This window comes from Kineococcus sp. AC630 (assembly GCF_979255925.1).
Map to the genome: position 1 here is coordinate 224590 of NZ_CEEDMJ010000004.1, position 42230 is coordinate 266819.

General features: G+C 72.7%; 44 protein-coding genes (1 of these 44 running past the window's edge). 23 read left to right on the plus strand and 21 right to left on the minus strand.

All coding sequences use genetic code 11. The annotated features are described in order from the left end of the window. Positions 1 to 973, minus strand: the 5' portion of a protein-coding gene (dnaA, locus tag AC0I8G_RS06375) for a chromosomal replication initiator protein DnaA (RefSeq protein ID WP_380259509.1). Its footprint begins 602 nt before the window's first position; the window shows 973 of its 1575 coding nt (coding positions 1-973); the start codon lies at positions 971 to 973; its stop codon lies beyond the left edge, outside the window. A gap of 526 nt (positions 974 to 1499) precedes the next feature. Between dnaA and rpmH the strand changes: the two genes are divergently transcribed. The 8 genes from rpmH (at position 1500) to AC0I8G_RS06415 (ending at position 7288) form a co-directional block, all read left to right on the plus strand. After that, positions 1500 to 1637 carry a 50S ribosomal protein L34 gene (gene rpmH, locus AC0I8G_RS06380; protein WP_012085693.1) on the plus strand — a complete coding sequence of 46 codons (138 nt, stop codon included), beginning with the start codon at positions 1500 to 1502 and terminating at the stop codon, positions 1635 to 1637. A gap of 19 nt (positions 1638 to 1656) precedes the next feature. Beyond that, on the plus strand, positions 1657 to 2022 hold the full coding sequence (gene rnpA, locus AC0I8G_RS06385) for a ribonuclease P protein component (protein WP_328293683.1): 366 nt from the start codon (positions 1657 to 1659) through the stop codon (positions 2020 to 2022). After that, positions 2015 to 2290: a membrane protein insertion efficiency factor YidD gene (yidD, locus tag AC0I8G_RS06390; RefSeq protein WP_380259511.1), complete on the plus strand. Its 276-nt coding sequence runs from the start codon at positions 2015 to 2017 to the stop codon at positions 2288 to 2290. The genes rnpA and yidD overlap by 8 nt, the downstream gene beginning before the upstream one ends. A 31-nt stretch (positions 2291 to 2321) precedes the next feature. Next, a complete protein-coding gene (gene yidC / locus AC0I8G_RS06395; RefSeq protein WP_380259512.1) occupies positions 2322 to 3338 on the plus strand; it encodes a membrane protein insertase YidC in 1017 nt (338 codons plus the stop codon). Positions 3339 to 3415: 77 nt separating this feature from the next. After that, complete coding sequence (locus AC0I8G_RS06400; protein ID WP_471729225.1) at positions 3416 to 3976, plus strand: Jag family protein; 561 nt, start codon at positions 3416 to 3418, stop codon at positions 3974 to 3976. A 47-nt stretch (positions 3977 to 4023) separates the two neighbouring features. Then, positions 4024 to 4788 carry a 16S rRNA (guanine(527)-N(7))-methyltransferase RsmG gene (gene rsmG, locus AC0I8G_RS06405; protein WP_471729226.1) on the plus strand — a complete coding sequence of 255 codons (765 nt, stop codon included), beginning with the start codon at positions 4024 to 4026 and terminating at the stop codon, positions 4786 to 4788. Between the two features lie 20 nt (positions 4789 to 4808). Continuing rightward, positions 4809 to 6128: a ParA family protein gene (locus tag AC0I8G_RS06410; protein WP_471729190.1), complete on the plus strand. Its 1320-nt coding sequence runs from the start codon at positions 4809 to 4811 to the stop codon at positions 6126 to 6128. Next, positions 6125 to 7288: a ParB/RepB/Spo0J family partition protein gene (locus AC0I8G_RS06415; RefSeq protein WP_471729191.1), complete on the plus strand. Its 1164-nt coding sequence runs from the start codon at positions 6125 to 6127 to the stop codon at positions 7286 to 7288. Before AC0I8G_RS06410 ends, AC0I8G_RS06415 begins: the two co-directional genes overlap by 4 nt. 59 nt (positions 7289 to 7347) lie before the next feature. Here the strand turns inward: AC0I8G_RS06415 and AC0I8G_RS06420 are convergent, their stop codons facing one another. Beyond that, a complete protein-coding gene (locus AC0I8G_RS06420) occupies positions 7348 to 8295 on the minus strand; it encodes a D-alanine--D-alanine ligase family protein (protein WP_471729192.1) in 948 nt (315 codons plus the stop codon). Then, positions 8292 to 9647: an aminotransferase-like domain-containing protein gene (locus tag AC0I8G_RS06425; RefSeq protein WP_471729193.1), complete on the minus strand. Its 1356-nt coding sequence runs from the start codon at positions 9645 to 9647 to the stop codon at positions 8292 to 8294. Before AC0I8G_RS06425 ends, AC0I8G_RS06420 begins: the two co-directional genes overlap by 4 nt. A 141-nt stretch (positions 9648 to 9788) precedes the next feature. On the opposite strand from AC0I8G_RS06425, the gene AC0I8G_RS06430 reads away from it, so the two are divergent. Then, complete coding sequence (locus AC0I8G_RS06430; protein ID WP_380159858.1) at positions 9789 to 10451, plus strand: GNAT family N-acetyltransferase; 663 nt, start codon at positions 9789 to 9791, stop codon at positions 10449 to 10451. 51 nt (positions 10452 to 10502) lie between these two features. Here AC0I8G_RS06430 and trxA read toward each other — a convergent pair whose 3' ends face one another. The 5 genes from trxA to AC0I8G_RS06455 all read right to left on the minus strand — a co-directional run bounded on the left by trxA (position 10503) and on the right by AC0I8G_RS06455 (position 15025). After that, a complete protein-coding gene (trxA, locus tag AC0I8G_RS06435; protein ID WP_328293673.1) occupies positions 10503 to 10826 on the minus strand; it encodes a thioredoxin in 324 nt (107 codons plus the stop codon). Positions 10827 to 10860: 34 nt separating this feature from the next. Next, positions 10861 to 11901, minus strand: a complete 1041-nt coding sequence (gene trxB, locus AC0I8G_RS06440; RefSeq protein WP_471729194.1) for a thioredoxin-disulfide reductase — start codon at positions 11899 to 11901, stop codon at positions 10861 to 10863. 119 nt (positions 11902 to 12020) lie between these two features. Then, a complete protein-coding gene (locus AC0I8G_RS06445) occupies positions 12021 to 12782 on the minus strand; it encodes a hypothetical protein (RefSeq protein ID WP_471729195.1) in 762 nt (253 codons plus the stop codon). Between the two features lie 72 nt (positions 12783 to 12854). Continuing rightward, the gene (gene sigM / locus AC0I8G_RS06450) at positions 12855 to 13451 is read right to left on the minus strand and encodes an RNA polymerase sigma factor SigM (RefSeq protein ID WP_471729196.1); all 597 of its coding nucleotides are present in this window, start codon (positions 13449 to 13451) and stop codon (positions 12855 to 12857) included. Beyond that, a complete protein-coding gene (locus AC0I8G_RS06455) occupies positions 13448 to 15025 on the minus strand; it encodes a hypothetical protein (protein ID WP_471729197.1) in 1578 nt (525 codons plus the stop codon). Before AC0I8G_RS06455 ends, sigM begins: the two co-directional genes overlap by 4 nt. Positions 15026 to 15189: 164 nt before the next feature. Here AC0I8G_RS06455 and AC0I8G_RS06460 point away from each other — a divergent pair, with 164 nt between their 5' ends. Beyond that, the gene (locus AC0I8G_RS06460) at positions 15190 to 16098 is read left to right on the plus strand and encodes a hypothetical protein (RefSeq protein WP_471729198.1); all 909 of its coding nucleotides are present in this window, start codon (positions 15190 to 15192) and stop codon (positions 16096 to 16098) included. Positions 16099 to 16125: 27 nt separating this feature from the next. Here AC0I8G_RS06460 and AC0I8G_RS06465 read toward each other — a convergent pair whose 3' ends face one another. Then, positions 16126 to 17277 carry a C40 family peptidase gene (locus AC0I8G_RS06465; RefSeq protein WP_471729199.1) on the minus strand — a complete coding sequence of 384 codons (1152 nt, stop codon included), beginning with the start codon at positions 17275 to 17277 and terminating at the stop codon, positions 16126 to 16128. A 92-nt stretch (positions 17278 to 17369) separates the two neighbouring features. On the opposite strand from AC0I8G_RS06465, the gene murJ reads away from it, so the two are divergent. Further along, positions 17370 to 19049, plus strand: a complete 1680-nt coding sequence (murJ, locus tag AC0I8G_RS06470) for a murein biosynthesis integral membrane protein MurJ (RefSeq protein ID WP_471729200.1) — start codon at positions 17370 to 17372, stop codon at positions 19047 to 19049. Here the strand turns inward: murJ and AC0I8G_RS06475 are convergent. Both AC0I8G_RS06475 and AC0I8G_RS06480 read right to left on the minus strand, forming a co-directional pair. Continuing rightward, complete coding sequence (locus AC0I8G_RS06475) at positions 19026 to 21194, minus strand: DUF6049 family protein (RefSeq protein ID WP_471729201.1); 2169 nt, start codon at positions 21192 to 21194, stop codon at positions 19026 to 19028. The two genes, murJ and AC0I8G_RS06475, sit on opposite strands and share 24 nt — an antisense overlap. 7 nt (positions 21195 to 21201) lie before the next feature. Beyond that, the gene (locus AC0I8G_RS06480; protein ID WP_380259527.1) at positions 21202 to 21678 is read right to left on the minus strand and encodes an NUDIX hydrolase; all 477 of its coding nucleotides are present in this window, start codon (positions 21676 to 21678) and stop codon (positions 21202 to 21204) included. Between the two features lie 124 nt (positions 21679 to 21802). Between AC0I8G_RS06480 and AC0I8G_RS06485 the strand changes: the two genes are divergently transcribed. The 3 genes from AC0I8G_RS06485 (at position 21803) to AC0I8G_RS06495 (ending at position 25544) form a co-directional block, all read left to right on the plus strand. Then, positions 21803 to 23248 carry a CCA tRNA nucleotidyltransferase gene (locus AC0I8G_RS06485; RefSeq protein ID WP_471729227.1) on the plus strand — a complete coding sequence of 482 codons (1446 nt, stop codon included), beginning with the start codon at positions 21803 to 21805 and terminating at the stop codon, positions 23246 to 23248. Positions 23249 to 23348: 100 nt separating this feature from the next. Next, complete coding sequence (locus AC0I8G_RS06490) at positions 23349 to 24470, plus strand: class I SAM-dependent methyltransferase (protein WP_471729228.1); 1122 nt, start codon at positions 23349 to 23351, stop codon at positions 24468 to 24470. A 27-nt stretch (positions 24471 to 24497) separates the two neighbouring features. After that, positions 24498 to 25544 (plus strand): diguanylate cyclase domain-containing protein, encoded by a 1047-nt coding sequence (locus tag AC0I8G_RS06495; protein WP_471729202.1) that lies wholly within the window; start codon positions 24498 to 24500, stop codon positions 25542 to 25544. Here the strand turns inward: AC0I8G_RS06495 and AC0I8G_RS06500 are convergent. The 7 genes from AC0I8G_RS06500 to AC0I8G_RS06530 form a co-directional block, all read right to left on the minus strand. Beyond that, positions 25490 to 26149 (minus strand): class I SAM-dependent methyltransferase, encoded by a 660-nt coding sequence (locus AC0I8G_RS06500; RefSeq protein WP_471729203.1) that lies wholly within the window; start codon positions 26147 to 26149, stop codon positions 25490 to 25492. The genes AC0I8G_RS06495 and AC0I8G_RS06500 overlap by 55 nt on opposite strands. A gap of 28 nt (positions 26150 to 26177) precedes the next feature. After that, positions 26178 to 26489 (minus strand): AzlD domain-containing protein, encoded by a 312-nt coding sequence (locus AC0I8G_RS06505; protein ID WP_328293657.1) that lies wholly within the window; start codon positions 26487 to 26489, stop codon positions 26178 to 26180. Continuing rightward, positions 26486 to 27178: an AzlC family ABC transporter permease gene (locus AC0I8G_RS06510; protein WP_471729204.1), complete on the minus strand. Its 693-nt coding sequence runs from the start codon at positions 27176 to 27178 to the stop codon at positions 26486 to 26488. The genes AC0I8G_RS06505 and AC0I8G_RS06510 overlap by 4 nt, the downstream gene beginning before the upstream one ends. Positions 27179 to 27198: 20 nt before the next feature. Next, positions 27199 to 27993: a hypothetical protein gene (locus AC0I8G_RS06515; RefSeq protein WP_471729205.1), complete on the minus strand. Its 795-nt coding sequence runs from the start codon at positions 27991 to 27993 to the stop codon at positions 27199 to 27201. Continuing rightward, positions 27990 to 28511 carry a SigE family RNA polymerase sigma factor gene (locus AC0I8G_RS06520; RefSeq protein ID WP_471729206.1) on the minus strand — a complete coding sequence of 174 codons (522 nt, stop codon included), beginning with the start codon at positions 28509 to 28511 and terminating at the stop codon, positions 27990 to 27992. The genes AC0I8G_RS06515 and AC0I8G_RS06520 overlap by 4 nt, the downstream gene beginning before the upstream one ends. 124 nt (positions 28512 to 28635) lie before the next feature. Beyond that, positions 28636 to 29292, minus strand: a complete 657-nt coding sequence (locus AC0I8G_RS06525) for a PilZ domain-containing protein (RefSeq protein ID WP_471729207.1) — start codon at positions 29290 to 29292, stop codon at positions 28636 to 28638. A gap of 119 nt (positions 29293 to 29411) precedes the next feature. Then, positions 29412 to 30020, minus strand: a complete 609-nt coding sequence (locus tag AC0I8G_RS06530; protein ID WP_471729208.1) for a hypothetical protein — start codon at positions 30018 to 30020, stop codon at positions 29412 to 29414. 18 nt (positions 30021 to 30038) lie between these two features. On the opposite strand from AC0I8G_RS06530, the gene AC0I8G_RS06535 reads away from it, so the two are divergent. From AC0I8G_RS06535 to AC0I8G_RS06565, 7 genes are all read left to right on the plus strand, one after another. After that, a complete protein-coding gene (locus tag AC0I8G_RS06535; RefSeq protein ID WP_471729209.1) occupies positions 30039 to 30623 on the plus strand; it encodes a hypothetical protein in 585 nt (194 codons plus the stop codon). Between the two features lie 95 nt (positions 30624 to 30718). After that, complete coding sequence (locus AC0I8G_RS06540; protein WP_471729210.1) at positions 30719 to 31885, plus strand: ROK family transcriptional regulator; 1167 nt, start codon at positions 30719 to 30721, stop codon at positions 31883 to 31885. A 134-nt stretch (positions 31886 to 32019) separates the two neighbouring features. Next, positions 32020 to 33351, plus strand: a complete 1332-nt coding sequence (locus tag AC0I8G_RS06545; protein ID WP_471729211.1) for an ABC transporter substrate-binding protein — start codon at positions 32020 to 32022, stop codon at positions 33349 to 33351. After that, positions 33348 to 34316 (plus strand): carbohydrate ABC transporter permease, encoded by a 969-nt coding sequence (locus tag AC0I8G_RS06550; protein WP_471729212.1) that lies wholly within the window; start codon positions 33348 to 33350, stop codon positions 34314 to 34316. The genes AC0I8G_RS06545 and AC0I8G_RS06550 overlap by 4 nt, the downstream gene beginning before the upstream one ends. Positions 34317 to 34362: 46 nt before the next feature. Further along, the gene (locus AC0I8G_RS06555; RefSeq protein WP_471729213.1) at positions 34363 to 35211 is read left to right on the plus strand and encodes a carbohydrate ABC transporter permease; all 849 of its coding nucleotides are present in this window, start codon (positions 34363 to 34365) and stop codon (positions 35209 to 35211) included. After that, positions 35208 to 36491 carry a family 4 glycosyl hydrolase gene (locus AC0I8G_RS06560; RefSeq protein WP_471729214.1) on the plus strand — a complete coding sequence of 428 codons (1284 nt, stop codon included), beginning with the start codon at positions 35208 to 35210 and terminating at the stop codon, positions 36489 to 36491. The genes AC0I8G_RS06555 and AC0I8G_RS06560 overlap by 4 nt, the downstream gene beginning before the upstream one ends. Next, positions 36479 to 37423: an N-acetylglucosamine kinase gene (locus AC0I8G_RS06565; protein WP_471729215.1), complete on the plus strand. Its 945-nt coding sequence runs from the start codon at positions 36479 to 36481 to the stop codon at positions 37421 to 37423. Before AC0I8G_RS06560 ends, AC0I8G_RS06565 begins: the two co-directional genes overlap by 13 nt. Before the next feature lie 2 nt (positions 37424 to 37425). Here AC0I8G_RS06565 and AC0I8G_RS06570 read toward each other — a convergent pair whose 3' ends face one another. Further along, complete coding sequence (locus AC0I8G_RS06570) at positions 37426 to 37851, minus strand: ChaB family protein (protein WP_471729216.1); 426 nt, start codon at positions 37849 to 37851, stop codon at positions 37426 to 37428. Between the two features lie 70 nt (positions 37852 to 37921). Then, entirely contained in the window at positions 37922 to 39505 is a 1584-nt protein-coding gene (locus tag AC0I8G_RS06575; protein WP_471729217.1) for an MFS transporter, read from the minus strand. A 78-nt stretch (positions 39506 to 39583) separates the two neighbouring features. On the opposite strand from AC0I8G_RS06575, the gene AC0I8G_RS06580 reads away from it, so the two are divergent. Continuing rightward, positions 39584 to 40156, plus strand: coding sequence for a TetR/AcrR family transcriptional regulator (locus AC0I8G_RS06580; protein WP_471729218.1), 573 nt, complete (start codon positions 39584 to 39586; stop codon positions 40154 to 40156). Positions 40157 to 40255: 99 nt separating this feature from the next. Next, complete coding sequence (locus AC0I8G_RS06585) at positions 40256 to 41488, plus strand: sensor domain-containing diguanylate cyclase (protein ID WP_471729219.1); 1233 nt, start codon at positions 40256 to 40258, stop codon at positions 41486 to 41488. Positions 41489 to 41543: 55 nt separating this feature from the next. Here the strand turns inward: AC0I8G_RS06585 and AC0I8G_RS06590 are convergent, their stop codons facing one another. After that, complete coding sequence (locus AC0I8G_RS06590; protein ID WP_471729229.1) at positions 41544 to 42173, minus strand: DJ-1/PfpI family protein; 630 nt, start codon at positions 42171 to 42173, stop codon at positions 41544 to 41546. Between the last annotated feature and the right edge of the window lie 57 nt (positions 42174 to 42230).

Below are 42230 nucleotides of genomic sequence, written 5' to 3' on the forward strand. Positions count from 1 at the left end.
TCGGCGGCAGGTCGGAGGTGATGACGACCTGTTTGCTCGCGTTGTGCAGCGTGTTGAACGTGTGGAAGAACTCTTCCTGCGTCTGGACCTTGTTCGACAGGAACTGGATGTCGTCGATGAGGAGGACGTCGACGTCACGGTGCCGGCGCTGGAACGCCTGGGCCTTGTCGTCGCGGATCGAGTTGATGAAGTCGTTGGTGAACTCCTCGGAGTTCACGTACCGGACCTGCACCCCGGGGTAGAGGTTCTGGGCGTAGTGCCCGATGGCGTGCAGCAGGTGCGTCTTTCCCAGTCCGGACTCCCCGTAGATGAACAACGGGTTGTAGGCCTTCGCCGGTGCTTCGGCGACGGCCACCGCGGCCGCGTGCGCGAAACGGTTGCTGGCGCCGATGACGAAGGTCTCGAAGATGTACTTCGGGTTCAGCCGGGCGTTCTCGATCTTCGTCGTGGAACGGTTCCGCGGGGCCTGGCGCCCCGTTCCGGCGCCCCGGTCGACCTTGTAGCCGGTGAACAGCAGGTCGGGGTCGGAATCGTCGAGCGGGGAATCCTCCTCGACGGCGCTCAGGTGACGCTCGTCGGTGCGGGAGTACCGACCGGGATCACCTTCACCGTCGATGCCGCGCAGGGCCGAGACCCGTTCGCGCTCCACGCTGGGGACCCCGTCGAGACCGTCGACGAGCTCGCCGGTGCGTTCCGGGGTGAGCACCTGCCCGATCGAAGGGTCCACCGTGACCGCGAGGCGGATCGCCGAGCCGTAGACCTCCGACAGGGCGCGGGTCAGCGGTTCGCGGACCTTCTGCTCGATGACGTCCTTGGTGAGGTCGTTCGGCACGGCGAGCAGAGCTGTCCCGTCGAGCAGGCCGAGGGGTCGGGTCAGGCGCACGAACGCCCGCTGGTGCTGAGTGACGCTGTCGTCCAGTTGGGCGATGGCACGTTCCCAGACGCTGGGGAAGTCCCCGCTGTCGGTCTCCACTCGAGCCCTCTCCCGTCGTACCGGATCCGTCGGACGGGTCTCGTCCACAACCCTGTCCACAGCTGTGGAAGACGGTCGGGGCACACGAGATGTCCGTCGCAGCACCTCGAGCGGTGCGGGCGTCGGTACGTCGAGCGGGACCGTAACAACGCGACGGCCACTGTTCAAGTGGCGTCCTCCCCGACGACGTCCGGCCGCCACTGCCACGCCCGTCCCCGTCGAGCGGGGCCTGGAGCGGCGTCTGTCGAGGACCGCGGTCCCGGCGGGTCGTCTCCCACCGGACCTGACGGGAACGGTACCTTCCCGGCGTCCCCTGGAGGGCCCGCTCGCGCGTCCTGTGGACGGCGGTCGCGCCGTCGTCGCCGGGTGGACCCTGCGCGCTTTGACCGCAGTCGGTTCGGGACCGTACCCTGCTGGGGATTGCGCTCCGCATCGCCGCCCGTCCCCGGGTTCGTCCCGGGTCCACGGTCCGGCAGTACGGCGGGGCCCGCCCGTACGAGTCCCGCCCGAGTCTTGGAGTACTGACGTGAGCAAGCGCACCTTCCAGCCGAACAACCGTCGTCGCGCCAAGGTGCACGGTTTCCGTCTTCGCATGCGGACCCGTGCCGGCCGCGCCATCCTCTCGGCGCGTCGCACCAAGGGCCGCGCGCAGATCTCCGCCTGACGCCGTTCCTCCAGCCCGCGTGCTGTCAGCGGAGCACCGCCTTCGCCTCAAGGACGACTTCACCGTCGCCCTGAAGCACGGCACGCGTGCCGGAACCCGTCGTCTGGTCCTGCACTGGACGGCGACCGACCGAGCCCACCCCACGCGGGTGGGCTTCGTCGTGTCCAAGGCCGTGGGCAACTCCGTCGTCCGGCACCGCACGCAACGCCGGCTGCGGCACCTGGCGTCCGCCCGACTGGTCGTCCTGCCCCCCGAGGGTGGCCTGCTGGTCGTGCGGGCGCTCCCCGCGGCCGGCGACGCCACCTCGGCCGAGCTCGCCGCCGACGTGGACAAGGGCCTGCGCCGGCTGGGTCTCCTCCCGGTCGAGGCGACGGCTCGTGCCTGACCGACACTGGTGGCACCCGTTGCGCTGGCCGGCATCGCTGCTGGTCGGGCTGGTGCGCGTCTACCAGCTGCTCGTCTCGCCCGTCCTGGGCCCCACGTGCCGCTTCTACCCCTCGTGTTCCGCCTACGCCGTCGAGGCGTTGCGCACCCGAGGTGCTCTCGTCGGGACCTGGCTCGCCGTCCGACGACTCCTCCGCTGCCACCCGTGGAACCCTGGTGGGGTGGACCCCGTTCCGCCGAAGGGCCACTCGCGGGTGAAGGCCCCGTGAGCCCGACCCCTGTGAGAGGACAAGCCGCACGATGATCGATTTCTTCTACCAGCTGCTCCATCCCATCCAATGGGTGGTGGCGTGGATCATGGTGCGCTTCCACGACCTGTTCACGGCCATCGGGTTCAACCCCGCCGGTGGTGCGGCGTGGTCGCTGTCGATCGTCGGCCTCGTGGTCGTCATCCGCATCCTGCTGATCCCGCTCTTCGTGAAGCAGATCAAGGCCATGCGGGGGATGCAGGTCATCCAGCCCGAGATGCGCAAGATCCAGGCCAAGTACAAGGGCAAGAACGATCCTGCGTCCCGCCAGGCCATGCAGCAGGAGATGATGGCGCTCTACCGCGAGTCGGGGACGAACCCGATGGCGAGCTGCCTGCCGATCCTGCTGCAGTCCCCGATCTTCCTGGCGCTGTTCCACACGCTGAACGGCATCGGCCAGGGCAAGTCCATCGGGCCGTTGAACCAGACCCTGGTCGACCAGGCGGACAAGGCGACGATCTTCGGCTCCCAGTTGTCCGACATCTTCATGAAGTCGTGGGCGACGCACGAGTGGAACACGATCGTCCTCACCGCAGTGATGATCATCCTCATGTCGGCGTCGCAGTTCATCACCCAGCGCCAGCTGATGGCGAAGAACACGTCGTCTGCATCGATGGAGGGCAACCCCTTCGCGCAGCAGCAGAAGCTGATGCTCTACGTGCTGCCGATCATCTTCGCCGTCTCCGGCGTCAACTTCCCGATCGGTGTCCTCCTGTACTGGCTCACCACGAACATCTGGTCCATGGGGCAGCAGTTCTTCGTGATCCGGCGCATGCCCAACCCGGGCTCGCTGGCCGAGAAGGAGCTCGAGGAGCGCAAGGCTCGTCGTGCCGCTCGCCGCGGTCAGGTCCTCACGACCGACACGTCGGGCCCGTCCGGCACCGGTGTGACCGCCGAGCACACCACCAACGCTCCGGCCCGCCGGCAGCGTCAGCAGCCCAAGCGCGGCGACAGCCGTGAGCAGCGCCGTCCCGGCGGTCCGCGCTCCAGCCAGGGCCCGAACCGCTGAACACCTCAGAACCAGCTGCACAGCGAGACCCAGGAGGACCTGTGAACGGCACGACGGACGCGGTCGAGGAGACCTCGGTGGCAGAGACCGAGGCCCCCGCCGCGACGGAAGAGACTCCGAAGCGCGGATCGGCCAAGTCGCGACTCGAGGAGGAAGGCGACATCGCCGCCGACTACCTCGAAGAGCTCCTGGACATCACCGACCTCGACGGTGACATCGACATCGACATCGAGAACGGCCGTGCGTCGGTCGCGATCGTCGCGGACGAGGCCGGTACACCTGCCCTCGAGAAGCTGGTCGGTGCGAGCGGCGACGTCCTCGAGGCGCTGCAGGAGCTCACCCGCCTGGCCGTCCAGGCTCAGACCGGAGATCGCACACGGCTCATGCTCGACGTCGCCGGGCACCGCCTCACCAAGCGCGGTGCCCTGGTGCGCCTCGCCGGTGAGGTCGTCGCCCGGGTCCGCGCCAGCGGTGCGGTCGAACGCCTCGAACCGATGCCTGCGTTCGAGCGCAAGGTCGTGCACGACGCCGTGGCCGCGGCCGGTCTGCTCAGCGAGTCCGAAGGCGAAGAGCCCCGTCGTCGCGTCGTGGTGCTCCCCACCGTCATCGAGAGTGGTCCACAGGGCGACGATGACTGAACAGGCAGGCTCCCGTCAGCCGATAGGGTGACGGGGTGTCTGATGAGGTGCCTGAGGGCGGTGGTGTTTCACGTGAAACACCACCGCCCTCCGTCGTTTCCGAGAGTTCCTCCGAGGTCCCGACCGAGGCGGTGTCACGCGTCTTCGGGGACCGTGCTGAGCGCGCCGCCGCCTACCGCGAGCTCCTTGCGACGGCCGGTGTCGAGCGGGGGTTGATCGGGCCGCGTGAAGTCCCGCGGCTCTGGGACCGGCACATCCTCAACTGTGCCTACCTCAGTGAAGTCATCGACGAGGGGTCGTCGGTCATCGACATCGGCTCCGGTGCGGGTCTACCAGGCATTCCGCTCGCCCTCGCCCGCCCGGACCTCCACATCCGCCTCGTCGAGCCGCTGGAGCGGCGCTACACCTTCCTCCGTGAGGCGATCGCCGAACTGGACCTGCGGGACCAGGTCGCGGTCGCGCGGGGTCGTGCTGAGGATGTGCGGGGTGAGTTCTCCGCCGCGGTTGTCACCGCGCGAGCCGTCGCTCCGCTCAAGACCCTCTACGGCTGGGCGCTGCCGCTCGTCGTGACCGGCGGACACCTCATCGCCATCAAGGGCCGGAGCGCCTCCGAGGAGATTGCCGCCGCAGCTGCGACCCTGCAGCAGATGGGCATCACGACAGCCCCCGAGGTGCTGAGCGTCGGACCCGACGACGGCACGGGGACGACCGTGGTGCGGGTGGCCCGAGGGCACGGTCCGTTGCGCGCCGCACCGGTACCTGGCGCGCCGGCCGCGGCGAAGCGTCGCTCCGGCAAGGGCAACCGGCGATGAGTGAGGGAGAGGGACGAGGAGTGGCACAGCTCGGCTGGTTCAGCAGCTCGCGACCGGCGTCGAACGGCTCGGGGCACCTGGGGTGGTTCTCGGTCTCCGCCCTGGCGCTCGACGAGCCGGAGGCCGTCGACGTTTCACGTGAAACCGAGGTGCGTGTCGACATCGTCAACCGTGATGTTCCACGTGAAACCCCGCTTGCCGCCACTGAGCCAGTAGCGCCCGTTTCACGTGAAACCGAGCCGCAGCCAGAGTTGGTGGACGTTTCACGTGGAACGCCCACCGCTCCGCCCATCCTGACGTCGGTGGAGACCCTCCCGGTACTCGGCGAAGTCGACGAGCTCGAGGAAGCCGAGGAGGAGCTCCCCCCGGTTCCACGTGAAACACGACGGGCGACGGTGTCGGAGCGCTTCCCGCTGCCGACGGAAACCCGTGTCATGACGATCGCGAACCAGAAGGGCGGCGTCGGCAAGACGACGACCGCGGTCAACATCGCCTCGGCACTGGCGGCGGCAGGGCTGAAGGTCCTCGTCCTCGACCTCGACCCGCAGGGAAACGCCTCCACGGCCTTGGGGATCGACCACCACCAGGACGTGCCCGGTGTGTACGAGGTCCTGGTCGAGGGCAAACCCCTGGCCGATGTCGTCCAGCGCTGCGACGAAGCGCCTGACCTCTGGTGCGCGCCGGCGACGGTCGACCTCGCCGGTGCTGAGATCGAGCTGGTCTCCATGGTCGCTCGTGAGATGCGTCTGCAGCGTGCGCTCGCCAAGTACCTGAAGGCGTTGGAGAAGGCCGGGGAGCGGCGCATCGACTACGTCCTCATCGACTGTCCGCCGAGCCTGGGCCTGCTGACCATCAACGCCTTCGTCGCGGCTCCGGAGGTTCTCATCCCCATCCAGTGCGAGTACTACGCACTCGAAGGGCTGAGCCAGCTCCTGGCGAACATCGAGCTAATCCAGGAACACCTGAACCCGGACCTCGAGGTCACCACGATCTTGCTGACCATGTACGACGGCCGCACGCGGCTGGCCGCCCAGGTCGTGGACGAGGTTCGTCAGCACTTCGGACAGCAGGTCCTGAGGTCTCTCGTCCCCCGTTCGGTGCGGATCTCGGAGGCGCCGAGCCACGGTCAGACGGTGATGGCGTACGACCCGTCGTCCTCCGGTGCCCTGGCCTACCTCGAGGCGGCGCGTGAGATCGCCCAGCGTGGCGTCCACGAAACGGTCGCGCCCGCAGGGGATGCTGCCGTGGGAGCGCCGCCCGCTGTGGCGGACCCGTGGGCGCGGTGGAGTGATGGAACGGGGACGCGACGTGGGTTCGCGTCGAAGGAAGGTGGAGCGTGAGCGACAAGCGACGTGGACTCGGCCGTGGACTCGGTGCCTTGATTCCCAGCGGTGGACCGACGACCTCGAGCCGGGTCGGCATGGGGACCGCCACGCTGCCCCCGGCGATGCGCACCGGTGGACGTCCGGTCGACCTCTTCTTCGACCAGCGCTCCGACGAGACCGACACGGCGGTCGACGAGACGCCTGACGCGCCGGAGAGCCACGAGGAACGCATCGGCGACCTCACTGTCGTCACGACCGAGGAGGCGGCCGCAGAGGCCCCCCTGGAGCCGGAGATCACCCCGGAGGTCGAGGTCGAGCCCACCGCGGACGACGCCACGACCGACGACGGCCTGGTCGACGTCCCCGGAGCACGTTTCGCCGAGGTCCCCGTCACCGCGATCGTGCCGAACTCCCGTCAGCCGCGCACGGTGTTCGACGAGGACGAGCTCGCCGAACTCGTGCACTCCATCCGCGAGATCGGCGTGCTGCAGCCCATCGTCGTCCGGTCCTCGGACCCGGCGGAGGACGGCAGCCCGCGCTTCGAGCTCGTCATGGGTGAGCGTCGGTGGCGAGCCGCGACCGAGGCCGGCCTGGAGACCATCCCGGCGATCATCCGCGACACCGCTGACGACGACCTGCTCCGCGACGCGCTGCTGGAGAACCTCCACCGCAGCCAGCTGAACCCGCTCGAAGAGGCGGCGGCGTACCAGCAGCTGCTCGAGGACTTCGGCTGCACGCACGAGGAACTCGCCTCGCGCATCGGCCGCTCACGTCCGCAGATCAGCAACACGCTGCGACTCATGAAGTTGCCTCCACTGGTGCAGCGCCGGGTGGCGGCGAACGTCATCTCCGCCGGCCACGCTCGTGCGCTGCTGTCGCTCGAGGACGGCGCAGCGATGGAGCGTCTCGCCCAGCGGGTCGTCGCCGAAGGCCTCTCGGTGCGCGCCGTGGAGGAGATCATCTCCCTCGGGGACGCGGACCACGAGCCGCGACGACGCAACCCCGCGCAGGCGCAGCCGGAGCTGGACGACCGCGCCTCCACGTTGGCGGACCGGCTCGACACCCGGGTGAAGATCAGCATGGGACGCACCCGCGGGCGCATGACGGTGGACTTCGCCGGCCTGGAGGACCTCGACCGGATCCTCCGCCTGCTCGACGCCACACCCACCCCCTGAGCACGGGCGGCGCGCCGGTGACCCCCCACCCGACGCGCCGCCCGTAGCACGTCCGCAGGTCAGCTCCGGAGCGCGCTCTCGACGATCGAGCGGTACACGGAGTCGAGTTCCAGCCCCGCGGCCTCCACGGCCTGCGGCAGCAACGACGTCTCGGTCATCCCCGGGGCGGCGTTCGCCTCGAGGAACACCGGGTCACCGGAGTCGGTGACGATGAAGTCGATGCGGGACAGGTGGCGCAGCCCCAGCGCCTCGTGCGCACCCCGGGCGGTCCCGGCCAGCCGCTCGGCGTCCTCGACGGACAACCGGGCCGGTGCGAAGAACTCGGTGGTCCCGGCGGTGTAGCGGGCCGCGTAGTCGTAGGAGCCGCCGTCGGCGACGATCTCGACGGCGGGCAGGACCTGGACCTCCCCGTCGATCTCGACGACGGAGACGGCCACCTCCACCCCCGGGACGTGCTGCTGGACCAGGGCGGTGTCGCCGTAGGCGAACGAGTCCACGACGGCGCGGGCGAGGTCCCGCGGTTCCCCGACGACGGCGACCCCCAGCGCCGAGCCTCCCCGGCTCGGCTTCACCACGAGCGGGAACCCCGCCCAGTCGGCGGCTGCAGCGAGGACGGGCTGAGCTCCGAGGTCGCGGAAGGTGGCGTGCGGCAGCGCGATCGAGGGCGGGACGCTGATCCCCGCCGCCGCGACGATGCTCTGCGCGATGGGTTTGTCCCAGGCCAGTCGACAGGCCCCCGGGCGGGCGCCGACGTAGGTGAGCCCGAGGAGTTCCAGGACGTCGCGCAGCGCGCCGTCCTCCCCGATCGCCCCGTGCAGCACGGGCCACACGACGTCGGGGCGTTGAGCGGCCAGCGTCGGCAGCAGGTGCGCGTCCGCGTCGAGGACCGCCACCTCGCAGCCGGAGGAGCGCAACGCGTCCGCGACCCGGCGACCGGAGCGGAGGGAGACGTCCCGTTCGTGGGAGAGGCCGCCTGCGAGGACGGCGACGTGCAGGTCGCGGGTCATGCCAGCTCCGGTCCGGGGTTGTCGTGGCCGGCTCGACCGGCGCGCGGGGTGACGGGGCCGAAGGTCTCGGCGACCTCCAGTTCGTCCTGCACGACGGCAGCGAGGCGGCGGACACCCTCACGGATCCGCTCGGCCGGCGGGAAGCAGTACGACAACCGCACCGACCGGCTGCCGCTCCCGTCGGCGTAGAAGGCGCCGCCGGGGACGTAGGCGACGCGGCCGGTGACGGCGCGCGGCAGCATCGCCTTCGCGTCGAGACCCTCGGGCAACGTCATCCAGACGTAGAACCCGCCGACGGGGTGCGTCCACGTCGCTCGGGGGAGGTGCGTGGCGAGGGCGTCCAGCATGGCGTCGCGCCGCTCGCGGTAGAGCTCGCGGAAGACCTTGACCTGGCCCATCCAGTCGTAGCTCGAGAGGTATTCGGCGATCGCGAACTGGCCGAAGGAGGTCGGGCAGAGGATCGCCGACTCCGAGGCCAGCACGAGCTTCTCCCGCACGGCGTGCGGCGCGACGGCCCACCCCACGCGGTAGCCCGGCGCGAACGTCTTGGAGAAGGACCCCAGGTGCACGACGTGCTCGGGGTCCATCGAGCGGAGCGCGGGCAGCGGGTCGCCGTCGAAGCCCAGCAGCGCGTACGGGTCGTCCTCGAGGATCAGCAGCTCGTGGCGTCGGGCGATGGCCAGGACCTCCCGCCGCCGTTCCAGCGAGAGCGTCACGCCCGCTGGGTTGTGGTGGTTCGGCACCGTGTAGAGGAACTTCACCCGCTTCCCCTCGGCCCGGAGGCGGACGAGGGCCTCCTCCAGCGCCGCGGGCTGCAGCCCGTCGTGGTCGAGGGGCACGTGCACGACCTGCGCCTGGTAGCTGCGGAACACCCCGAGGGCACCGACGTAGCTGGGCGCCTCGGCGAGGACGACGTCACCCGGGTCGAGGAAGATCCGAGACACGAGGTCGAGAGCCTGCTGGGACCCGGTCGTCACGACGATGTCGTCGGGGTGGGCGTCGATGCCCTGGGGGCGCATGACCTCGACGATCTGCTCGCGCAGCACCTCCTCACCCTGACCGGAGCCGTACTGCAGGGCCACGGCACCCTTCTGGGAGATCAACCGCGCGGAGATCTCCGCGATGGCGTCGAGGGGGAGGGCGGGCAGGTAGGGCATGCCACCGGCGAGCGAGACGACCTCGGGCCGGTTCGCCACGGCGAACAGCGCCCGGATCTCCGACGCGGTCATCGAGGCGGTCCGTTCGGCGTAGGCGGACCGCCAACGGTCCAACCTCCGGCCAGTCCCGGCCCCGGCCGCCGCCGACGCGGGGGACGCGTCACCGGGACTCGAGGGCGGGCGGTGCTGGCTCATGACGGCCTCCTGGGACACGGGTGCTGGGTGGACGAGTGCTCGTCGCACTCTCCGAGACTGCCACTTAGGATGCGTTCGACGCGTGGACGCAACGCGGACGCGTCGTCGAGACGCCGAGCGGGACTGGGGAGGCTGACGCCGGTGGGTCGTCGGATGGCGCCGTTGACGCTCGACACGCTCGCCGACCTGCCCAAGCAGTCGCGGCAGTGCGTCTTCTGGGAACTCGACGCCGGAGCCGCCCAGCGGGCCGCCGCGGCGGGGTACCCGGACTTCGAGAAGGAGGCCTGGATCTCCAGCGTCCTGTTGCAGTGGGGTCCGTGCGGGCGGCTCGTCTACGTCGACGACCAGGCGGCCGGGTTCGTCATGTACGCCCCGCCGGTCTACTCACCCCGCTCGACGGGTTTCCCCACCTCGCCGGTCAGCGGTGACAGCGTCCTGCTGACGACGGGCTGGATCGAACCGGCCTTCCGGGGCGAAGGGCTGGCCCGGATGCTGCTGCAGGGTGCGGCGAAGGACCTGACCCAACGCGGGGTGAAGGCCGTCGAGGCGTTCGGCGGGGCGGCGGCGGCCGTCGGCGGTGACGGCAGCGAGGAGTCCCCGCACGACCACGGCGACCCCTGCGTGCTCCCCGCGCACCTGCTGGAGTCGGTCGGGTTCACCGTGGTGCGTCCCCACCACCGCTACCCGCGGTTGCGGCTGGAGCTGAAGACGGCGCTGAGCTGGCGCGAGGACGTCGAGGCGGCGCTCGAGCGGCTGCTCGGCAGCATCCGGGTCCAGACCCTCACCGGGGTGGCCCACCCCTGACAGCAGAGAGCGCCGGCCCCACGAGGGGACCGGCGCTCTCCGCGAACGGGATCAGCCGACGAAGTCGTCGAGCTCCTTCAGCAGCACGGGCTTGGGCCGCGCGCCGATGATCGTCTTGACGACCTCACCACCGGAGTAGACGTTCAGCGTCGGGATCGACGTGACGCCGTACTTCGCGGCGATCTTCGGGTTCTCGTCGGTGTTGACCTTCACCACGGTGATCTTGTCCGCGTTCTCGGCGGCGATCTCCTCGAGGATCGGGGCGACCTGACGGCACGGGCCGCACCAGGGCGCCCAGAAGTCGACGAGAACGGGCTTGTCGGACTGCAGGACCTCGGCGTCGAACGTGTCGTCGGTGACGTGCGTGGTGCTCACGCGTACCTCCAGTGTCGTGGGGTGGGAAGGGGGGTCAGACCCGCGGCTGCGGGCGGTCGACGGTGTCGGAGTCCGCGACGTCGGGCGTCAGGGTCTCCTCGCGCGGGGGCTGCTCGTCCTGCGCGACGTCACCGCGGGCGGCGAGGAACTTCTCGGCGTCCAGGGCGGCGGAGCACCCCATGCCGGCAGCGGTGATGGCCTGCATGTACTCGTGGTCGACGACGTCACCGGCGGCGAAGACGCCGGGGAGGTTCGTGCGGGTGCTGCGACCTTCGACGAGGATGAACCCGTTCTCGTCTAGGTCGACCTGCCCCTTGACGAGGTCGGTGCGCGGTTCGTGGCCGATGGCGATGAAGAGCGCGGTCGCCGCGACCTCGCTCGTCTCACCGGTCACGGTGTCCTGCAACGTGAGGCCCTCGACCTTGTTCTCGCCCAGGATGCCGGTGACGGCGGAGTTCCAGACGAACTTGATCTTCGGGTTGTCCTCGGCGCGCTTCGCCATGATGCGCGAGGCGCGGAGCTCGTCACGGCGGTGCACGATCGTCACGGTGCGGGCGAAACGGGTGAGGAACGTCGCCTCCTCGACCGCGGAGTCCCCGCCGCCGACGACGACGATGTCCTGCTCGCGGAAGAAGAAGCCGTCACAGGTGGCGCACCAGCTCACGCCACGACCGGACAGCCGCTTCTCGTCCGGCAGGCCGAGCTGACGGTAGGCCGAACCGAGCGCGAGGATCACCGCGTGGGCGCGGTAGGTCTCACCGGAGCCGGTGACGACCTCCTTGACGTCGCCCTCGAGGCGGACGTCGACGATGTCGTCGGTGATCAGCTCGGCGCCGAACCTCTCGGCCTGCTGGCGCATGTTGTCCATCAGGTCCGGGCCCATGATCCCTTCCGGGAAGCCCGGGAAGTTCTCGACCTCGGTGGTGTTCATCAGCGCACCGCCGGCCGTCACCGATCCTTCGAAGACCAGCGGCCGCAGTTCCGCACGGGCGGCGTAGAGCGCCGCGGTGTAGCCCGAGGGGCCCGAACCCACGACGATGACTTCGCGGATCTCGTTCGTGGTGGCGTCGCTCACCTGTGCGGACCTGCTTCCTCGATCGGTGCCGACCCCGTGGTCACGGGGCTCCGGCGTTGCTGCTTCTTCAACCGATCGTAGGGGTGCGCTGTTCCCGGCGCCGAACCTTCACACCACGCTCAGGAGCCGTTCGGGAGGGGCACGTCGACCCGGCTGTAGGCGGGGTCTCCGGGGACGCAGTCGAGGGCCACGACGACGACCTCGGCCCCGTCGGTGGTGGTGTGGACCACGAGAGCGGCCGGCGTGGTGCGCCAGGTCGCGATCTCGACGGCGAGGACGGAGTCCGGGTCGACTCCGAGGCTCTTCGTGCAGGCCACAGCCTTCTCGGCGGCCGGGCGTTGCGCCGGGTCGCTCGTCGCGGACTCCGTGTCCTGCGGTGCCATCAGGGTGGTGCGGCCTTCGTCCTTCGCGCCCAGGCCCGGGGTCGCGTCGGGCGCGGAACCACCGGAGGGGGCGCCCTCGTCGAGGGTGTCCTCGGCGAGGTCCTGCACGGCGGTGGCGTCGGTGTAGTCCTTGCCGCTGAGCAGCACCTTCGCCGACGGCGGCACGGACTCACCCATCGCCACCGAACCGGCGTCGGCGCTCGAGGAGGACGAACCCGACAGCGAGTGGTCCTGCGAGAGCCAGAAACCGCCGCCCCCGACGACCACGACCGCGGCCGCCGCGGCCAGCAGTCGGGGCAACCGCGACGGGCGCCGACGAGCGGCCAGCGAGGCGACGGGGGTCTCGGTGCGCGCGGCCGCGAGCGCCGCGTCGAGGCGGGCCACGACGTCGTCGGGCATCGGACCGAGGTCGGCCGCTCTGCGCAACCGGTCACGGACCCGTTGCTCCTGGGGGCTCAGCACCTCGTCCTCGGTGCTCTCCTCGAACTCTTCGCTCACCGCGGACCTCCTCCCGTCTCCCGAACTCGACCAGGGGTGTGACGTCGTGCGACGTTCAACGGTTCCCCGCCCTCACACGCGATCGCCGAGGAGCTCGGCCAGGGTCACCCGCCCGCGCGAGCACCGCGACTTCACCGTGCCCACCGCGACGCCGAGGATCTCCGCGGCCTCGGCGACCGGGACGTCGTACATGTCGACGAGGACCAGTGCCGCCCGCTGGGCCTCGGGGAGGCGGGCGAGGGCGCGGGTGACGTCGAGCCCGGCCTCGACGTGCGGGGTCGCGTCCTGGACGACGGCCAGCGCCGCCCCGGTGCGGGCGCTCTCGTCCCCGCCGGGACCGACCTCCTCCTCGAGGGGACGGGTCGGGCGGACGGCCCTGCGCCGGGCCCGGTCGAGGCAGGCGTTGACGACGATCCGGTGCAACCACGTCGTGACGGCGGACTCGCCGCGGAACCGGTCGGCCGCGCGCAGGGCCGAGACGAGGGCGTCCTGGACGGCGTCGGCGGCCTCCTCCCGGTCGCCCGTCGTGCGCAGCGCCACGGCCCACAACCGGTCGCGGTGCCGGCGGACGACCTCGCCGAAGGCCTCCGGGTCCCCCGCGACGTGCGCGGTGAGGAGTTCCGCGTCGGTGCGCGGGTCCACCGGCGCACCGGTTCCCGCCGGGGTCACGGCGCCGGGGTGGGGATCGTCCCCGTGACGGCGACCTCGGCCACGCGGGCCCGGAAGACGCCGTCGGTGGTCGGGAGCTCGGTGAACCAGACGACGAGGTAGCGGCTGCGGACCGGCTGCGCGGGGGTCAGCGTCTGCGCCCCGCCGGCCGGGGCGCTCGCGACGGGGGTGGAGCCGTCGAGGGCCGGGCCGGGGGCCGTCAGCAACGACACCGACCCGCCGTCACCGCCGTCGGTGAGCTGGACCTGGCTGACGTCGGCCTCGACGCCCAGGTCGAGCACGAGGCCCATGCCGTCCTTGAGACCGGCGAACGTCGCGGAGTTGTAGCGCTGGCTCTCCCACGCCGTCCCCGGGTCGCCGTCGACCGCCCGCGGAGCCGTCGCCGAGGACTCCCCGCCGCCCTGCGGGTCGAGGGCGGCGATGGAGGCCACGGGCAGCACGATCGGCGTCACCGGCGGCGGGGCGGCGGCACTGGGCGAGACCGCGGGGGCGCTCGTCGCGGCGGGCGCCGAGGTCGTCGCGGGGGCCGGGGCACTGGAGGCACTGGTCGGGATGGCGGGCACGGCGATCCGGCTCAACTGCCACAGCGCGAGCACCAGCCCGACGACGATGACCGCGCCGACGATGGCCAGCACCAGGCGGGAGTCGTCGCGCGGGGGCCGGGCGGTGGTGTGCGGGCGGGTGAACGGGACGGGCGGCTCCTCCTCGGGGACCACCTCGTCGCGGTTCTTCAGCCGACCCCGGAACTCCTTGGTCGCGGCCTCGCCGCGCATCCGGCGCAGGGTCTCCTCCCAGGGCGCCATCGTCCACGGCGCGAGCTGCAGGGCGAGCTCCGCGGGGTCGCGCGGACCGTCCTCGTGCGGGCCGAACGTGACGCTGCACAAGGTGTCCAGGTCGTTCGGCACGTCGGGGCGGATGTCCTTGGGCGGCAACGGTTCACCGTCGGCGGTGGGGGACTGCGGGAGGCCGGCGTGCGGGGCCAGCGACTCCAGCGCGGGCCAGCGCGCGACGAGTCCGGCGTAGACGAGCGCGACGAGTGCCACGGCGTCGGCGCGGTTGGCCAGCACCGCCGCGCGGGCCGGGGAGAGCGCAGGTGGGTCGATCTCGAGGGCCGCCTCGATCCCCACCCCGCGGACCCGCACGACCCCGTCGGGGCCGAGGACGACGTCGTCGGGGGTGAGGCGGGTGTGGTGCAGTCCCCGGCGGGCGGCGACGTCGAGCGCGGAGGCGACCTCGCCGACGAGGGCGCGGACGGCGGCGGGCTTCATCGGACCGGACCGCAGCAGGTCGCTCATGGAGCGCCCTTCGACGAACTCCTCGACGACGAAGACCGTGGCGGTGCCGTCGGCGGTGGTCAGGTCGGTGCCCGCGTCGAGGATGCGGGGGATGCGCGGATCGGTGATCATGGCGGCGCGGCGGGCGGCGTCGAGGAACTCCTCGGCCCGGGCGTCGGCGGCGGGCAGCGTGCGGACGCGGACGGGCCGGTCCAGCGTCAGGTCGCGACCGCGGAACTCCCGCGTCCCCAGCTCGGTGTCGACCGACAGCTCCCGGTCCAGGGCGTAGCGGTCGGCCACGAGCTCCTCGCCCGCGTTGCGGCCTACCCCGTCCAGACGTACCCCCCGGTGACCCGTGCGTGATCGCGAGGCCGCGTGCGCGGTCCCGGGCACCATGCTAGGGCGCGATCGGTACGGGACGGTCCGGGCGCGCGGACCGGCGTCCCGGGACCGAGCATGTGACCGTGAACTCCAGCCGAACCTCCCGTGGCCTCCTCGGTGGACTCGCCGCCGGTGCCGTGGGCACCGCGGTCCTGAACGCCGTCACCTACGCCGACATGGCCTGGCGGGGACGTGACGCCAGCACCGTGCCGGCGGACACCGTCGAGGCGCTCGCCGATCACCTCGGTCGACCCGTCGGTGGGTCCGCAGCCCAGCGCGGCAACCGGCTCACCGCCCTCGGGGCGTTGTCCGGCACCGTCGCCGGGCTGGGCGTCGGTGCGCTCGTCGGCACCGCCCGCGCGGCGGGGCTGCGACTGCCCCGCGGGGTCGGTGCGGTGGTCACCGGGGCCGCCGCGATGGCCGCCACCGACCTGCCCGCCGCCGCCCTCGGGGTCACGGACCTGCGGGAGTGGACCCCGCAGGACTGGGTCTCCGACGCCGTGCCGCACCTCGCGTTCGGGGTCGCCGCGCACTCCACGCTGCGTCTGGTCGACCCGGGTGTCCGCCAGGGCTCGACCGCCGTCGTGGACCGGCCCGCGAAGGCCTCCGCCGGTCTCGTGGCGCGCTCGGCCCTGCTCGGGGTGGCCACCGGCGGCCGCAGTTCGCTCGGGTTCGCCGGACCCGCGCTGACGGGGTCGTCCTCACCCGCGAAGGTCCTCGCCCTCGCCGGGCTCGGGTTCGAGCTCTACCAGGACAAGCAGCCCGCCACCCCGAGCCGGCTGTCCGCCGCGGGGCTGCCCGCCCGGATCGCCTCCGGCGCCGGGGTGCCGTGGCGCTGGCCCGTCGTGAGCACCGGCGGGTGGCGCTGCCCGTGCTCGCCGGGGCGTTCGGTGCCGTCGTCGGGTCGATCGCGGGAGCGTCCTGGCGGTCCTGGGCCGGCGAGTTCGTCCCGGACTGGCAGGCCGCGGTCGTCGAGGACGTCGCGAGCGTGACCCTGGCCGTCCTCGCGTCCCGCTGAGTCAGGCGGCCGAGGGGCGGACGGCGCCGAAGAGGCCGGACATCGCGACGCCCGCCTCGCGGACGACGTCGCCGGTGTGCGGGGCGTGCAGGACCTTGCCGTCGCCGAGGTACAGCGCGACGTGGTGGATGCTCGACGGGTCGCTGCCGTTGGCGTAGAACACCAGGTCACCGGGCTGCAACTGGTTCAGCGGGACCTTCGGGAGTCCGGCGTACTGCTGACGCGACGTGCGCGGGATGGAGACCCCGGCCTGGGCGTAGGCCCACTGCGTGAGGCCCGAGCAGTCGAACGTCGTCGGCCCCGTCGCCCCCCACACGTAGGACATGCCTTCGCGGGTCCAGGCCGCGGCGATCGCCGCCGTGGCCGTGCTCGAGGCGCCCGCGACGGCGTCCGCGACCGACGAGGCGTTCCCGGCCGAGGAGGCGTCCCTGGCCCGGGCGTCCGCGACCCCTGCGGCGGCGGCCTGCTGGGCGGCTGCGGCGAGCGCGGCCTGGCGGGCCTGCTCCTCCTCGTCCGCGACGGCCTGTGCGACGGCGGTGTCGGCCGCCGCCAGCAGCGTCCGCTGCTGGGCGAGAGCGGTGGTGACCTGCTCCTCCGCCGTCTTCGCGGCGGCCTGGGCGGTGGTCTTCGCGACGCGGACCTGCTGCAGGTGCGCCTCGGCGGCGGCCGCACCGGCGCGAGCCGTCGCGGCGGCGGTGACGGTGGTGGTGTCGTCGGCGACGACGCTGCGGGCGAGGAGCGCGCCCCGGGCGGTGGCGTCGACGTCGTCCAGGTCGCCGCTCGACAGGACCCGGCTGATGCCGCCGGTCAGCGACGCGGAGCCGCCGCTCATGTAGAGGGAGCGGACCCGGCGGGTCGCGTCCTGCGTGGCGGTGGCGCTGTCACCGGTGGCGGCGTCGAGCGCCGACTGCGCCCGGACCTCCTCCGAGATGGCGGTGGTGGTGTCCTCGACGGCGGTGTCGTAGGCCTCGGTGGCGATGGACTGCCGCAGCTGCAGGGCCTCGACCTGGGCGCGCAACGCGTCGGCCTGGGTCTTGAGGGTCTGGCTGCGCGGCGCGAGCGCCGGGTCCGCGTGGGCGAGGCCCGCGGAGCTGAGCGGTGCGAAGAGGGCGAGCGTCAGCACACCCGTCGACACGACCCGCCTGACGCTCATCACCTGTTCTGAGTCGTCACCGCGTGTGAAGACCTTGACGCGACGGGGGAGTGATGACCCGGTTGGCGCACCGATCCGCCACCATCGTCGGTGTGAGTGCACCGCAGGACCAGACGACGGCCACGCCGGACGAGCCCGCGGCGAGGGACTCCCTCGCCCGGTCGAGCGCGCTGATGGCGAGCGGGACGCTGGTGTCGCGGTTGCTCGGGTTCGTGCGGGTGGCCCTGCTGGTCGCCGCGATCGGCGGTACGGCGAAGGGCGTCGGCGGTCAGGTGTTCGACGTCGCCAACAAGGCGCCGAACAACTTCTACATCCTCGTCGCCGGCGGGGTCCTCAACGCCGTCCTCGTGCCGCAGATCGTCAAGGCGTTCCGGTTGCCCGACGGCGGGAAGGACTTCGTCGACCGGCTCGTCACCCTCGCCCTGCTGGTGATGGCCGCAGCGACCGTCGTCATCACCGCGGCGGCACCGCTGGTCGTGCGCCTCTTCACCGACGGCTGGAGCGACGACTGGCTCGCGTTGGGTACGGCCATGGCGTTCTGGTGCCTGCCCCAGGTCTTCTTCTACGGCCTCTACACGGTGCTGGGGCAGGTGCTGAACGCGAAGAGCAGCTTCGGGCCCTTCATGTGGGCCCCGGTCCTGAACAACCTCGTGGCCATCGCGGGCATCCTGGTCTTCCTCGCGATCGTGCCGGACGGCGAGCGGTTGACCGCGGTGCAGTGGACCCCGTCGATGATCGCCCTGCTGGCGGGGACGGCGACGCTCGGCGTGGCCCTGCAGGCGCTCGTCCTGCTCTGGCCGTTGCACCGCATCGGCTTCCGCTACCGTCCGCGGTTCCGCTTCCGCGGCATGGGCCTGGCCAGCGCCGGCCGGGTCGCGGGCTGGACCTTCGCCGGCGTGCTCGTGGGGCAGCTCGCGTTCGTGCCCACCTCGAAGGTCATGACGTCGGCCGGGCACGCGCTGTCGTTGGCGCGGATCGACGGGGCCTCCAGCAACTCCTACACCAACGCCTACCTGCTGTTCATGCTCCCGCACTCCCTCGTCGCGGTGTCCCTCGTGACGGCCCTCTTCACGCGGCTGAGTCGCGCGGCCGTCCGCGGGGACGTGGCGGCCGTCCGGCGTGACTTCTCCTCCGGGGCCCGCACGGTGGCGGCCGCCGGGGCGCTGGCCACCGCGGCGTTCCTCTCCCTCGGGCCGTCGATCGCCGGAGCCCTCTTCGGTGGCCACCCGATCGGGTTGGTCCTCGTGGCCATGACCGTCGGTCTCGTCCCGTTCAGCGTCACCTACCTCGTGCAGCGCGTCTTCTACGCCTACGAGGACGCCCGGACCCCGTTCGTCGTGCAGGTCGTCGTCGCCGTGGTGACGACCATCGGCAACGGCGTCTGCTACTTCGTGCTCGAACCGCGCTGGCAGGTGATCGGCATCGGCGCCTTCATGAGCCTCGCCAACGTCGTGGGCTGCGTGCTCGGCCTGACCCTCCTGCGCCGCCGCTTCCACGCTCTCGACGGTGGCGGCGTCGACGGGTCCCTGCTGCTGCGGACGCTCGTCCGGCTGGCGATCATCGCCGTCGTGGCCACCGCCGCCGGGTTCGCCGTCGCGCAGGGCGGTGGGGCGCTCGGCAGCGGCCGGTTGGTGGACGTCGCCGTCGTCCTCGTCGGTGGGGTCGTCGTCCTGGCCGTCTTCGTCGCCCTCAGCCGGGTGATGCGGGTCCGCGAGCTCGAGGACCTGGTCGCGCCGCTGTTGCGGCGGCTACCCCTGCCCCGTCGGCGCTGACTCGTCCTCGTCCTGGTGGGCGGGGGTGGGGGCGGGGGTGACGTCGGCGTGCTCGGCCTCGTCGACGCGCCGCCGGCCCTTCTTGACGGCGCGGACCACCCCGAGCACGAGCAGCGCGGCCGCCCCACCGCCGACGACCCCGCTGATCCAGTTCTCCACGTCGGCGCGGACGTTGAGGTCCACCGCGACGGGCGCCCCGATCGCGCTGCCGGCGGGGGTCCGCAGCTGCGCCTCGACGACGACGCTGCCGTTGGCCAGCGCGCGCACCGGCACCCCGACGCGCTGCTGGCTGCGGGCGGGGACGGTCTGACGGGGTACCGCGTCGAGCTGGACCCGCGGGCTGCGGGGCGTCAGCACGAGGTCCACCTGCACCGGGACGTCCAGCTCGTTGACCAGCGTGATCGGCAGCTCGCTGCGTTCGGCGGCCAGGTTGCGGACGCTGCCGCCGGCGATGCTGATGCCCGTCGTGAGGGAGGCGACCGTCAGTTCCAGCGTCTCGCGCGCGGCGGGGAGCTCGTCGGTGTGTCCCCGCCAGGACGCCCCCAGCAGCAACAACGCGGCCCGCTGCTGGGTCAGCAGCTTCGCGTCGGGCCGGCCGTCGGTGGTCTGCAGGGCGCTGGAGAAGTCGTCGACCTCGGTGAGGGCCGACTCGACGTCGGCGACGTGGCGGGCGGGCAACGCGGCGCGGGCGGTGGCCGCCGCGATCTCCGGCCCGGAGCGCGACCCCGGCCCGGGGTCGGTGGCGATGAGGTCGGTCAGCGACTGCCAGCTCGCCCACCCCGACGCCTCCACGTCGGCGACGAGCGTCTCGATCGCCCCGGCGACGGGGTTGAAGCTGCGCGGGGCCACCAGCAGCTGACCGCGCGCGTCGCTCGGGCGCTGCAACGTCGTCGTCGCGGCCTCGGCGATGAGCCGCTGCCGCACGAGCACCACCTGGTCGGCGTCCACGGAGTCCGCGAGCACCGACGACATCGTCCGGTCCGCCACCACCGCGTCGACGACGGAGTCGAGCACCGTCACGCTCGCCCGCCCCGCCGGGGTGTAGGTGAGGTCCGCGTCGGGCGGGAGGCAGGCGTCGTCCAGGACGACCGTGGAGGCCCCGACCCCCAGCGCGAGCGCCAGCAGGTCGTCGTCGGCGGCTTCGTCGGCGGGCCAGGCGACGTCGCGGACCACGACCGCGCCGAGGTCGTCGAAGGCCCCGGCCCCGGCGGCGACGCAGCGTCCCAGCAGGTCGGGCCCGTCCTCGGAGCGGTCCAGGGCGGCGAGGTCCGGGTCGCCGTAGGGCAGGGCGACGACGACGCGGCCGGTCGCAGCGGCCCGCAGGTCGGCCAGCCAGACCGAGACCGTCCGGCTCTCGTCCACGGTGGGTTGCGGGGTGCTCGAGGCGGTCGGCTGACCGCTCGTCCCCGCCGTCGTGACGTTCGCGGCCGCGGCCAGCAGGGCCGGGTCGAGCGCCCATGCGACCCGCGGGTCGGCGCTGGCGCTGACCAGCGGCGCGAGGCGGCCCTCGACGGCGCTCGCGAGCCCGCTCGCCGAGCCGTCACGGCCGGCGACCAGCGGCAGCAGCAGCGTCAACGGCGTCGGCGTGACGCCCTGCGGGGCGGAGACCAGGAACGTGCGGGCGCCGCCGACCTTGCCGCTCTTGTCGGAGACCTCGACGGCCGCGAGGTGCGCCCCGACCCCGTTGCCCAGCGCGGCCGCCGGCAGGGTCAGTTCGACCTCGACGCTCTCGCCGGCGGCGAGGTCACCGGTGCCGACGGTGACGTCCTCGGAGCTCGCCGAGGAGCGGGTGATGGAGGTGCGCTCCGACGCGCGGGCCCAGCCGTCGAGGGCGGAACGGGCCACCGACGGCGAGCGCTGCGCGACGAGCCGGGCCGTCAGACCGGTCAGGGCGTCGCTCCCGGTGTTCTCCACCCGGGCCCGCACGAGGATCGTCGAGCGGGCGGGATCGGCCGCGGAGTAGGCCGACGGGGTGACCTCCAGCAGGACGACGCGCGCCGGCAGGGCGCTCGCGGTGGTCTCCGCGGTGTCCTTCGGGGTGGGTTTCGCGGTGCTCGCCCGCGCCGGGGCGGCGGAGGCGATCAGGGCACCACCGCCCGCGAGACCGGCGAGCAGCTGCCGCCGGCTCGGGCCGTTCCCGCTCATGCGGTGGTCACGCCAGTTCGCCCAGCCGTGCGGTCGCGGCGAGGGCGGCCCGACGCTCGTTGGGGAAGGCGAGCCGCGCGTCGAGGTCGCTGAACGCGATCCACTCGACGTCGATGGCCTCGGCGTCCGGGTCGTTCTCCACGGTCAGCGTGCCGCCGGTCGCCTTGAGCAGGAACAGGTGCACGACCTTGTGGATGCGACGGCCGTCGGCGGAGAACCAGTAGTCGATGCTGCCGAGGTCCTCGACGATCTCGCCGCGGATCCCGGTCTCCTCCTCGATCTCGCGCACCGCGGCCTCTTCGAGGGTCTCCTCGCCTTCGAGGTGACCCTTGGGCAGGCACCACTCCTGGCGGCCCGCGCGGTTGAGGCGGCAGATCACCGCGGCCCGCGGGACCCCGGTCGAGAGGTCGACGACGAGCCCACCCGAGGACGTCTCCTGCACGGTGGGCAGCCGGCGACGCGGCTCCCGGGCAGGCTTGACCATCGGCTCACTCTAGCCAGCAGCGCGCACGGCTTCGGGCGCAGACGTGGCAGGCTTGCACCCCGTGCTGCCAGACCCGCTCGCTCGAAGCGCCCCGACGGATCCGAAGACCGCCCTCGAGCAGGCGATGGAGCAGGCCAGGACGCGCGCGATCACCGCGCTGGAACCGGTCATGCCGTTGCTGGTCGACCTCGGCCGCGTCTTCGAGCGGGCCGGGTTCGAGCTGTCCCTCGTCGGCGGGCCGGTCCGCGACGCCTTCCTGGGTCGCCGCTCCGCCGACCTCGACTTCACCACCGACGCCCGCCCCGACGACACCGTCCGGCTGCTGAAGGCGTGGGGTGACGCGCACTGGGAGATCGGCCGCGACTTCGGCACGATCGGCGCGCGCAAGAAGGACGTCGTGGTCGAGGTGACGACGTACCGCTCCGAGAGCTACGACGTCGACTCCCGCAAACCCGAGGTCGCCTACGGCGACGACCTCGTCGGCGACCTGTCACGGCGCGACTTCACCGTCAACGCCATGGCGATGCGGTTGCCCTCGCTGGACTTCGCCGATCCGCACGACGGTCTCACCGACCTCGCGGCGGGCGTCCTGCGCACTCCCGGGACGGCCGAGCGGTCGTTCTCCGACGACCCGCTGCGGATGATGCGGGCGGCCCGGTTCGCGGCCCAGCTGAAGATGCGGGTCGCGCCCGACGTCGTGACCGCGATGACGGCGATGGCCGAGCGGATCACCATCGTCTCGGCCGAACGCGTCCGGGTCGAGCTGGAGAAGATGCTGCTCGCGGTCGACCCGGTGGCGGGTCTGCGGCTGCTGGTGGACACCGGCCTGGCCGAGCGGGTGCTGCCGGAACTGCCGGCGCTGCAGCTGGAGATCGACGAGCACCACCGGCACAAGGACGTCTACGAGCACTCCCTGACCGTGCTGGAGCAGGCGATCGCCCTGGAGGGCTCCGGTCCCGACGACGAGGTGCCGGGCCCGGACCTGCTGCTGCGGCTGTCCGCGCTGCTGCACGACATCGGCAAACCCCGCACCCGCCGGTTCGAGGAGGGCGGCGGCGTGAGCTTCCACCACCACGAGGTCGTCGGCGCCAAGCTGGTGGCGAAGCGGTTGAAGGCCCTGCGCTTCGACAACGACACCATCAAGAACGTCGCCCGCCTCACCGAGCTGCACCTGCGCTTCCACGGCTACGGCGACGGGGAGTGGACGGACTCCGCCGTCCGCCGCTACGTCACCGACGCGGGCCCGCTGCTGCCGCGGTTGCACAAGCTGACCCGCAGCGACTGCACGACCCGCAACGCCCGCAAGGCGAAGCGCCTCTCCGACGCCTACGACGACCTCGAGACCCGGATCGCCCGCCTGCGCGAGCAGGAGGAGCTCGACTCGATCCGCCCCGACCTCGACGGCACCCAGATCATGGCGCTGCTCGGCATCGGACCCTCCCGCGTCGTCGGCCGCGCCTACCAGCACCTGCTGGGGCTGCGGATGGACCGCGGCCCGCTCGGGGCGGAGGTCGCGGAGCAGGAGCTGCGCGCGTGGTGGGCCGAGCAGCCGGAGTCCACCGGGTCCTGAGGTCTCGCGGAAACAACACTTTCCGCCCTCGAAGGGGCCTTCTGAGGGCGGAAAGTGTTGTTTCCGCGCGGGACAGGCCGCCCACTATGTTGACGCGGTGATCCCGCCCGTCTTCGACGTCCTCCGGCGCCGGCCCGACATCGAGGCGCCCGAACTCGTCGCGGTCGACGCGGCGGACCGGCTCCTGCTCGACGAGGCCGCTCCGGCGCTCGCGGGCGCCGACGTCGCGGTGATCGGCGACGACTACGGGGCCATCACCCTCGGTGCGCTCGCGGGCCACCACCCGGAGCGGGTCCGCGTCCACCAGGACCGGCTGTCGGGGGAGCTCGCGCTCGCCGCGAACGCCGCGACCCTCGGCCTGGACGGGTTCCGCTCCCACCCCGTGCCGGACGCCGCGCTGGTGGCCGGCGCGGGCGTGGTGCTGGTGAAGCTGCCGCGCAGCCTCGAAGCCCTCGACGCCACCGCACGGCTCATCGCCCGGCACGCCGCCCCGGACGTCCGCGTGTTCGCGGGTGGTCGGGTCAAGCACATGACGCGCGGGATGAACGACGTCCTCGGGCACGCGTTCACGGAGGTGGACGCGAGCCTCGGCCGGCAGAAGGCCCGGGTGCTGCGCGCGTCCGGGCCCCGCGACGACGTCGCCGAGGCCGCGCCCCGCCGGGTCCACCACGACGACGTCGGGCTCTGGGCCTGCGCGGTGGGCGGGGCGTTCGCGGGCGCCGGCATCGACATCGGGACGCGGGTGCTGCTGGAGCACCTCGACGTCGTGGCCCGGTCGGATCCCGGCACCGTCCTCGACCTCGGCTGCGGCACCGGACTCCTCGCCGCCGCGGCCGCCCGGGCGTTCCCCGCGGCCCGGGTCCTCGCCACCGACGAGTCCGCGGACGCCGTCGTCAGCGCGGAGCTGACGGCCGCGGCCAACGGGGTCGCCGTCACCGTCACCCGCGACGACGCCGGTGCGCGCATCCCCGACGGCAGCGTCGATCTGGTGCTGCTGAACCCGCCCTTCCACGCGGGCGCGACGGTCCACGCGGCGATCGCCTCGAAGGTGTTCCGGGCGGCGGCCCGCGTGCTCGCGCCCGGCGGGACGCTGCTCACGGTCTGGAACTCCCACCTCACCTACCGCGGCGAGCTCGAGCGCGTCGTCGGTCCCACCCGCCAGGTCGCCCGGACCCCGAAGTTCACCCTCACGCGGAGCACCCGGGTGGCCGGGGCTCAATGAGGGGCCCCGGCCGGTCGAAGAGACCCCATGACGTGCACCGCGGTGGGTGAGGACGCCTCCTCGACCCTGCTCTCCTTCGCCGAGGCCGCGTCCCGGGTGCTGGAGCACCTCGAGGAGCACCTCCCGCTGGGGATGTGGGCGGTCACCCGCCGCGACGGGGAGGAACAGGTCCTCCTCGAGGTCCGCGACCACCTCCACGGTTCGGTCAACGGTGACCGGGTCCCCTGGCGGGGGTCGCTGTGCGAGGCGATGACGCAGGGAGAGGCCGGTTCCACCGGAGCGACCCTCCTCGTGCCCGCCTACGCGGACCGGCCCGCGGTCCGGGAGTGGGGTGTCCGCGCCTACGTGGGAGCGGCGATCCGCACCGACGTCGAGGTCTTCGGAACCGTCTGCGGCTTCCACCCGCAGGAGCTCGACCCGGCCACCGTGCGGGGACTGCAGCCGTTGCTGGACCTGCTGGCGGCCCTGCTCGGTCAGATCCTGGTCGCCGAGAAGCTGCGCGAACGGGCCTTCGCGCGCGAGGCCGAACTGCGTCGCCTCGCCACCCGCGACCACCTGACCGGGTTGGCGACGCGGGCGGTGTTCGCCGACCGCCTCGGGCACGCCCTGGACCTGCACCGCAGCACCGGTCGGGCCCTGACCGTCCTGCTCTTCGACCTCGACGACTTCAAGAGCGTCAACGACACCCTCGGCCACGCCGCGGGTGACGAGGTGCTGGTGGCGCTGGCGCAGCACTGGCAGCCGATCATCCAGCCGGGCAACACCCTGGCCCGGTTGGGCGGTGACGAGTTCGCCCTGCTGGTCGAGAGCGGGCTCAGCGTGGGCGAGGTGTCGAAGCGGGCCGAGGCGGTGCTGGCCGGCCGGCACGAGATCGCCGGCACGGCGATCACCGTCGGGGTCAGCGTCGGGCTGGCGCACCTACCGGGGCAGGCACCCACCCTCGACGCCAAGGAGTTCCTGGGTCGCGCCGACGCCGCGATGTACGCGGCCAAGCGGGCCGGCAAGGGACGGCTCGTCGACTACGACACCCTGGGCGCTCCGTCGCCGTCCGCGCGCAGCTCCCACAACCCGTAGCGCACGACGTAGGAATACTCGTCGTGTCGCCAGGCCGGCACGAACCGGTACGACCACGGCGACAACCCCGCTGCGGTGATCGCCGCGAGCTGCGCGGTGGCGTCGTAGGCGTGCATGTCGATCCCGGGCAGCCCGTCCTCGGAGAACGCGCGCCGCGAACTGCCCGGCGTGGTGCGGTCCTCGACGATCCCGACCAGCACCCGCGCCCCCGGCGCGCACGCGTCGGCGAGGTTGCCCAGCGTCGCGGGCAGGTCGCGGCAGAACTCCAGGCACCCCACGGCGACGACGACGTCGAAGCGTCCCCAGGAACCGGGCAGGGGGTCGTGGAAGTCGTGCTGCTCGTAGCGACCGTCGGGCCGGCCGAGGTTCGCCTCCGCGAGCATGCCGGGGGAGAGGTCGGTGCCCGTGACGTGGACGTCGGGGGCGAGGTCGCGGGTCAGCTGCCCCGGCCCGCAGCCGACGTCGAGGACGCGGCACTCCGGGGTCACCTCACGCAGCAGGAAGTCCGCGACGAGGGGGCCGTAGTGCTCCAGCGACCGCCAGCCCGGCACGTAGTGCGGGGCGAAGTCGTCGTAGTAGAGCTCGATGGCTTCGCTGTCGTTCACCCCCCGACCATCCCAGGCCGCACCCGGATCAGCCCCACCCGAGGGCGCGCAACCCCGCCGCGGTCACGGCGGCGAGCACCACGACGACGATGAACGGCGCCCGGCAGACCAGGGCGACCACCGCGACGGCGAGTCCCGCGGCCCGGGCGTCGAGGACGAGGTGCGGTCCGGTCGTGAACGTCTGCAGCACGACGAGCGAGGCCAGCAACGCGGCGGGCAGCACCCCCGTGACCCGACGCACGCGGGGTTCCTCGAGGACCGCCGGCGGCACGACGTAGCCCGCGAACTTGGCGGCGAACGCGATCGCCGCGGCCGCGAGCACGGCCACCCAGACGCTCACGCGGCAGCCTTCCCGCGCCAGCACCACGCGAGCACGGAGCCCGCGAGCGCCGCGGCGATCACCGGCAGCCCCGGCGGGACGACGGGGACGAGGGCGGTGGTGAGCACGGCGCCCACGACGGCGATCGCGACGGGTTCCCGCGCGCGCAGCCGCGGCCAGAGCAGCCCGGCGAACGCCGCCGACGCAGCCGCGTCCAGGCCGAAGCGCTTCGGGTCGCCGAGGGCGTTGCCGGCCAGCGCACCGACGAGGGTCATGACGTTCCACCCGACGTAGACGCCGAGCCCCGTCACCCAGAAACCGACCCGCCGCAACGCCGGTGCTGTCTGGGCGACGGCGACGGCCGTGGACTCGTCGATCGTCAGCTGGGGCACGACGAACCGCTGCCAGCCGCGCGGTCGCAGCGTCGGGTTGAGCTGCAACCCGTACAGCGCGTTGCGCAGCCCCAGCAGCGACGACGCCGCGACCGCCGCCCCGACGCTCCCGCCACCCCCGAGCACCCCGACGAGCGCGAACTGCGACCCGCCGCTGAACAGCAGCAGCGAGAGCAGGCAGGTCTGCAGGACGCTCAGTCCGCTGGTGACGCTGAGGGCCCCGAAGCTGACGCCGTAGAGCCCGGTCGCGAGGGCGACGGAGAGGCCTTGCCGGACGACCGCCGGACGGTCGGGGGGCGCTGGGGCGACGTCGCTCACGGCACCAGGATGCCCGGCCCTCAGTCCTGCAGGTGCAGCAACCGCGGGTCGGAGACCAACGCCCGCAACGACTCCACCGTCACGGGCGAGTCCGCGGGCAGCGTGGTCCCGAGCGTGACGGAGCCCAGGTCGACACCGCTGAGAGCGGTGACCCTGACGCCGTCGGGGGTGGTGGCCGTGGCGAACGGAGTGGTCGTGCTGGCTTCGTGGAAGTCCTGCCCTTCCTCCTGGAGGCCGAAGGAGATGGTGAGGACCCCGCTGTCGACGCGGGTGCCGTCGGTGAGCAACCGCGAGGTGCAGGAGTCGATGCTGAGGCCGCGGTCGTGGTCGGTGCTCCCGCAGGTGGGGAACGTCCCGGCCGGGACGTCGCCGGCGGAGGTCACGTCGAGGTCCAGGGTGGTCGCCGGGGTCGCGATGTCGTCGTCGAGGCTCGCCTGCCACCCGTTCGTCGGTCCGTCCCCCCCGCCCCAGACCGTCGGGGTCACCACGCCGCCGAACCCCGGAAGCGCTGCGGCCAGTGCGCCGTCGTAGGCGTTCTGGGCCCGCTGCTGCCGTTCCTCCGGGGTCAGGGCCGGGGTCGTCGGTCGGGTGCTGGGCGCGGGGTCGAGCGAGGGCAGCGACGTGGCGAGGACCGCGCCCGCGGCCACGACGACGGTCGCCACCCCACCGGCGAGCACGACCCGGCGCCGGCGCCGACTGCGGCGCTGCGCCCCGGTGCGCGCCCGGTCGATGAGGTCGTCGGGCGGCGACGAGGGCCCGGCGGCGGCGCGGAGCGAGGCCCGGAACGCGTCGGGGTCCAGCAGGTCCTGGTTCATCGCGTGCTCCCGGGGTTGAAGGTGGCGGGCTCCAGCAGTCCGGCCGACCGGAGCCGGGTCAGGGCCCGCGCGGTCTGGCTCTTGACCGTGCCCACGCTGACGTCGAGGAGGTCGGCGACGTCGTGTTCGGTGCGGTCCTCGAGGTAGCGCAGGACGACCACGGCCCGTTGGCGGGCGGGCAGCTGCGCCAGCGCGGCCAGCAGGTCGAGCCGGTGCTCCACGGTCGCTGTCCCCGATCGGGCGTCGGCCACGTCGCGGTCGGTGTCCCACGCCGCTTCGGGACGACGCGCGCGGTAGCGCCACCGGGAGGTGACGGCGTGCGTGAGGGACCGCCGGGCGTAGGCGTCCGGGTCGTCGATGCGGCCCCACCGCGGGTACATCCGTTCCAGGACGTCCTGCACGAGGTCCTGACCGGCGTGCGCGTCCCCGGCGAGCAGCCGGGCGATGCGTTCCAGCTGCGGAACGGCACCCCGGGCCCACGCGGTGAAGGCGTCGTCACGTTCGTGGTGCACGTCCACCGCCCTGTTCGTCCCTGATCACACTGCCCCGACGCCGCAGCAGGGGGAAAGGTTGTCAGGGTCAGCGCCCGGGGACGCGGAAGCGCCCGCCGGTCCGGGGGACCGACGGGCGCTGCGGGGTGACTCAGCTGCGCGACTGCTTGGCCAGCTCGCTCAGCACGCTGCGTTCCAGCGCCTGCGCCGCGCCCTCCTCGAGCTCGACGAAGCGCACCACGGCCTCGCCGGACTCCTCGTCCACGCGCAGCACCTCGCCGCGGGCGTGCACCTCGAACCCGTCGCCGAGTTCCAGCGAGACGTCGACGTCGGTGTGGGCGGGCATGTCCATCGCGCCTTCGATGCGCATGCCGGTGCGGGAGTAGTCGATGGTGCGGACGTCGGCGACGCCTTCGGCCATCGTCAGGTGCGCGGGGACGGAGGCGGGGGCGCGGACGGCGCCTCGTCGGGTCTCGGAGGCGAGCAGCATGACGCCGGTGAGGGCGAGTTCGTCGTCGCGGTGGGCCTGGGCGACGGCCTGGAAGACGGCGTGGGGGGTGACGGAGCCGGAGTCGCCGGCGTCGGTGCTGACCCAGACGCGCTGGCCGTCGAGGGCTTCGACGGTGTCGGGGGTCGCGCTGACGTGGCTGGTGATGACGAGGCCGGCGGCTCCCGCCGTCCAGGAGCGCACGGTGCCGGTGTGCCAGACGGCCGCGGTACCGGACGTCGTCGTCGTGGGCATGAGCGTGACCGTGGTGTCCACCGCCGGTCCTTCGGTCATGAGCATGCCGCCCTGCGCGCCGTCCATGCGATCCCCCAGCTGTGTGCGAATGTGTAACCGAATCAGCACGCTACGTCACATCGAGGGCCCACTCGACCCGAACGTCGCAGGTCACCGGCGAGCGCGACCACGCAGAGTCACACACGTCACTCTGTCCTCAGACGTCCCACCTCGGCGGGCGGGGGACCGTTCTCCTCCCACGCCGAGCGGAGCAGTTCCTCGACGTGGTCGGCGCTCGCCGTCGCCAGCTCCACGCGCGTCACCCCCTGCACGTGGACCTCGGCGACGCCCGCCGACAACCGCACCAGCCACGCCCCGCCGGCGCGGCGGAACTCCGTCCGCCCCGTGGAGTCGACCAGCTCGACGACCTCCGGGAGGGCCAGCGCCAGGGCACGGACGTCCGGTTCGAGCGGGGAGCCGGCCGGCCCCTCCAGGACGAGCTCGTACCCGGCGGGGGTCTGCAGCCGCAGCGTCCACTCGCCGCCGCGTCGCTGCGGTTCCTCGGCCACGACCAGTCCCGCCTCCAGGGCCAGCGCCAGCACGGCCGTGACGTCGTCCACCTCCAGCTGCCAGGACAGGCCCGGCGGCGGGACCGCCACCTCGACCGACCGCAGACCGAACAGCACCGCATCGCGCTGCAGGGCGGCGAAGTCGTCCTCGCGGTGTTGCACGTGGAACATCAGGGCCTCGTAGAAGGCGAGCTCGGCGTCGAGGTCGTGGACGGGCAACACCGGGAGGGCGCGCAGGAACTCCATGGGGGTTAGCGTCCTCCTGTGCTGCAGATCCCCTCCGTCGCCCTGCTGTCAGGTCGCCGATCGGCCCAGGGGGCCGCCGATCCGGCGCTGCGCGCCTACCTCAACGAGCAGCTCGCCGCCGTGACCGGCGTCGCCGAGCAGCTGCGTCGCGCTGCCGCCTCCGACGCGCTCATCGCCGAGCGCACGACCCTGCTCCGGGTCCGCCGTGACGTGGCCGCCGACCGCGCCGCCCTGCGCACCGCCATGCGGCGCCTCGGCGCCTCGACCGACTGGGCCGTCGTCGGCTTCAGCTGGCTCTCCGCCTACGCGGGCCGCCTCAGCCCGCTGCTGCAGCGCGTCCCCGCGGTCGACCGGGTGGCGAGCGTCATCCCCACCCACCCGACCCGCGAGTCGGTCGTCGAAGGTCTGCTCGCCCTGGAGGACGTGCTCGGCAGCCTGCACCGGCGCGCCGTCGCCGCCCGCCTGCTCGGTGAGCTCGTCGCGGGTGAGCAGGCCGACTGGACCCACCCCGTCCGCGGGCTGGCCGACCGCGCCCAGGCGCAGCTCGACGAGGTCGAGGCCGCCCACCGCCGGTGCGCGGCCCCGTTGCTGGGCCGCGCCTGACCTCGACGCACCGGACCCTTGACGGCCTGCGCACGGGGCGGTTAACTTCCCGGAATCGATAGGTAAGTTCCCAGTCGATTCGAGCGGAGGTGGACGTGACCGGCAGCCCGAGCGCGCTGAGGGTGCTCAACGACCGAGCGGCGCTGGACGTCCTCCTCGACCACCCGATGGTGTCGCGGTCCCAGCTCGAAGAACTCGTCGGTCTCTCCAAACCCGCCACGACGCAGTTGCTGACCCGTCTCGAGGCAGCCGGTCTCGTCGAGCGGCTGGGACACCGGCAGGTCGGTCCTGGACCGCGCGCCCAGCTCTGGGGCCTGCGCGCCGACGCAGGGTTCGCGGCCGGCGTCGACGTCACCCGCCGCGGGATCGACGTCGAGGTCGTGGACCTGCGCGGTAGCACCCGCGCTCTCCAGCACCAGCCCGCGGCCGACGGCGACCCCGCGACCGCTCTGGTGGCCGCCCTCGAGGCCGCCTGCCGGACGGCGGGCATCGCCCTGACCGACCTCGCGCACGTCGTCGTGGGAACGCCCGGATCGGTCGATCCCGCGACCGGGCACCTGCGCTACGCCGGTGACCTGCCGGACTGGGTCGGCTGGGACCTCCTCACCGCGGTGCGGGCGGTCCTGCCGGTGCCGTTCACGATCGAGAACGACGTCAACCTCGTCGCCCTCGACGAACTCGCGCACGGGAGCGCCCGCGGCGCGCGCGACATCGTGCTGCTCTGGGTCTCCGACGTCAGCGTCGGCTCGTCCGTGGTCGTCAACGGCGAACTCGTCCGGGGCGCCACCCTGGGCGCAGGCGAGATCGGCTTCACCCTCGTCCCCGACCTCGCCCGCCGCGGCACGTTGCCCGGTGGTCACCGGTTCGGGGACCTCGTGACCGAGGGGGCGGTCCTCGCTCTCGCCGCCGCCCACGGGATGCACGCCACGGACGCCGTGGACGCCGTGAAGCGGGGGGTCGCCGGGGACGAGGAGTTCATCGCCGACCTGGCCCGGCGGCTCACGTCGGCACTCGTCGCCGTCGTCAGCCTGCTCGACCCCGAACTCGTCGTGCTCGGGGGATCGATCTGCTCCACCGGAGGCCCCGTTCTCCGGTCCCACGTCGCGGCGGCGTTGTCCGACCTCGTCGCCCCGGACGTCGTGCTCGTCACGGCCCGGCCGGAGGCCGACTCGGTGCGGATCGGTGCCGTCCAGGCCGCACTCGTCCCGGCGCGGGAGTGCCACTTCGCCGGAGGGTCTACCCGACCCGTCCCCGGCTCCTGAACCTCGGCCCCTCCTGGGTCGAGAGGCACGCCCGCAGTCAGGCACCACGTACCAGCAGAGCAGCCCGCCACACCCCTGTGGAGTCGGCCCTGCGCTCGTTCCTGCCCTCTTCCCCCTCGCCACCGGAGGTTCCCGTGCGCCGTCGCCCGCTCTCCCAGCTCGCCGTCTCGGCTGTCGCCGTGCTGGCCCTCGCCGGTTGTTCCGGCGTGGGGTCCGGTTCCGGGTCCGGCCCGTCCTCAGCCCCCGCCACCGACGAGAACGTCACCATCACCGTGTGGAGCGGTTTCACCGACGCGGAACTCGACGCCCTGAACCAGGTCCTGGACGGGTTCCACCAGGCCCATCCCAACATCACCGTGAAGAGCGAGGGGAACCAGGACGACGACAAGATCTCCCAGGCCGTCCGGGGTGGGACCGCGCCCGACGTGGCGATCTCGGGGAACGCCAACGCGCTCGGTCAGTACTGCTCCAGCGGTGCCTTCACCGACCTCTCGTCCTACCTCGAACGCGACGACGTGAACCTGGGCATGTTCCCGCAGGCTGTCCAGGACTACACTGAGCACGACGGTGTCCGGTGCGCCATGCCGTTGCTGGCCGACGACTACGGTCTCTACTACAACCAGGACCTGTTCGCCGCGGCCGGGATCACGTCTCCACCCCGCACCATGTCCGAGCTCGCGGCGGATGCCCAGAAGCTCACCCAGCGCAATCCGGACGGCTCGCTGAAGGTGGTGGGTTTCGTACCCACCATCGGGTTCTACAACAACCGCCTCGACGTCTGGGCCCCGCAGTTCGGTGCGCAGTGGCAGGACGAGCGGGGCGCTTCCAGCCTGGCCTCGAGCCCGGGCTGGACGGGCCTCTTCACCTGGCAGCAGCAGATGACGCAGTTCTACGGCCAGGACGCCATCACGGCGTTCACGGCGTCCGCGGGTCAGAAGTACTCGGCCGACAACGCCTTCCAAACGGGTCAGATCGCGATGATGTTCGACGGCGAGTTCCGCTCCGGGTTCGTCCAGCGCCAGGCCCCTGACCTGAAGTTCGCCACCGCTCCGCTGCCGGTGGCCGACGATCGCCTGGACACCTACGGTTCGAGCGACATCGGCGGGAACATCATCGGCATCCCCAAGGGGGCGAAGAACGCCGGTGCGGCCTGGGAACTCGTCAAGTACCTCGCCACCGAGTCCGGGCCGCTGGTCGACCTGGCGAACGGACTGAAGAACATCCCGACCACCACCGACGCACTGAAATCCCCCGACCTGCAGGCCGGACCGGAGTTCACGCCGTTCCTCGACGCGTTCCAGAACCCGAACTCGAGCTCGTTGCCGACGACGCCGAACGGCGGGGCGTTCCTCAAGACCGCGACCGACTTCGCGGAGAAGTGGCAGACCGGGGGCGTCACCGATCTGAAGGCCGGGCTCGCGGGCGTCGACCAGCAGATCACCGACGACCTCTCGCTGCAGCAGTGACGACCTCGATCGGGTTGCCCGTACGACCCGCACTGCACGAGCGACCCCGGTTGCGTCGCGGTCTCGTCGCGTTCGGGTTCATGTCGCCGTGGGTCGTCGGGTTCGGTGTGTTCTTCGTCTACCCGCTCGTCGCGACGGCCTGGTACAGCCTCACCCGGTTCGACCTCATCGACGATCCGGTCTGGGCGGGGGTCAGCAACTACGTCTTCCTCTTCACCAAGGACCCGCTCGTCCGGGTCGCGGCCCGCAACACCGCCTACCTCGTCCTCGCCGTGACGGTGGCGAGGGTCGGGTACGGGCTGCTGGCGGCGTTGGTCCTGTCCCGCATCCGCCGCGGTGCGGGGATCTACCGGACCCTGTTCTACCTGCCGGCCCTCGCCCCACCGGTGGCGGCGGCGTTGGCCTTCGTGTTCCTGTTCAACCCCGGGACTGGGCCGGTGAACCAGTTCCTGGACGCGTTCGGCGTGCACGGCCCGGCGTGGTTCAGCGACCCGAGCTGGGCCAAACCTGCGTTGACCGTCCTCGCCCTGTGGTCCTCCGGGGAGGTCGTCGTCGTCCTCCTGGCGGGATTGCTCGACGTTCCCGTGGAGTACTACGAGGCGGCCGCGCTGGACGGAGCCGGCCCGTTCGCGCGGTTGTGGCACATCACTCTGCCTTCGATCTCGCCTGTCATGGTGTTCGCCGTCGTGAACTCCGTCATCACGGGACTGCAGTACTTCACCGAGGCCGTGGTCGCCGGGGCGGTGGCCTCGGGTTCCTCGGACGCGGTGGGGAGCTCGACCTCGATCGGGTACCCGGACAACTCCACGTTGACCTACCCGATGTGGCTCTACGAGAAGGGTTTCCACACCTACACCATGGGTTACGCATCGGCGATGGCGATGGTCCTGTTCGCGGTCTCGGCGGTGTTCACCGTGTTCCTGGTGCGCCGGCTGCGCGCCGCCGGCGTGGGCGAGGAGGACTGACGTGACGACACTCGGGACCCAGGTACAGGCACAGCGTCCGACTCCCGTGCGTGTTCCGCGCCGTCGCGTCAGCCGCGCCGAGGTGCTGAGCTGGTGCGGTCTGCACGCCGCTGCGATCGCCATGGCGATCGGCTTCACCGCACCGCTGGTGTTCGTGCTCCTCACGGCGTTCACGAGCGACCAGCAGGCCCTGACGGGGGACCTCTGGCCCCGCAGCTGGCACCCGGGGAACTTCGTCGAGGTGTTCCGCCGGGCGCCGATGCTGTCCTACCTCTGGCACAGCGTGACGTACTCCGTCCTGGCCACGGCCGCCATGCTGGTCTCCAGCGTCCCCGTCGCCTACGCCCTGGCGAAACTCCGCTGGAAGGGGCGCATCTGGAGCTTCCACCTCGTCGTGGTGGCCATGCTCCTGCCGCCGCAGGTCATCGCCGTCCCGATGTACGTGATGTGGGCGAAGCTGGGTCTGACCGGCACGTTGTGGCCGCTGATCCTGCCGAACCTGTTCGGGGACGCGTTCAGCATCTTCCTGCTGCGCCAGTTCCTCGTGGGGATCCCGCAGTCCTACCTCGATGCGGCCCGGCTGGACGGAGCGTCCGAGGTCGGGGTCCTGTTGCGCATCGTCGTGCCGATGGCGCGGCCGGGGATCGCCGCCGCGGGGTTGTTCACCTTCCTGCGGACCTGGAACGACTACTTCGGTCCGCTGCTCTACACCGGGGAGAACCCGGCGAACTGGACCCTGTCGCTCGGTCTCGCCTCGTTCCGCGGCACCCACCAGGTGCAGTGGAACCTCACCATGGCGGCCACCGTCCTCGTCATGGTCCCGGTCGTCCTGCTGTTCTTCGCCGCCCAGAAGTCGTTCATCGAGGGAATCAAGTTGTCTGGAGCCAAGGGATGAAGCTCTCTGTCGTCGGTGGTGGGTCGACCTACACACCGGAACTCGTCGACGGTCTGGTGAACCCGGCCACCCGGGCCGGCACCGGCCTGCAGGTCGAAGAACTCGTCCTCGTCGACACCGATCCCGAACGGCTCGACGTCGTCGGCAGCTTCGCCCGGCGGATGGCCCGGGCGAGCGGCGCCGACACCCGCATCCGGACGACCACCTCGCTGGAGGAGGGCGCCGAGGGCGCGCAGGCGGTCCTCGTCCAGTTGCGCGTCGGCGGGCAGCGGACACGGCGCAGCGACGAGACGTTCCCGCTGGAGTGCGGGTGCCTCGGCCAGGAGACGACGGGGGCGGGCGGGCTCGCGAAAGCACTGCGGACCGTGCCCGTGGTCCTCGAGATCGCCGAGCGGGTCCGCGCCGTCGCCGGTCCCGACGCCTGGATCGTCGACTTCACCAACCCGGTCGGCATCGTCACCCGCAGCCTGCTGGACGCCGGGCACCGGGCCGTCGGCCTGTGCAACGTCGCCGTCAACGCCCAGCGGAACGTGGCCGGCGTCCTGGGCGTGGACCCCGACGACGTGGAACTGCGCCACGTCGGTCTCAACCACCTCAGCTGGGAGACGGCCGTGAGCGTCGCGGGCGTCGACCGGTTGCCCGGGCTGCTGGACGACCACGTGGAGCAGTTGTCCGAGGTGTTCCGCGAGACCCCCGAGCACCTCCGGCTGCAGCGGGCGCTGCCGTCGTACTACCTGCGCTACTTCCACGCCCACGACGTGGTGGTCGCCGAGCAGCAGCAGGAGCCGCCGCGGGCCGACGTCGTGAGCGCGGTCGAATCCGAGCTCCTCGAGATCTACCGCGACCCGACGGTGACGACGAAACCGGAGCAGTTGTCCCGTCGCGGCGGGCGGCACTACTCCCTCGCCGCCCTGCAGCTGGTGGCCGCCCTCCTCGGCGCCCCGCACGACCCGCGGCTCGGTCGGCAGGTCGTCAACGTCCGCAACCGGGGCACCCTGCCGTTCCTCGCCGACGAGGCCGTGATCGAGACCGCCTGCACCGTCACCACCGACGGCCCGGTACCGCTGCCGGTCGGCTCCGTGGACCCGTTGCTCGCCGGCCTCATCGCCCACACCTCGGCCTACGAGGAACTGGCCGTCGAGGCCGCGGTGCGCGGCGGACGGGACCGGGTCCTGCGCGCCCTGCTGGCCCACCCGCTGGTGGGTCAGCACCACCTCGCCGAGCAGCTGACCGACCGGCTGCTGGCCGCCAACGCCCCCTTCCTCGCGTGGACCAGGTGAGCCGGAGCGGTGGCGTCGTCCTGGCGGTCGACGGGGGGAACAGCAAGACCGACGTCGCCGTCGTGGACACCGACGGTCGGGTGCGGGCCCGGGCCCGGGGCGCTGGGCTGTCCGCGCACGCGGTCGGACTGAACGCCGCGGTCGACGGCATCGAGGCCCTCGTCGTCCGGGCCCTCGCCGCCGCCGGCCTGCACCCCGGTCACTCCCACGTGCTGCGGACGGCCGCCTACCTCGCCGGCGTCGACCTGCCCCGGGAACGGGCGGAGATGACCGCCGCGCTGACAGCACGGGGCTGGGCCGCCGCGACGACCGTGGACAACGACGCGTTCGCGGTGCTGCGCAGCGGTTCCGGCGGTGACGGGGTGGCGGTCGTCTGCGGTGGGGGGATCAACGCCGTCGCCGTGCACCGCGGCCGCAGCGTGCGGTTCCCGTCCCTCGGGACCCTCTCGGGGGACTGGGGAGGCGGCCAGCAACTTGGCACCGCAGCGCTGGGCGCCGCCGCCCGCCACGCCGACGGGCGTGGGCCGCGGACCGCGCTGCACGACGTCGTCCTCGCGCACTTCGGCGCGACCCGCGTGCTGGAGGTCATCGAGGCCGTCCACTTCGGGACCGTGCCGATCGCGCGTCTGGGTGAGCTGGCCCCCGCGGTGTTCACCGTCGCCCCTGCGGACGCGGTGGCCGCGACGCTCGTCACCCGCCTCGCCGAGGAGGCAGCGGCCTACGCGCTGGCGGCCCTGCCCCGGTTGGGCGTCACCGCCGCGGAAGAGGTGCGCCTCGTGCTGGGCGGGGGCATCTTCCGGGGGCAGCCCGCGTTCGCCGACGACGTCGGACACCGGGTCCGCACCGACTACCCCCTCGCCCGCACGGTCGTCGCGTCCGCCGACCCGGTGCTCGGCGCAGCGGCCCTCGGCCTCGACGCCCTGCACGGCTGAGGTCAGTCCCGCGCCTTCGCCGTCGCCGCGTCGTTGGCCTTCCGGATCGCCTCGACCAGTTCGGCCTTCGTCATCGACGACCGGCCGCGGACGTCGAGCTCGCGGGCGATCCCCAGCAGGTGCTCCTTCGTCGCGTGCTCGTCGACCCCGCCCGAGGAGCGTCGGTGGGTGTCGACGTTCCCCTCGGACTGCGGGTCCGACGGGCCCTTCCGGCCGTCCTCCTTGGGCTGCCAGTGGTCCCCGACCTTCTCGTGGGTGTGCTTGACCGCACCCCACGCGACCCGGTTGGCCCGGCCGCTGTCGTGGTACTGCTCCTCGGCGGAGTCGTGGGTCTTGGCGAACGTGTCCTTGGCCTTCTGGTCCGAGCGCTGCAGCGTGCTCGGCAACTCGCTCTCGACGGGCTTGCCCGATCGCGTCGTCTTCGGCATGGGTCGACGGTAGGACGGGGTCGCGCCGTCGACATCCCGAGAGCTCCGGGCCAGGTCGGGCCAGGTCGGTTCAGCGCGTGGTGACCGGCACCTCGGCCTGCGCGCGCGGCCGCAGCGAACGCCACACGACCAACGCGGCACCCGCGGTGAGCAGGGCCCCGGCCACCGCCGTCGCGTCCAGACCGTGGGCGAACGCCGCCCGCGCCGAGTCCAGCAGCACCGATCCGTCGGGCAGGGCCGCCGACACCTCGACCGCCCCGCCGAGGGTCTCCCGCGCGGCGGACACCTGCTCCGCGGAGGCGCTCGCAGGGACCTCGATCCGGCTGCGGTAGAACGCGTTCAGCACACTGCCCAGCACCGTCGTCCCGAGCACCGCGCCGACCTCGTAGGCCGTCTCCGAGATCGCCGACGCCGCACCGGACCGTTCCGCGGGCGCCGCGGAGAGGATCGCGTCGTTGGTCAGCGTCTCGGCCAGACCCGCCCCCGCGCAGAGCACCACGAACGCTACGGCGAGCTGCAGCGCCGCACCCGAACCGGAGCCCGACCCCAGGAACGCCATGATCACGTAGCCGAGCATCCCCAGCAGCAGACCGGTCGCGATGAGCAGGTCGAGGCGCAGGCGGCGGGCCAACCGCGCCGCGAGCAGCCCCGACCCGAAGGTCACCACGGCACCCGGCAGCAGCAGCAACCCGGCGGTCAGCGGGCGCAGCCCCAGGACCAGCTGCAGGTACTGCGAGACCGCGAACAGCATCCCCGTCATCCCGCAGATGCTCATGAGGTTGGCCAGCACGGAGCTGCGGAAGACCGGCAACCGGAACAGGTCGACGTCCAGCAGGGGGTCGGCCAGCGTCAGCTGCCGGCGCACGAACACGACGCCCAACCCGACGCCCACGGCGATCGTCGCGACCGGGGTCGTCTGGACGCCGTGCTCGGCGAGGGTCTTGATCCCGTAGACCAGCGCGGTCAGTGCCAGGATCGAGACGACCACGCTCAGCACGTCGATGCGGCCGTGCGCGGCGGCCGTGGGGCGCTCGCGGACGAGCAGCGGCACGAGCACCAGCAGCGCGACCATGAACGGCACGTTGAGCAGGAAGACCGAACCCCACCAGAAGTGCTCCAGCAGCCAGCCGCCGACGATCGGACCCAGCGCGCCACCGGCGGCGAACCCACCGGCCCAGACGGCGAAGGCCGTCCGGCGCTGCTCGCGGTCGGTGAAGGTGCTGCGCAGCAGCGACAACGTCGACGGCATGAGCGTCGCGCCGAAGACGCCGAGGGCGATCCGGGCGGCGATGAGGGCCGTCGCGGTGTCCGCGAAGGCCGCGACGAAGGAGACGACACCGAACCCGGCACCCCCGATGAGCAGCATCCGCCGCGCGCCGTAGCGGTCACCGAGCGTGCCCATCGTGACGAGCAGACCCGCGATCGCCAGCGAGTAGCCGTCGACGATCCAGAGCAGCTGGGTGCCGGTCGGGGCCATCGCCTCGCTGATGGCCGGCAGCGCGAAGCTCAGGACGGTCATGTCGATCGAGATCAGCAGCACGGGCAGGACCAGCACCGCGAGCGCCGCCCACTGCCGACGCGTCGTCGCGGGCACGCCCGGGTCCACCGGGAGCTCGGCGGGACGGCGTGCGGAGTGCTGGGTGGGCGGGGTCATGCTCTCGTTCCTCGAGTCGGTGGTCCCTCTACTGTACCGTCCGGACGGTACAGTGCAAAGTCGTTTACCCTGCTCCGAATGGCCCGTGACCCCGCCGCGACGCGCGACCGCCTCGTCGACGCCTTCGCCGAGATCGTCGTCGGCAGCGGTGCCCGCTCGGCCACGCTGGAGGCCGTCGCCGCCGCGGCCGGCGTCTCCAAGGGCGGTCTGCTCTACCACTTCGGGTCCAAGGACGCCCTCGTCGACGGCCTGCTGGAGCGGCTGCGGAAGCTGGCCGCCGAGGACCTCGAGCAGATGCGCACCGCCCCCGAGGGACCCGCCGTCTACTACGTGCGCACCTCCGCCACCGAGGGCCTGCAGGGCGACGAGGTGGTGGACCCGCTGAGCCGGGTGATCATCGCCACCATGCGGCTGGCCCAGGAGGGCGACACCCGCACGGTCTCGGCCTACGCGGCGATCAACGAGGCCTGGCGCCAGCTCATCGAGGTCCAGGTCGGCGGCGACCGCGTGCTCGCGCGCCTCGTGCAGTGCATCGGCGACGGCCTCTGGGCCTCCTCCTCGATGGGCATCCCCACCCCCGACCTCGACGACGTCGTCGCCCGCGTCCAGCAGCTCGTCGAGTCCAGCCAACACGCCGACGGCGGGGCCTGAGCCACCCGTTCAGCCCCTCGCGCCGCGCCGCGCCGCCGCCGAAGTTCCAGGGGTAGGGCCTCTCGGGGTCACGGACGGACTCCACGAGGGGGCGACGCGGTGCAGCTCGAGCAGCGGGACGTGGCGAGCCGCTTCCTCGACCGCTTCCCGGACCCCACCTGGTCGCTCGACCACGACGGGCTCCTCGTCGGCTGGAACACCGCCGCCGAGAACGTCTTCGGCCGCACCGCGGCCGAGGTCCTCGGCACTCCCGTGCTCGACGTCCTCGGGCAGGTCCCCCCGACCACCGGTCCCGTCGAGCTGCACGACTCCCTCGGCCGCCTCGTCCACGGGGCCGTCGTCACCTGGAGCGTCGACGAGGTCCGCCACACCGCGCTGCGCGTCTCCACGGGCGACGCCGGGGTCGTCAGCCGCCGCCTCCTGGAGGGGCTGTTGGAGCACGTCAGCGACGCGATCGTCACCGTCGACGCCGAAGGTCTCGTCCTGTCCCTGAACAAGGGCGCCGAGAAGCTCTACGGGGTCACGGCCCACGACGTGGCCGGGCGTCACGCCCGCACCCTGGTGCGCTCCACGGGGACGTCCGCGGACCACGACGCGATGCGGACGGCGCTCGTCGCGGGGGAACCCTGGTACGGCGTGGAGGTGCAGATCACGACCCACGCCGGCCGCGAGATCGTCGTCGACAGCGCGGCGACCGCCGTCCTCGACCCCGGCGGTGCCTACGTCGGCGCGATCCTCGTCAGCCGCGACATCACCCCGGTCCGCGAGCTCGAGCAGTCGTTGCGCGCCGCGACCCGAGCCCTGCGGGACCGGGCCTCGCAGATCGCGAAGGCCACGCACCGCGACTCGCTCACCGGCGTCGCCGCCCGCAGCCTGCTGCAGGAACGTCTCGCCGCGGCCCTCACCGCCGCCGCCGAGAACGACGAACCGGTCTGGGTGCTCGCCACGGACCTCGACGGCTTCCGCGCGGTCAACGACTCCTACGGCCTGGCCACCGGCGACGCCGTCCTCATCGCCTTCGCCGCGCACCTGCGCGCCGCACTGCCGCCGAGCGCGACGGCCGGTCGCCTCGGCGCCGACGAGTTCGCCGTCGTGCTCCCCGGCCTCGACGAGGAGGAGGCCGCCCGCCTCGCCCGTGCGGTCACCGGCTGGACCCCGCCCACTCCGCTGCCCACCCGCGGTCGACGCAGCGACGACCCCGACGTCGGCGTCACCGTCGCCGTCGTGCGCGCCACGCCGCTGGAGTGCCGCTCACCGTTCGACACCGGCGTGCGTTCGCTGTTGCAGCGGGCCGAGGACGCCGTCGCGGCGGCCAAGCGCCCCACCCCCTGATCCGGGCCCGTCGCGGTCGCCGAACGCGGGTCCGGCGTCGCCGTGCCCGGTGCGTTCACGCCGAGGTGCTGGTCTCGTCCGGGTCCTGGCGCCAGGCGTAGTCCATCTGGCGTGCGGTGGCCGCGGCCAGGTCGTGACCGGCGAGTCGGGCCACCAGGTGCAGGGCGAGGTCGAGGGCGGCGCTGATGCCGGCGCTGGTGGCCAGGTCGCCGTGGTCGACGAAGCGCACGTCGTCCCGCACGTCCAGGTGGGGCCAGCGGGCGCGCAGGTCGTCGACGTCCTCCCAGTGGGTGGTGACGGGGCGGTGGTCGAGCAGGCCGGCGGCCGCGAGGACGAAGGCGCCGGTGCACACGGAGGCGATCACGCGGGCGTGGCGGCGGCTGTGCTGCAGCCACGCCAGCAGCTCCCGGTCCCGGGCCACGTCGTCCACCACGCCGCCGGGGACCAGGACCACGTCACAGGTGGGGGCGTCGTCGAGGTGGTGGTCGGCGCCCAGTCGCAGCCCCCCGCGTGCCCGTGCTCCCGGGGCCCCGGCGCCGCGCCCGCCGGTGGCGACGAGGGCCACCTCGAAGGGGGCGGGTCGCCCGGCGCGGGCAGCGAGGCGGTTGGCGACGCAGAACACCTCGAAGGGGCCGCAGGCGTCCAGCACCTCCACCTCGTCGAAGAGCACGATGCCCACGCGGATCGCTGCGTGGGCACCGGGGGCCGAGGTGGCCGGGAGGTCGGGCGCGGGGCGCGGGGT

What these genes read in the sequence shown, in the direction of transcription:
- yidC (WP_380259512.1), top strand. Translation starts at nt 2,322, where the DNA reads ATGATCGATTTCTTCTACCAGCTGCTCCATCCCATCCAATGGGTGGTG.
- AC0I8G_RS06420 (WP_471729192.1), bottom strand. Translation starts at nt 8,295, where the DNA reads ATGACCCGCGACCTGCACGTCGCCGTCCTCGCAGGCGGCCTCTCCCAC.
- AC0I8G_RS06425 (WP_471729193.1), bottom strand. Translation starts at nt 9,647, where the DNA reads ATGAGCCAGCACCGCCCGCCCTCGAGTCCCGGTGACGCGTCCCCCGCG.
- AC0I8G_RS06465 (WP_471729199.1), bottom strand. Translation starts at nt 17,277, where the DNA reads ATGAGCGTCAGGCGGGTCGTGTCGACGGGTGTGCTGACGCTCGCCCTC.
- AC0I8G_RS06475 (WP_471729201.1), bottom strand. Translation starts at nt 21,194, where the DNA reads ATGAGCGGGAACGGCCCGAGCCGGCGGCAGCTGCTCGCCGGTCTCGCG.
- AC0I8G_RS06480 (WP_380259527.1), bottom strand. Translation starts at nt 21,678, where the DNA reads ATGGTCAAGCCTGCCCGGGAGCCGCGTCGCCGGCTGCCCACCGTGCAG.
- AC0I8G_RS06485 (WP_471729227.1), top strand. Translation starts at nt 21,803, where the DNA reads ATGGAGCAGGCCAGGACGCGCGCGATCACCGCGCTGGAACCGGTCATG.
- AC0I8G_RS06495 (WP_471729202.1), top strand. Translation starts at nt 24,498, where the DNA reads ATGACGTGCACCGCGGTGGGTGAGGACGCCTCCTCGACCCTGCTCTCC.
- AC0I8G_RS06515 (WP_471729205.1), bottom strand. Translation starts at nt 27,993, where the DNA reads ATGAACCAGGACCTGCTGGACCCCGACGCGTTCCGGGCCTCGCTCCGC.
- AC0I8G_RS06525 (WP_471729207.1), bottom strand. Translation starts at nt 29,292, where the DNA reads ATGGACGGCGCGCAGGGCGGCATGCTCATGACCGAAGGACCGGCGGTG.
- AC0I8G_RS06530 (WP_471729208.1), bottom strand. Translation starts at nt 30,020, where the DNA reads ATGGAGTTCCTGCGCGCCCTCCCGGTGTTGCCCGTCCACGACCTCGAC.
- AC0I8G_RS06560 (WP_471729214.1), top strand. Translation starts at nt 35,208, where the DNA reads ATGAAGCTCTCTGTCGTCGGTGGTGGGTCGACCTACACACCGGAACTC.
- AC0I8G_RS06570 (WP_471729216.1), bottom strand. Translation starts at nt 37,851, where the DNA reads ATGCCGAAGACGACGCGATCGGGCAAGCCCGTCGAGAGCGAGTTGCCG.
- AC0I8G_RS06575 (WP_471729217.1), bottom strand. Translation starts at nt 39,505, where the DNA reads ATGACCCCGCCCACCCAGCACTCCGCACGCCGTCCCGCCGAGCTCCCG.
- AC0I8G_RS06580 (WP_471729218.1), top strand. Translation starts at nt 39,584, where the DNA reads ATGGCCCGTGACCCCGCCGCGACGCGCGACCGCCTCGTCGACGCCTTC.